The 57,671-nt window shown below is 40.8% G+C and carries 57 protein-coding genes (1 of these 57 running past the window's edge); 38 read left to right on the top strand and 19 right to left on the bottom strand.

Translation table 11 applies throughout. The features are described from left to right. Positions 1-2,545, bottom strand: the 5' portion of a protein-coding gene (locus KO530_RS08030) for an efflux RND transporter permease subunit (RefSeq protein ID WP_216047892.1). 617 nt of this gene lie to the left of the window's left edge; the window shows 2,545 of its 3,162 coding nt (coding positions 1-2,545); its start codon is at positions 2,543-2,545; its stop codon lies off the left edge, out of view. Between the two features lie 3 nt (positions 2,546-2,548). Next, the gene (locus KO530_RS08025; protein WP_216047891.1) at positions 2,549-3,739 is read right to left on the bottom strand and encodes an efflux RND transporter periplasmic adaptor subunit; all 1,191 of its coding nucleotides are present in this window, start codon (positions 3,737-3,739) and stop codon (positions 2,549-2,551) included. Between the two features lie 380 nt (positions 3,740-4,119). On the opposite strand from KO530_RS08025, the gene KO530_RS08020 reads away from it, so the two are divergent. Further along, positions 4,120-5,157, top strand: coding sequence for a YHYH protein (locus KO530_RS08020; protein ID WP_216047890.1), 1,038 nt, complete (start codon positions 4,120-4,122; stop codon positions 5,155-5,157). An 85-nt stretch (positions 5,158-5,242) separates the two neighbouring features. On the opposite strand, the gene KO530_RS08015 is transcribed toward KO530_RS08020, so the two are convergent. Further along, positions 5,243-5,656: an ACT domain-containing protein gene (locus KO530_RS08015; RefSeq protein ID WP_216047889.1), complete on the bottom strand. Its 414-nt coding sequence runs from the start codon at positions 5,654-5,656 to the stop codon at positions 5,243-5,245. Positions 5,657-5,696: 40 nt separating this feature from the next. After that, entirely contained in the window at positions 5,697-6,011 is a 315-nt protein-coding gene (locus KO530_RS08010) for a DMT family transporter (protein WP_216047888.1), read from the bottom strand. 589 nt (positions 6,012-6,600) lie between these two features. Between KO530_RS08010 and KO530_RS08005 the strand changes: the two genes are divergently transcribed. The 3 genes from KO530_RS08005 (at position 6,601) to KO530_RS07995 (ending at position 11,221) form a co-directional block, all read left to right on the top strand. After that, a complete protein-coding gene (locus KO530_RS08005) occupies positions 6,601-9,063 on the top strand; it encodes a M1 family metallopeptidase (RefSeq protein ID WP_216047887.1) in 2,463 nt (820 codons plus the stop codon). A gap of 2 nt (positions 9,064-9,065) precedes the next feature. Next, positions 9,066-9,563 carry a DUF6702 family protein gene (locus KO530_RS08000; RefSeq protein WP_216047886.1) on the top strand — a complete coding sequence of 166 codons (498 nt, stop codon included), beginning with the start codon at positions 9,066-9,068 and terminating at the stop codon, positions 9,561-9,563. A 278-nt stretch (positions 9,564-9,841) separates the two neighbouring features. Next, positions 9,842-11,221: an NAD-dependent succinate-semialdehyde dehydrogenase gene (locus KO530_RS07995; protein ID WP_216047885.1), complete on the top strand. Its 1,380-nt coding sequence runs from the start codon at positions 9,842-9,844 to the stop codon at positions 11,219-11,221. Positions 11,222-11,571: 350 nt separating this feature from the next. Here the strand turns inward: KO530_RS07995 and KO530_RS07990 are convergent, their stop codons facing one another. Together KO530_RS07990 and KO530_RS07985 are read right to left on the bottom strand one after the other, a co-directional pair. After that, positions 11,572-12,117 carry a peroxiredoxin-like family protein gene (locus KO530_RS07990; protein ID WP_216047884.1) on the bottom strand — a complete coding sequence of 182 codons (546 nt, stop codon included), beginning with the start codon at positions 12,115-12,117 and terminating at the stop codon, positions 11,572-11,574. Between the two features lie 274 nt (positions 12,118-12,391). Then, entirely contained in the window at positions 12,392-13,123 is a 732-nt protein-coding gene (locus KO530_RS07985) for a tetratricopeptide repeat protein (RefSeq protein ID WP_216047883.1), read from the bottom strand. A 385-nt stretch (positions 13,124-13,508) separates the two neighbouring features. On the opposite strand from KO530_RS07985, the gene KO530_RS22225 reads away from it, so the two are divergent. Then, positions 13,509-14,063 (top strand): DUF2971 domain-containing protein, encoded by a 555-nt coding sequence (locus KO530_RS22225; protein ID WP_216047882.1) that lies wholly within the window; start codon positions 13,509-13,511, stop codon positions 14,061-14,063. A gap of 25 nt (positions 14,064-14,088) precedes the next feature. Next, a complete protein-coding gene (locus KO530_RS07975) occupies positions 14,089-14,370 on the top strand; it encodes a hypothetical protein (RefSeq protein WP_216047881.1) in 282 nt (93 codons plus the stop codon). A 304-nt stretch (positions 14,371-14,674) separates the two neighbouring features. Here the strand turns inward: KO530_RS07975 and KO530_RS07970 are convergent, their stop codons facing one another. The 3 genes from KO530_RS07970 to KO530_RS07960 all read right to left on the bottom strand — a co-directional run bounded on the left by KO530_RS07970 (position 14,675) and on the right by KO530_RS07960 (position 18,088). Continuing rightward, positions 14,675-14,815, bottom strand: coding sequence for a hypothetical protein (locus KO530_RS07970; protein WP_216047880.1), 141 nt, complete (start codon positions 14,813-14,815; stop codon positions 14,675-14,677). Between the two features lie 485 nt (positions 14,816-15,300). Next, complete coding sequence (cueR, locus tag KO530_RS07965) at positions 15,301-15,711, bottom strand: Cu(I)-responsive transcriptional regulator (RefSeq protein WP_216047879.1); 411 nt, start codon at positions 15,709-15,711, stop codon at positions 15,301-15,303. Position 15,712: 1 nt separating this feature from the next. Then, positions 15,713-18,088, bottom strand: a complete 2,376-nt coding sequence (locus KO530_RS07960; protein WP_216047878.1) for a heavy metal translocating P-type ATPase — start codon at positions 18,086-18,088, stop codon at positions 15,713-15,715. 480 nt (positions 18,089-18,568) lie between these two features. Here KO530_RS07960 and KO530_RS07955 point away from each other — a divergent pair, with 480 nt between their 5' ends. From KO530_RS07955 to KO530_RS07940, 4 genes are all read left to right on the top strand, one after another. After that, positions 18,569-19,504, top strand: a complete 936-nt coding sequence (locus KO530_RS07955; RefSeq protein ID WP_216047877.1) for a DUF6538 domain-containing protein — start codon at positions 18,569-18,571, stop codon at positions 19,502-19,504. Between the two features lie 52 nt (positions 19,505-19,556). After that, on the top strand, positions 19,557-19,859 hold the full coding sequence (locus KO530_RS07950) for a transposase (RefSeq protein WP_216047876.1): 303 nt from the start codon (positions 19,557-19,559) through the stop codon (positions 19,857-19,859). Beyond that, positions 19,799-20,698 carry an IS3 family transposase gene (locus KO530_RS07945; RefSeq protein WP_216047918.1) on the top strand — a complete coding sequence of 300 codons (900 nt, stop codon included), beginning with the start codon at positions 19,799-19,801 and terminating at the stop codon, positions 20,696-20,698. Before KO530_RS07950 ends, KO530_RS07945 begins: the two co-directional genes overlap by 61 nt. A 115-nt stretch (positions 20,699-20,813) precedes the next feature. Then, complete coding sequence (locus KO530_RS07940; RefSeq protein WP_252728979.1) at positions 20,814-21,089, top strand: hypothetical protein; 276 nt, start codon at positions 20,814-20,816, stop codon at positions 21,087-21,089. Between the two features lie 74 nt (positions 21,090-21,163). Here the strand turns inward: KO530_RS07940 and KO530_RS07935 are convergent, their stop codons facing one another. After that, positions 21,164-21,979 (bottom strand): hypothetical protein, encoded by an 816-nt coding sequence (locus KO530_RS07935; protein ID WP_216047875.1) that lies wholly within the window; start codon positions 21,977-21,979, stop codon positions 21,164-21,166. Between the two features lie 460 nt (positions 21,980-22,439). Here KO530_RS07935 and KO530_RS07930 point away from each other — a divergent pair, with 460 nt between their 5' ends. The 7 genes from KO530_RS07930 to KO530_RS07900 all read left to right on the top strand — a co-directional run bounded on the left by KO530_RS07930 (position 22,440) and on the right by KO530_RS07900 (position 27,595). Continuing rightward, complete coding sequence (locus KO530_RS07930) at positions 22,440-23,033, top strand: recombinase family protein (RefSeq protein WP_216047874.1); 594 nt, start codon at positions 22,440-22,442, stop codon at positions 23,031-23,033. A 177-nt stretch (positions 23,034-23,210) separates the two neighbouring features. Continuing rightward, on the top strand, positions 23,211-23,405 hold the full coding sequence (locus tag KO530_RS07925; RefSeq protein ID WP_216047873.1) for a hypothetical protein: 195 nt from the start codon (positions 23,211-23,213) through the stop codon (positions 23,403-23,405). A gap of 958 nt (positions 23,406-24,363) precedes the next feature. Further along, positions 24,364-24,552: a hypothetical protein gene (locus tag KO530_RS07920; protein ID WP_216047872.1), complete on the top strand. Its 189-nt coding sequence runs from the start codon at positions 24,364-24,366 to the stop codon at positions 24,550-24,552. Between the two features lie 534 nt (positions 24,553-25,086). Further along, positions 25,087-25,353: a hypothetical protein gene (locus tag KO530_RS07915; protein ID WP_216047871.1), complete on the top strand. Its 267-nt coding sequence runs from the start codon at positions 25,087-25,089 to the stop codon at positions 25,351-25,353. A 70-nt stretch (positions 25,354-25,423) separates the two neighbouring features. Then, positions 25,424-26,161: a DUF3922 domain-containing protein gene (locus KO530_RS07910; protein WP_216047870.1), complete on the top strand. Its 738-nt coding sequence runs from the start codon at positions 25,424-25,426 to the stop codon at positions 26,159-26,161. 167 nt (positions 26,162-26,328) lie between these two features. Beyond that, positions 26,329-26,715, top strand: a complete 387-nt coding sequence (locus tag KO530_RS07905) for a KilA-N domain-containing protein (RefSeq protein ID WP_216047869.1) — start codon at positions 26,329-26,331, stop codon at positions 26,713-26,715. A gap of 52 nt (positions 26,716-26,767) precedes the next feature. After that, positions 26,768-27,595: a hypothetical protein gene (locus KO530_RS07900; RefSeq protein WP_216047868.1), complete on the top strand. Its 828-nt coding sequence runs from the start codon at positions 26,768-26,770 to the stop codon at positions 27,593-27,595. Between the two features lie 160 nt (positions 27,596-27,755). Here KO530_RS07900 and groL read toward each other — a convergent pair whose 3' ends face one another. The 3 genes from groL to KO530_RS07885 form a co-directional block, all read right to left on the bottom strand. Then, entirely contained in the window at positions 27,756-29,405 is a 1,650-nt protein-coding gene (gene groL, locus KO530_RS07895) for a chaperonin GroEL (protein WP_216047867.1), read from the bottom strand. Between the two features lie 39 nt (positions 29,406-29,444). After that, complete coding sequence (locus tag KO530_RS07890; protein ID WP_216047866.1) at positions 29,445-29,735, bottom strand: co-chaperone GroES; 291 nt, start codon at positions 29,733-29,735, stop codon at positions 29,445-29,447. 202 nt (positions 29,736-29,937) lie between these two features. Continuing rightward, positions 29,938-30,213, bottom strand: a complete 276-nt coding sequence (locus tag KO530_RS07885; protein WP_216047865.1) for a peptidylprolyl isomerase — start codon at positions 30,211-30,213, stop codon at positions 29,938-29,940. 85 nt (positions 30,214-30,298) lie between these two features. Between KO530_RS07885 and KO530_RS07880 the strand changes: the two genes are divergently transcribed. After that, positions 30,299-30,868, top strand: coding sequence for a DUF502 domain-containing protein (locus tag KO530_RS07880; RefSeq protein ID WP_216047864.1), 570 nt, complete (start codon positions 30,299-30,301; stop codon positions 30,866-30,868). Positions 30,869-30,886: 18 nt separating this feature from the next. On the opposite strand, the gene KO530_RS07875 is transcribed toward KO530_RS07880, so the two are convergent. Next, positions 30,887-31,417, bottom strand: coding sequence for an FxsA family protein (locus tag KO530_RS07875; protein ID WP_216047863.1), 531 nt, complete (start codon positions 31,415-31,417; stop codon positions 30,887-30,889). Positions 31,418-31,591: 174 nt separating this feature from the next. On the opposite strand from KO530_RS07875, the gene cutA reads away from it, so the two are divergent. Both cutA and KO530_RS07865 read left to right on the top strand, forming a co-directional pair. After that, positions 31,592-31,912, top strand: coding sequence for a divalent-cation tolerance protein CutA (gene cutA / locus KO530_RS07870; protein ID WP_216047862.1), 321 nt, complete (start codon positions 31,592-31,594; stop codon positions 31,910-31,912). After that, a complete protein-coding gene (locus tag KO530_RS07865; RefSeq protein WP_216047861.1) occupies positions 31,909-33,732 on the top strand; it encodes a protein-disulfide reductase DsbD in 1,824 nt (607 codons plus the stop codon). Before cutA ends, KO530_RS07865 begins: the two co-directional genes overlap by 4 nt. A 201-nt stretch (positions 33,733-33,933) precedes the next feature. Here KO530_RS07865 and KO530_RS07860 read toward each other — a convergent pair whose 3' ends face one another. The 3 genes from KO530_RS07860 to KO530_RS07850 all read right to left on the bottom strand — a co-directional run bounded on the left by KO530_RS07860 (position 33,934) and on the right by KO530_RS07850 (position 39,934). Then, the gene (locus KO530_RS07860) at positions 33,934-38,490 is read right to left on the bottom strand and encodes an EAL domain-containing protein (protein ID WP_216047860.1); all 4,557 of its coding nucleotides are present in this window, start codon (positions 38,488-38,490) and stop codon (positions 33,934-33,936) included. Positions 38,491-38,709: 219 nt separating this feature from the next. Continuing rightward, complete coding sequence (gene upp / locus KO530_RS07855) at positions 38,710-39,339, bottom strand: uracil phosphoribosyltransferase (protein WP_216047859.1); 630 nt, start codon at positions 39,337-39,339, stop codon at positions 38,710-38,712. Positions 39,340-39,349: 10 nt separating this feature from the next. Next, positions 39,350-39,934 (bottom strand): ACP phosphodiesterase, encoded by a 585-nt coding sequence (locus KO530_RS07850; protein WP_216047858.1) that lies wholly within the window; start codon positions 39,932-39,934, stop codon positions 39,350-39,352. A gap of 211 nt (positions 39,935-40,145) precedes the next feature. On the opposite strand from KO530_RS07850, the gene aroQ reads away from it, so the two are divergent. The 16 genes from aroQ (at position 40,146) to KO530_RS07770 (ending at position 53,362) form a co-directional block, all read left to right on the top strand. Next, entirely contained in the window at positions 40,146-40,595 is a 450-nt protein-coding gene (gene aroQ / locus KO530_RS07845; protein ID WP_216047857.1) for a type II 3-dehydroquinate dehydratase, read from the top strand. 11 nt (positions 40,596-40,606) lie between these two features. Further along, positions 40,607-41,053 carry an acetyl-CoA carboxylase biotin carboxyl carrier protein gene (gene accB / locus KO530_RS07840; RefSeq protein WP_216047856.1) on the top strand — a complete coding sequence of 149 codons (447 nt, stop codon included), beginning with the start codon at positions 40,607-40,609 and terminating at the stop codon, positions 41,051-41,053. A gap of 14 nt (positions 41,054-41,067) precedes the next feature. Beyond that, positions 41,068-42,411 carry an acetyl-CoA carboxylase biotin carboxylase subunit gene (gene accC, locus KO530_RS07835; RefSeq protein ID WP_216047855.1) on the top strand — a complete coding sequence of 448 codons (1,344 nt, stop codon included), beginning with the start codon at positions 41,068-41,070 and terminating at the stop codon, positions 42,409-42,411. 192 nt (positions 42,412-42,603) lie between these two features. Further along, complete coding sequence (locus KO530_RS07830; protein WP_354667868.1) at positions 42,604-43,470, top strand: MipA/OmpV family protein; 867 nt, start codon at positions 42,604-42,606, stop codon at positions 43,468-43,470. A gap of 176 nt (positions 43,471-43,646) precedes the next feature. Further along, on the top strand, positions 43,647-44,297 hold the full coding sequence (locus KO530_RS07825) for an OmpW/AlkL family protein (protein WP_216047854.1): 651 nt from the start codon (positions 43,647-43,649) through the stop codon (positions 44,295-44,297). Positions 44,298-44,501: 204 nt separating this feature from the next. Next, on the top strand, positions 44,502-45,173 hold the full coding sequence (locus KO530_RS07820) for a response regulator (RefSeq protein ID WP_216047853.1): 672 nt from the start codon (positions 44,502-44,504) through the stop codon (positions 45,171-45,173). Further along, complete coding sequence (locus tag KO530_RS07815) at positions 45,174-46,472, top strand: sensor histidine kinase (RefSeq protein ID WP_216047852.1); 1,299 nt, start codon at positions 45,174-45,176, stop codon at positions 46,470-46,472. Positions 46,473-46,516: 44 nt separating this feature from the next. Further along, positions 46,517-46,846, top strand: coding sequence for a cupredoxin domain-containing protein (locus KO530_RS07810; RefSeq protein ID WP_252729018.1), 330 nt, complete (start codon positions 46,517-46,519; stop codon positions 46,844-46,846). Next, entirely contained in the window at positions 46,836-47,594 is a 759-nt protein-coding gene (locus KO530_RS07805) for a hypothetical protein (RefSeq protein WP_216047850.1), read from the top strand. Before KO530_RS07810 ends, KO530_RS07805 begins: the two co-directional genes overlap by 11 nt. Next, positions 47,591-48,304 carry a hypothetical protein gene (locus KO530_RS07800; RefSeq protein WP_216047849.1) on the top strand — a complete coding sequence of 238 codons (714 nt, stop codon included), beginning with the start codon at positions 47,591-47,593 and terminating at the stop codon, positions 48,302-48,304. The genes KO530_RS07805 and KO530_RS07800 overlap by 4 nt, the downstream gene beginning before the upstream one ends. Positions 48,305-48,422: 118 nt before the next feature. Further along, entirely contained in the window at positions 48,423-48,878 is a 456-nt protein-coding gene (locus KO530_RS07795; RefSeq protein WP_216047848.1) for a TlpA disulfide reductase family protein, read from the top strand. A 13-nt stretch (positions 48,879-48,891) separates the two neighbouring features. Further along, a complete protein-coding gene (locus KO530_RS07790; protein ID WP_216047847.1) occupies positions 48,892-49,116 on the top strand; it encodes a DUF4266 domain-containing protein in 225 nt (74 codons plus the stop codon). Then, positions 49,107-50,399, top strand: a complete 1,293-nt coding sequence (locus KO530_RS07785; protein WP_216047846.1) for a DUF3570 domain-containing protein — start codon at positions 49,107-49,109, stop codon at positions 50,397-50,399. Before KO530_RS07790 ends, KO530_RS07785 begins: the two co-directional genes overlap by 10 nt. A gap of 90 nt (positions 50,400-50,489) precedes the next feature. Continuing rightward, positions 50,490-51,323: an FAD:protein FMN transferase gene (locus KO530_RS07780; RefSeq protein ID WP_216047916.1), complete on the top strand. Its 834-nt coding sequence runs from the start codon at positions 50,490-50,492 to the stop codon at positions 51,321-51,323. A 148-nt stretch (positions 51,324-51,471) separates the two neighbouring features. After that, the gene (locus tag KO530_RS07775) at positions 51,472-52,293 is read left to right on the top strand and encodes an aminoglycoside 6-adenylyltransferase (protein ID WP_216047845.1); all 822 of its coding nucleotides are present in this window, start codon (positions 51,472-51,474) and stop codon (positions 52,291-52,293) included. A gap of 166 nt (positions 52,294-52,459) precedes the next feature. Further along, on the top strand, positions 52,460-53,362 hold the full coding sequence (locus KO530_RS07770) for a DUF6492 family protein (protein WP_216047844.1): 903 nt from the start codon (positions 52,460-52,462) through the stop codon (positions 53,360-53,362). A gap of 104 nt (positions 53,363-53,466) precedes the next feature. Here KO530_RS07770 and KO530_RS07765 read toward each other — a convergent pair whose 3' ends face one another. Beyond that, the gene (locus KO530_RS07765; RefSeq protein WP_008846166.1) at positions 53,467-53,676 is read right to left on the bottom strand and encodes a cold-shock protein; all 210 of its coding nucleotides are present in this window, start codon (positions 53,674-53,676) and stop codon (positions 53,467-53,469) included. Positions 53,677-54,130: 454 nt separating this feature from the next. Here KO530_RS07765 and KO530_RS07760 point away from each other — a divergent pair, with 454 nt between their 5' ends. Beyond that, a complete protein-coding gene (locus KO530_RS07760) occupies positions 54,131-55,636 on the top strand; it encodes a S10 family peptidase (protein WP_216047843.1) in 1,506 nt (501 codons plus the stop codon). On the opposite strand, the gene KO530_RS07755 is transcribed toward KO530_RS07760, so the two are convergent. After that, positions 55,623-56,366, bottom strand: coding sequence for a substrate-binding periplasmic protein (locus KO530_RS07755; protein ID WP_216047842.1), 744 nt, complete (start codon positions 56,364-56,366; stop codon positions 55,623-55,625). The two genes, KO530_RS07760 and KO530_RS07755, sit on opposite strands and share 14 nt — an antisense overlap. A 143-nt stretch (positions 56,367-56,509) precedes the next feature. On the opposite strand from KO530_RS07755, the gene prmA reads away from it, so the two are divergent. Then, positions 56,510-57,388: a 50S ribosomal protein L11 methyltransferase gene (gene prmA, locus KO530_RS07750; protein WP_216047841.1), complete on the top strand. Its 879-nt coding sequence runs from the start codon at positions 56,510-56,512 to the stop codon at positions 57,386-57,388. Positions 57,389-57,671 lie beyond the last annotated feature (283 nt).

Genomic DNA, 57,671 nt, shown 5'->3' with positions numbered 1-57,671 from the left:
TTAAGCGCTCCATTTCAGCCATAGCTTGACCCGAACTGACGCCACTGGCTGCCGCACCTTGAAGCTGATAAGACGCAATTCCATTAAAACGCGACAAACTTTGTGGTGCGCTTGACCAAGAAATAGTACTGAAAGCGGAGAAAGGCGTCATACTCGTTTCACCATCAGCGTTGGTGCCACGAACATGCCATTCACCCAGGTCTTCAGGTTTCGAACGGAACTGCGCATCACTTTCTAAATAGACCTTTTTCACCCGACCATTATCAATAAAGTCATTTACATAAGTTCCGGCCCAAGCTGAGGTTAAGGTGCTAGATACATCTGATAATGACAATCCAAGTGCGGTGGCTTTGCCATTATCAATATCAATTTTCAGTTGAGGAGTATCACTTAACGCCCCTTCTCTGACCCCAACAAGCAAACTGCTTTGTCGTGCTTTTTCGAGCAACTCATTTTTCAATTGGGTAAGCTCATCACGAGTTGTGCCCGCTGCGGCTTGCAATTCAAAGGTGAAACCATTGCTTTGCCCTAGCCCTTGAATCACCGGCTGCGACATAGAATATACGCTGGCATCACGAATACTAGACAGGTTTTTATTCATTCGATTAATTAGCGCATCTGCACTTTGCTCTTCGTTAGGTCGCTCATCCCAAGGCGTCAATGCAACAAATCCCATACCCGCATTTTGGCCACTACCGGCGAAATTAAAACCGGAAATAGAAAAGGAACGAATAACAATGTCAGACTCTTTTTCCTGCAGGTATTGCTCGACTTGCTCTGCCACGGCCCGTGTACGCTTGATGGATGCACCTGGGGGCAAATTAATTTGAAACATAGTGCTGCCCTGATCTTCTTGAGGTAAGAAACCAGTAGGTAGACGAACAATTAGCAAACCTAAAACAACAACTATGCCACCGTACACCAAAACCCAGCGAACTTTACGCGCAATAATGCTTTCGACATGGCCAGTATAAGACTTCGTCATGCGCTCAAAACCGCGATTAAAACGAGCAAAAAAGCCCTTACCTTCACTGCTATGGTTGCTTTGTTTAAGCATACTGGCACATAACGTAGGACTCAGGGTTAACGCGACAATAACCGATAGCGTCATAGAAGAGACAATAGCAATAGAGAACTGTTTATAGATTACACCTGTGGAGCCACCAAAAAACGCCATAGGTAAAAATACAGCAGATAACACAACCGCGATTCCCACCAGTGCCGTACTAATTTCCGACATAGACTCTATGGTCGCATCACGTGGCGATAGGTTCTTTTCGCGCATCAAACGTTCGACGTTTTCTACCACAACAATGGCATCATCTACCAACAAACCAATGGACAAGACAATACCGAACATAGTCAGTGTGTTGATTGAGAACCCAAACGCCGCCAGCACGCCAAATGTCCCCAATAAAACTACCGGCACAGCAATAGCAGGGATCAATGTGGCCCGCCAATTTTGCAAAAACAACCACATAACCAGCACAACTAAAATAACCGCTTCAATCAGGGTTTGTACCACTTCACTTATGGATATTTTAATAAACGCTGTGCTGTCACGGGGGAAGGTCACTTCGTAACCGTCAGGTAAGTTGACCGACAGTTCAGCCACTTTATCTTTAACCCGCGTGGCCGTATCAAGGGCGTTTGCTCCAGGTGACAACATTATTGCAATACCTGAGGCTGGATGGCCGTTCAAACGTGGAATAGCGCTATAACTTTCACTGCCAATTTCCACTCGAGCGACATCATTTAAGCGTACATTCGCCCCCGTTGAATTGTATTTAACAATAATATTGCGAAATTCTTCCGGCGTAGACATCATCGATTGGGCAGTCACAGTAGCATTCAATTCTTGATTAGCCAGCGTAGGTACGGCACCTATTTTACCAGCAGGAACCTGAACATTTTGTGCGCTTAATGCACTGCTAATGTCTGACGGCATAAGCTCATAAGCCGCTAATTTATTCGGGTCTAACCAAATACGCATGGCATATTGCGAACCGAATACTCTGACGTCACCAACACCTTCAATTCGTGCTAGAGAGTCTTGTAGGTTGGAAGATATATAGTCTGCTACATCAAAGGCTGTCGCCTGATCGGTTTTATCATACAGTGCAACTACCAATAAAAAATCTGAATTGGATTTAGTAACTGTGACACCTTGTGCTTGCACCGACTCAGGAAATCGAGTACTAACTTGCTCAACTTTATTTTGTACCTGTACTTGCGCGTAATCAGGATCAGTCCCTTCTTCAAAGGTGATTTTAACCGAAGCTGCACCATCAGACGTGCTAGAAGACGAAAAATACAGAAGCCCATCTAACCCTGTTAACTGTTGTTCTAGTATTTGCGTAACACTGTTTTCAACTGTGGCCGCATCTGCCCCTGTATAGCTAGTACTTACACTGATTACAGGCGGTGCCACACTTGGGTACTGCGCTACAGGCAACGATAAAATAGAGGCAATACCCGTAAGCATAATGATGATTGAGATAACCCAAGCAAATACTGGGCGATCAATAAAAAAGCGAGCAAACATCAACTACACTCCCACTTGTACAGAGGAGCTATTTTGGTCTTGTTTAACCACGGTAATCATGGTGCCTTGCTCGGTCATTTCAACCAATACAGGTTTAACTTCACTACCCGGACGGACTTTACCAGCCCCTTCAACTAAGAGCTTATCGTTCTCTGACAATCCGCTTGAGATCAACCATTTGTTTTCAACGGCATTAACGGTTTCAACAGTGCGTTTTTCGACTAAGTTATTCTCACCAATAACATAGGCATAAGCTTCGCCTGTGGCTGAGTGATAAATACCTTGTTGTGGAACGAGTATTGCGTGTTGATTAACCGCTTCATTTACTTGAGTTCTTACGAACATTCCAGGTAATAACAAACCATTTGGATTCGGAAATTCAGCGCGAAGGGTGACAGTACCTGTTGACGCATCTACTGACACTTCCTGCATTTTCAACTGGCCTTTGTGGTCATACTCAGAGCCGTCTTCCAAGGTAAGTGAAACTTCAGTTGTGCCTTCGGAAATCCCCTTGGAACCCAACATTTGACGCAATTTAAGCAATTCTTTACTGCTTTTTGTCATATCCACATAGATAGGGTCAAGTTTGCGGATAGTCGCTAAGGCGGTAGTTTGCTGCGCAGTAACTAATGCCCCTTGAGTCACATTGGAAATGCCAATATGCCCAGAAATAGGAGCGGTAACCTTAGTAAATTCAAGATTGATAGACGCAGAAGCTAATGCGGCTTCATACTTTTCAATATTGGCTTTCGCTTCTAAATAAGTCGCATGAACATCGTCAGCATCTTGTTGTGAAACACCTTCAAACTTCAACAAGTTCGCATAACGCTCATCCTTCAACTTAGCCGTTTCTAGCGAAGCCTTAGCACTGTTCAAATTTGCTTTTGCTTCATTGTAAGCTGCCTGATACGTAGCCGGATCAATTTGATAGAGCAATTCACCTTTTTCTACGGTATTGCCCTCATTGAATAAACGCTGTTGCACAATGCCACCTACCTGTGGGCGTACTTCTGCAATTGAGGAAGCAACAACACGACCTTGCATTTTAGTATCAATTTTATGCTCACCCGTTGTTACTGCAACATAAGATACGACTGGCACAGAGGCGGTTTTCGGGGGTGCGCTTTCTTGCTGGCAACCACTTAGCAAAGTTACTACCGTAAGCAGTCCCACGATGCTGATTGAAGATTTCATAATTAAGCATTCCTAATTAAATACACAAAATAAGATGAGGCGAAAGCCACTTTATGATTGTGCAATGCACTATCGATAAATTGTATTGGCCTATAATTGAAGCAAAGCTTAACAAGCTGATGGTTAAGGTAGGGTTAACGTATCTATGCTGTTTTAAAAAATGTTCATAAATCTTTACGATTATTGTTTATATTGGTTGTCAGTGGGATTAAGTAGGAGTAACTAGTTATTTCTAACAGCGCACATTCTCTATAATTAGTGTTACTGTTTTTAGACTTTAAACCGCCTCACTTCATAATATCTGCACATTTATTCTGTAGACTAATGAGTATACTTAATGAAAAGTTAGCTTAGTAAAATCAGAATTCAGAGGTTAAAGCATGGGATTATCATATCAATGGCCATTAATGATGGTGGCTGTGTCTGCTGCGATTGCATTAACAGGATGCAACGACGCTTCGGTCAAGAATGTTACGCAATCAGCCAGTGCCAAGGGCATAGACCTTTCCATGTTTGCCGAAGGAGCGTTTCTCGAAACGCCGACAATCGTTGACTGTGAAACAGCTGAAGGCACAAAAACCACCTGCTATAAATTAGTTACCTCTGGGGCGCCAGCAGGACGTGAACCTGGTCCTTTTTGCCCGAGAAAAATCACCGATGGGGCAGATAAAGGCGGAACTTGGTTTAGTAAAGAGGGAACTGGCGATTTGGTAGATATCACCGGTGAGTTTATTTTAAAGCTAGGTGAATATTACGGTGACGAAAAGTGGATGGTGTATGAAGCCAACACTGGAAATGTGCGCTACACCGCGACCAAAGCAGCCTGTTTAGGGGCGGCACGGCCTGACGTTGAAGAACAATATATGCAAAACTGCATTGAATGCGAATTAGAATACCTTGATGACGATTTTTCACTGACTTATCTAATTCCTACCCAACCTATTCCTGCAGCTGAAACCGGACGAGTTCATACGGTAGGCATTGCCTTAGACGGCACTGAACTATCTGGTCCAGCACCAATTAATGCCATTCTAGGAGCCTATACCATCGCAGCTTTTGACGATTGTGGTGGACATATTAACGTCCATCAAGGCTATCACTACCATTCGACCACCGGCTGCACTGATACCCTCGAAGACACCGATGATGGTCATGCTCCTTTAATTGGTTACGCGTCTGATGGATACGGTATTTACGCAATGAAAGATGCCCAAGGTAAAGAAACAGAAGGACTTGATCAGTGTCGGGGAATTACCGACCAAACACGAGGTTATCATTACCACGCTGCCAGTCCCAGTGAGAATATGTTCATAGGCTGCTTGCACGGCGAATCCGTTCGCCCCGCTGGCGGCCCTCCTGGCGGACCTAATGGCGCAGGTGGTCCGCCAAATGATCATCCGCCTCCCCGTGGAGAATAGTGGAAAAGATGAGTCTGAGGTCAAAGCTGAAGCTGAATATGAACACAGCTCCAACTAAACAGGCTCATTACAATTAACAGCCTTGTCAGTTGACTAAACCGTTCTTTGCCAAATCCTTTAAATCTTTAACAGCTTGAGCGGCGTCCTTGGTACTGACAAAAATATGATCGTGATAATAACCAGCAACCACGTTTGCACTGATATTTGATTGGGTAAGTTTTTTAGAGATAGCGGCGGTTAAACCAACGGCATCAAGGCTTGAGTGCACATTTAGGGTAATACACTTAAATACCCCTGAATAAGCAATTTTTTGCTTATCGGCGAGGTGTTTTTCAATAATCACCGACATACCTTCTTTTTCTAAAAACGTGCTTATCGGTTTCAACTGTTGCAGCATTTGGTAATCATAAGTTTCAAAAGTCGCAAACACATACTCTTGTGGCAACAAAACGGGTTCCATTGAAGCAATAAGTTTGGCTAAATCTTTTTCACCAGACATAAATATCTCACTCTTTTTATAATCGTAAATCTTCTTGAAATTAACTACTCAACTTCAAACCAATAACTCCCAACGCAATGATAATTAAACAAATAAGTTGTTTAATAGAAAGGCTTTGATCGAAGAAGTAATGATTAATAATTGAAATACTAGACGCACCAACAGCCAACCAAACAAGATATGCATGGCTAATGGGAATGTCTTTTGTTGCAATTGAAAACAACAGTAAACTCAGTGCCATAGATAACACAGCAAGTATAACGTAGGGAATATGAGTAAATGATTCAGATTTTTGAATACCGACTAACCAACCAGCTTCCAAAAACCCTGCAATAATGAGAATAAACCAAGACATAATAACGCTCTTATTAAGTTGAGGTCGTCCCCAAAAAATAAAATAGAGCGGTGAGGTCGTCCCCACATCCAGTTTTGAAGTTTGATCCTAGCAACTACAAATTTAGAAAGCAATTCCTGACTTTTTAAAAATTAAAACACATACAGACCAATCTCTGGGTAAATTTTTATTTCTTTAATTTTTTTGATGGTTTTTTGCGCTGCTTTACGCTTCTTAGATTGTGGTAAAGACAACATCTCAGCCATTTTGATTGCTCATCGGTGAAACCAAACTTAGCTAGTCACCTTCGCTATTTTTACCATATAGCCATTATCTTCGTGTTTTAATTAAACAAATTTAGCAAACTATGTAAGCATATTGATACAAATTTCGCTAAATCAAAAAAACAATCACTAAGTTATAACATTCAGTTTTTCAGCTCATTGTTGTAAGATTTAAATGATGTTTCAAGTAACTTTGTAGCTTTTACAGCCCCTCATTTGTTACTCAACGAAGCATTCTTTAAATAATAATAACTGCATGTCGTTGAAGGTGTCGATTAAAACTCTGCTCACATTGCAAATTTTCTATACAACAATCAGGTAACACAATGTTTAAACCACTCTCTATGGTAGCTTTGCTATCATGTTTTGCCATTGGCTTTGCAAACGCAGCAATTAATCAAACAAAAGGCGATTTTGAAGATAAATTTCGTCAGCTAGATGAATCTCTTCCTACTCCCAATGTGTATCGCAACGCCGCAGGTGAACCCGGTCATGAATATTGGCAGCAGCAAGTAGATTACCAAATCAAGGCAAAATTAGATGAACAAAAGCGTCGAATTGAAGCCAGTGAACAAATCACTTACCACAACAATTCACCGGATACGTTAAAGTATTTGTGGATGCAATTAGAGCAGAATAAATTTCGCAACGACTCAATGTCGGCCATGACCACCACCTTTGGTGGTATTGGTAACCGTGGTCCAGCAACGGCATCTGCATCATCTGATAAACCCGCACAGCTTAGCTTAGGTGCACTGCGTCGCCAGCAATTTACCGATGACCACGAATTAGGCTTTGATATTCAGTCAGTGACCGACAGCAACGGTAACAAGCTCAAATTCACAATAGTGGGTACCAACATGCGTATCGACTTACCTCGTCACCTGAAGCCGGGTAAAAAAACCGTATTCAATATTGATTACGCGTTTAATATTGTCGAAGAAGATGCCGTAACAGCACGTTCAGGTTATGAACATTTCCCTGATGATGAACGAGAAGGCGGAAATGATATTTTCTTATTAGCCCAATGGTTCCCGCGTTTACATGCTTATACTGATTACGAAGCATGGACTAACCGAGAGTTCATTGGTCGAGGTGAATTTACCTTGGAGTTTGGTAACTACGAGGTGGAACTTACTGTACCTGCGGATCATATTGTCAGCGCCACTGGCGAGTTACAAAACCCCAAAAATGTACTCACTTCTACCCAACGCAAACGATTAAAGCAAGCTGAAGATGCAGAGCGTATCGTTTTCGTGGTGACGGCTGAAGAAGCGCTAGAAAACGAGAAAGAAGGCACAGACGCAACAAAAACATGGAAATTCAGTGCTAACAATGTACGTGATTTCGCATGGGCTTCGTCACGCAAATTCATGTGGGATGCCCGTGGCCACCAGCAAGGTGGAGATGATCAACCGTTAGTCATGGCGATGTCGTTTTACCCTAAAGAAGGCGGCAAATTATGGGAAAAGTATTCCACCGAATCAATCATCCAAACCTTAGAAGTATATTCTCGTTTTTCCTTTGATTATCCCTACCCCGTTGCACAATCAGTGAATGGCCCTGTAGGTGGAATGGAATATCCGATGATCACCTTTAACGGTCCTCGTACTGAATTGCAAAAAGATGGTAGCCGCACTTATTCGCAAGCTGAAAAGCGTTTCTTAATAGGCGTAGTTATCCATGAAATTGGTCATATTTATTTTCCAATGGTAGTCAATTCAGACGAACGTCAGTGGACTTGGATGGACGAAGGATTAAATAGCTTTTTAGACGGTGTAGCCGGTCGTGAATGGGATCCTAGTATTCCTTGGGGTGTTGAACCAAGAGATGTTGTGGATTACATGAAGTCATCAAATCAAGTACCCATTATGACTCAATCAGACAGCGTTTTACGATTAGGTCCTAATGCTTATACAAAGCCTGCCGCAGCCCTCAATATTCTGCGCGAAACTATCCTAGGCCGTGAATTATTCGACTTTGCATTTAAAGAGTATGCGCAACGTTGGAAGTATAAGCGCCCTACACCATCAGACTTTTTCCGCACTATGGAAGAAGCCTCTGGGGTTGATCTAGATTGGTTCTGGCGTGGTTGGTTTTACAGTACAGACCATGTTGATATCTCCATAGATAAAATCTATAAACTACGTTTAGACACCCATGATCCAGATATCGATTTTGCTCGTCAGCGCCAAGAAGAGTTGGATAAACCTGAATCGTTAACGGACATCCGTAACAAAGCGGAAGGACGCAAACTTTGGATTGAGCGTTTCCCTGATATTACCGATTTTTATGACGAGAATGATCGTTTCACGGTAACCAACAAAGAACGCAATGCTTATCAGAAGTTCTTAAGCAAACTCAAACCATGGGAAAAAACAGCCTTAGAACGCGCTGTGAAAGAAGACAAAAACTACTATGTATTGGACTTTTCCAATAAAGGTGGTCTAGTCATGCCAATTATACTGGAGCTAACCTTTGCTGACGGCAGTGTTGAAAACCAGTATATTCCAGCAGAAATCTGGCGTCGTACCCCTAAAGCGGTTAGCAAACTGATTATCACTGACAAAGACAAAGAGCTAGTTAGTGTGACTGTTGACCCCCACTGGGAAACAGCTGACGTGGATATAAGCAACAACCATTATCCACCTAAAATTATTCCGTCGCGGATTGAAGCTTACAAAACCAAAAAGCGTAGCGGCAAGGTTTATCGGGACATTATGCAAGATATAAAAACCGAACTAAAAACCTATGATGAAGACGATATTGAAGAAGACGACAATAATTGAGCATGAATAATTTCATCAAACTAGCTTTAGGGGCGCTGTTGTTAACAGCGTTTTCCCTAAGTGCACATCAACAAAAGACCGCGATAAGCACAGTGTTGTTTAATCCGCGCACTGAGAATATTGAAATCATGCACCGCTTTAGGGTTCATGATGCCGAGCATGCGGTAAAAGAAATATTTGGTAAAGACGCGGATATACTCGATTCAGAAAAGACTCAAAATGAGTTTAGCGACTATGTAAGCAAACGCTTTTACTTGTTTGATAGTCAGCAAAAAGCCTTGCCTCTAAAAGTGGTTGGTCATGAAATAGAGGGGAAGTTTTTCTGGGTTTATCAGGAAACCACACAGCCTGCTAAGTTAGAGAATCTGAGTATACGTCATGATGCCTTACGCGATTTATGGCCACAACAAGTCAACACGATTAATGTTGAAGGTAAAGGCGAACTGCAAACTCTGACCTTTGCAGACTCAGTGGAATTATTAAAAGTCAGCTTCCATTAAACTTTTCAATCAGCAGTAATAGACGTTTTTTAGAGTTCACAAAACACTAAGCTGAAATTGCTCTATTAACAAGCCCGTAAATATCAATTTTACGGGCTTTTTATTTACTTCTTCAAGACCAATCACCTTGCATGTTGACTGTGAATATTTTGCAAAGGTATTGAATCAAGTTCACAAAATTAAATTCGAAAAATCAAATTTCATCTTAAATTCATTAGGTTACAAGTTGGTAAAGGTTTTGCACCTACAGCTTCGTTGAATTAAAAAGAGGAAATATCATGTCGAACACAGTAAAAACAATTAATCCCTTTACTGAGCAGGTACTAGACGAGTTCCAACTTTTGAGCTTAGAAGAAGCAAATGCAGCCGTAGATAAAAGTCATGAGGCATTTTTATCTTGGCGAAACACACCTAAAGATCAACGTGCGGAACTGGTATTAAGCTTGGCCAGCACAATTCGCGAAAATAAAAGTGAATTGCTCAGATTAATGACCGCAGAAATGGGCAAAGTGCGCGCCCAGGGTGAACAAGAAATTGAACTTTGTGCAGGCATTTGTGAATACACTGCCACCGAAGCGATAAAAGCTCTGGAAGACGAAGAGCGGGAAATTGAAGGTGGCAAGGCGATAATCAGCTACCAACCTATAGGTGTTATTTTAGGTATTCAGCCATGGAATTTTCCTCTATATCAGGTCATTAGATACAGCATCAGCAACATTATGGCCGGCAACACCACAGTGATGAAACATGCTTCCAATGTATTTGGCATGGCTGTTGAAATTCAAAAGATGTACAAAAAGGCAGGCTTTCCAAAAAACGTTTATCAATCTCTCATCATCAAAGGGTCTATGGCAACCCAGCTTATTGAACACAGCAAAGTACGTGGTGTTACTTTTACAGGCAGTGACGGTGTAGGTAAAAAAGTAGCTGAAACAGCAGGTAAACATTCAAAGAAAACCGTCTTGGAATTAGGTAGTAACGATGCATATGTGATACTTGATGATGCCAATATTGAAACCGCGGTGCAAGCCTGTGTTCAGGGGCGAATGATCAACAATGGGGAAACCTGTGTAGCCGCCAAACGTTTCGTTGTTACTGAAGCGAAATATGACGAATTCAAACAAGCCTTCGTTGACCAACTTAAAAATATGAAAATGGGTGATCCTAACGATAAAGAAACAGATTTAGGCCCTATGGCACGAGAAGATTTGCGAGACGAATTACATGAGCAAGTTAAAACGTCCATTGATAAAGGGGCAAAAGTTTTGATAGGTTGCGAAATCCCAGATATGACGGGTTATTTTTACCCACCGTCAGTTCTTGAAAATGTGCAATCAGGTATGCCCGCTTATGACGATGAGTTATTTGGTCCAGTTGCCGCTCTGATTAAAGTTAAAGACAACGAAGAAGCAATGAAGGTCGCTAACGATTCAAGGTACGGTTTAGGTGGTGGTATCTTTTCAGCAGATGAAGATAAGGCGGTGAAAATGGCCATTGAAGAATTTGATACCGGCATGGTCAATATTAATGGCTATGGATTAGCTCAGCCCAACCTGCCTTTTGGTGGCGTGAAATCCAGTGGCTATGGCAGAGAACATGGTGGGTTTGGCATAGCAGAATTCGTGAATATTAAATCGGTCGTAATCAATCAACAATAGAACCTAGTCACCTAAACTGCGGATTGAATGTAAAATCCATTGAAATCCAAAAGAGTCGGTATTTTATCGGCTCTTTTTTTATGCAACTAGATTGTTAAGACAAAGAAAGGCAATCGTAGGATATTAAAGGTGAGACGCCCTTCGTCTTGCAAAGAAGGTAAAACAAAGGTGACTGATGATTAGCGGTTTTATCGATTAAAACCAAGCGAAAACTCGCAGGTAGGAATCAAAATTAGGCTGATGAGGGACGCTAAGCTGAAGTTAAGTGTGGTCGACATTGGCAATTGCCTTTTCCAAATTGGATAGCAATAGAAGCCAATGCCGACCTAATCTGAACGATTATTTAAACATTAATTTTGGTGAGTACCGCGCACTGGATAATTTTTGTTGAGTGCGAACTCAAGTCCACTAACGAACTGTTCCAGATCTGGACGAATGAAAGGTGCATTTGCAATCTCAATCATCACGGTTTCACCTTTTGGATTGACTACAAACAAGCCAGGCTCTGGAAAAGCATGGTCGGTTTCAGAGTCACTCATAGGATCTGAAATGTATAACCCCAGTGCATGCATTTGAGTTAAGGTTAAACCAGTAACAACCGGAAAGTTAACATCTAATCCTTTATCTTTCATCTTGTCTAATTGCTCTGGTGTATCAGCAGAAACGGCAACTACGTCGATGTTCAAAGATTTTAGTTTTTCTGTATAATCGGTAAGTGAATTTAGATATTTGAGGCAAATCGGACAATGATACCCGCGGTAAACAACAACCAAAGACCACTTGTCTTTATCCTCACCAAGGTGTGCTGCATCCGAAAGACTTGCTAAATTGCCGTTAGTATCTGTGATTTGTATTGTTGGAAATTTTTCGCCTGCTAAAAGTTTAGTATTCTTCATTCTATACCTCCATAAAAACGGTTAGCTCAACAGTGTCCTGTATTATTATTCTGTTTAACCAACCTAACCTAAATAATGATTTGTTTACGGTTTGTATGTAGCAAACTTCTTACCAGCTAAACTAAGTGGCTGTTTTAACACTAAAAACATAGATTAATCCATACATGAGCGGAATATTGCAGCTGGAAACTGTGAAAGAATTGCATTAGTAATTGAATCATCTTCAATTTGCTTTGTTTGCTCCCTGATTATCCTTTATACCCTGAATACTCGGTTAGGTGTCGGACGCTGTAGATTCTACCTTGTGCAAATATTCAACGTACTCTTGTACGCTATCGTTTGGCATTTGAGTTTGCATTAAGCTTATCAACAAGCGAATATTTTGGCTCAAGTCAGGATAGTCTTGCTCTGGATGACGTTGCGTCACATCTATAGCGCGTTTCAGTGAGTTGATAGCATCCATTGGTAGATTATTGCTTCGCTCAAAGTCTGAAAATTGGGTATACAGAAAATACAGCGAGCTGTTTTTTGCGGTTACATCATATGGCGTCTTAGCATCAAAATTGTGCCATTTAGTTAGCACTAACCGGTAGATATGTTGCGCTTCGTCTTGGGCATCAGCGGCAAGATAGCGCAGGGCTAATTTATGATATTCATATAAGGTATTTGGACTGAGTTCACCGTACTTATCAGCCATGCCATCAATAGCCTCTTGCGCCAATAATATCGCCTCTTGGTGCATCGACAGATTTGACAAGGTTTCGGCTTTAAATGATTTAGTATTAATAATGTCAATGTGATTAGCACCGACAATCGCGGGCAATGTCTGTAAAGAATGATTGAGAATCTCGAGTGTTTCAGCAAAGTACCCTTCTGAGCTAAGTATCTTTGCGTTTAAGAATTGTGCTCGGTGAGTATCTTGATGCTCAAGCCCTAACATTTCGGTAGTTAGGGAAAGTAGCTCTTCTGTGTAGGGTTTACTCAAATTAAACCTATCTGTGGCCATACCTTTTTCATAAGTTGTCTTTCCTTATCTGGCGAAAAGCATCTCTGCCTAGCGCCCAACATTCACAACACTGACCTAAAATCATTTAGACTTAAAAATTTTGCTGATCCAAACTGTGACTGCGTTTGGCATAGGAAGATAGAGAGTAATACACCGTCCTAGCCCAAGCAATCAGTCTTACTTTTATTGACCTTAGACCTTAGCTAGTAAAAATCAATTATCTTGGCCGGTCGCATTGCCTCGTCGGTTGTTGATCAAAAATCCACAACAAAGTGTTTTGAAGAATTAGAGGGTTGCGATCAAGGTAATGAGTTTTTAACACTTATATTTACTTTTCAATTAACAGTAAGTAGTTTGGTCTCATCAAAAGCTAGGAGCATTCAGGGTGAAAGGAAGTCTTTATAAATTTATGGCTGGCGAGTCATACCACTTAGACGCTCTGGCCTACAATCAAGTATACTTCTCAAAGTTCCGGGAACTTAATGATCCTTATGAAGGGCTATTACATTTTAATGAGGAAGATGTAACAGATGAACTCAGAATGGCTCTTCTTGCCAACGGACTAGCTGAGCAGTTCTCTTTGAGCCTTTCTCAAGGAAGGAAAAAAGCGGAGCGTTTAGTAAAAAAACAGGGGGAAGGTGCAATGAGAAGCCTAGTAACTCGGTGGACGAGAGCATTTTTTGATGGCTACCTAAAATACCACTTAGAAGAAAGGTATGTTCTTTCATTGTCTTTACAAGCAGAAGTAAATGAGTTTCCCTCACCTCTCAATAACATGATGATGTGGTCACATTATGCTAACGGAATGAGAGGTTTATGCGTTGAGTACGATTATGACTTACTTCTTAGGAGTATCGAAAGACTGAATAACGAAATACAAGTAAGTACAAGTAAGTACAAGGAAAGTAGCTTACTCAAGCGAGAAACTTCCAGTTGTTAATGCAACCACAGTTATGAATTCACACATGGACGACAATGGAGAAGCAGGAACTGAAATGATTGAAGCATTCTGCACTAAGAACATAAGCTGGGCATACGAAAATGAATTGAGATTTATTGGCTCTCAACACGGGTTAGTGTCATTCGATGAAGCTGCAATAAAGAGAGTATTTGTAGCAGCTAACTGCCCTCAACTTAAAAGCGATGTCATAAGCAAACTTTCAAAGAAAATGATAAAAATACCACTTTTTGAAGTATGTGTTCGAGAGAAAACCTACGGCTTTGGTTTTTCAATAGTTGACTACTAAGGTCTATTAGAATCATAAAAAACATGGGGCACCCAATCATATAAAAGGGTTATTGCTCTTCAAGTAAAAAGTGAGAATGAAAACCACAAAAATCTGTGCGCCCAATTCGACCATCTTCTGCCCTATGTCCCACTTGTATAAGTATATGGCCCAGATGTGTATGTGAATGGCTCAGGATTACATCCAGATGTCCCAGTGCTATAACATTGACTTCGCGACTCTCTGACTTTGCTTGCTCATTACCCATGAACTAATTGTCGTAGCGATTATTTTATATAAATCTTCTTCTACTATAGGAGAAAGCCTATAGGTTGGCATTATCGCCCTTACTTTCAGATTGTTTATTTACTGAAAGAGAAGCTTGTTCAAATATATCCATGACATTATGATTTGACGATTCGCCCGCAGCTAGCTGTTCAAAACCTTTCGCTACTTCTTGTTTCATTTAATATTCACAGCGTTATTTCAGTTTTCAACGCAATTCTAGTTCAGAAGTATATTTTTCCTAATAATTAGTTAGCTTTAGCCACCATGGCAGACATACGTTAGATACTAAAAGCCTTCTCAATGGACGGCTTTTAGCCAATAGCTGAGATTACTCTTTGCAATACCATGATGATATTTAGTGTAATACTAACCGACATTTATTGCTCGTTTGTGGGGCTGGTTTAAGCTGTGAGTTCAACTGATCAATGCAAAGTTCTTTAATCCTTATTTGATGCGCAATGCGCAAGTTAGCAGTTGTGAAATTCAATATTCAGTCACAGGCAAAAACAGCGTTTTTTTGTTTAAGGATCGAGATAAATATATACCTGAAGAGGTCGTTATCTAAGTACAAGTTTAATGGGTAAAATTACAGTATCGGTTTGTAACATCCAATTCAATTGACCAACTTTTCTCACTATAGATATTGACTGCAATTCACCTTCGTTATTCGGATGAAAGTTGAGCTAAGCCTTCTAAAATAGGGCAGTCAGAGTTATCATTACCATCACATTTATCCGCTAGTTTCTGTAGCACTTCTTTCATTTTCTCAAGCTCACGTATCTTTTCATTAATCTCGTGTAAATGATTCAGTGCAAGTTGTTTCACGTTACGACTTTCTCTGTCAGTATCGAGCCAGAACTTGAGTAGTGACTGAATTTCAGCCATGGAGAAGTCTAACTTTCTCGCACGACGGATAAACCCCAATTGTTGAATGTGTGCTTGATTATATAGTCGGTAGCCGGCATCTGTGCGACTCGTTTTTTTCAATACGCCAATTTCTTCATAATATCGAATCATTTTGGCTGACACCCCCGTTAAACTAGCGGCTTTGCCAATTGTGACAAGTTTATCCATGTTATTTCTCCTTCAGAGTCCAACGTTGCAATAACAATGCATTACTGACGACAAATAAGCTACTAAATGCCATTGCAGCACCGGCGATAATGGGGTCAAGATAACCAAAGGCTGCTAGTGGAATTCCCACAGCATTAAAGATAAAGGCCCAAAAAAGATTTTGCTGTATTTTACGATAAGTCATCCTTGCAATGATTAATGCCGTGGGTACTAGGCTTGGTTTACTCCGCATTAACGTGAAAGAAGCTGCGCTAACGGCAACATCAGTACCAGACGCCATTGCCATACCCAAATCTGCTTGGGCTAGCGCTGGGGCATCATTAATGCCATCACCAACCATGGCAACCTGATAACCTTGCGCTTGATATTCCATAATATATTTTGCTTTATCTGCTGGCAGCACCTCAGCTTTAAAATCGTCTAACTGTAATTCTGTCGCCACCGATGTTGCACTCGCTTGATTGTCACCGGTAAGCATAGCCACCTTTATACCTTGTTGTTGCAATAGCTTCACAGCTTGCAGCGCATCAGACTTCAATTTATCACTAAAACAAAACAGGCCAAGTAATGTTATTTGATCTTGTTGCTGACTAGCCAACCAAGAAACAGAAGCACCCAGTATTTCTATTTGATCAGTTGGTAGTTTTACACCTAATTCTTGCATCCAATGACTACTGCCCATCAATACTAACTTGTCAGCAATATTGCCTTTGACACCATAACCTGCGACAACCTGAAATTCATCGACAGGTATTGGTTGTGTCCCTTTGGTTAATGCCTTTTCAACCACTGCCTTGCCCAATGGGTGCTCACTATTTATTTGTAAGGAATAGGCCAACTGCAATACAGCTTCTTCACTGCCACTGATGACTGTCATCTTATTTACAACAGGTTTGCCTTGAGTCAAGGTGCCTGTTTTATCAAATACGACTAAATTGATTTCTTTTGCTTGCTCTAACGCCACTGCATCTTTAACCAATACGCCTAATCTGGCAGCAGTTCCAGTGCCTGCCATGATAGCTGCCGGAGTTGCCAAACCAAGTGCGCATGGACAAGCGATAACTAAAACGGCTACCGCATTGAGAATGCCATTGGTCCAGTCATCAAACGCTAAACCTGTCACCAATAAAGTGGTAAGTGCGACCAATAACACCACAGGAATGAAGATACTGCTGACTTTATCCACTATTGCTTGGACGGGAGCTTTTGCTCCTTGGGCTTGCTCGACTAGTTCAATGATTTTAGATAAGGTAGATTCGGTACCAACATTAGTGGCACGGATCTCCAAAATACCGTCCAAGTTAAGTGAGCCCCCCGTGACAATATCACCTTCTTTTTTACTTAACGGAATCGATTCGCCACTAATTAACGCTTCATCCAGATGACTCTGCCCCTGTAAAACCTCACCGTCAACAGGCACACTTTCGCCCGGTATTACTTTTACTTTTTCACCAGATTGCACTGATGAAGCGGCCACTTTTTGCCATTTACCTAAACGTTGCACTGTCGCCTCAACAGGTTTCAAATTTTCCAATGCTCTAAGTGCATCAGTTGTTCGGCGCTTTGCCTTGTGTTCTAAATATTTACCCAGCAGAACCAAGGTGATTACTGCGCTACTACTTTCAAAATACAAATGGGGCATGCCATGAGCGCTATCAAAGCTCCACCACAAATATAAAGATAATCCGAAGGCTGCACTGGTACCGATGGAAACAAGAAGATCCATGTTGCCCATGCCAGCTTTTAATGCCCCCCAGCCTGCACGATAAAAACGAGCGCCAAAATAGAACTGAACTGGCGTAGCTAACAACCATTGCCAAACAGGCGGTAACATCCACTGTTGCGCAAATAACATGCCGAACATCGGCAACACCAATGGCAAGGTAAGTAAGCCTGCTCCCAATACGGGCCACCAAGCTTTAGTATAAAAAGGCTGATGTTTATTGGTTTTTTGTATCACGCTGTCATTGTTTAACGGGATAAAAAGGTAACCGGCTTGTGTCACGGCTTGGGCTAATTGTTCATCGGTTACAAAGGATAAAGTCCTTACTTGTACTTGCTCGGTGGCTAAATTTACCGATGCACTGACCATACCGGTTACTTTTAGCAATGCCTGTTCGACCCGCTTCACACAAGAGGAGCAGCTCATCTTTCCAATACCAAATTGCTTTACCTTTACTGGCACTTGATAACCGGCCTCAATAACAGCGGTAATTAATTCACTATGACTGGCGGTACCTTGAACCGTTGCCGTATCTGTAGCTAGGTTGACGGTAGCATTAGTCACGCCCACCACTTTAAGTAACGCGTTTTCAACACGACCTACACATGAAGCACAGGTCATACCGTCAATTTTGAATTGTGTAGTTGTATTCATAAGCTTCTCATCTTAATTGAATTGTAGAACTAAGCTGAGGTTAAAGCTTACCACGGTAGTAAGGACAACTGTTTTAGTATGAAAAGTGTTATAAATGACAATTTAACTGCAATCACTGCATTTTAAAGAGGAGTACAACCATCTTCATGGAGGCTTTATGAACACTAAAAACAGCTCATAAATCCATTGATGTTAGCGTCCGGTTTCGTATCGAAGAAGTCAGTAGGTTTGTTTGGAAGATAGTTTTCGCTTTGTCCGAATTAATACATAACAACAATGGTATTAGATATTGATTAACAAATAATAAAAAAGCCCAAATATTGCTATTCGGGCTTTCAAAAAACTCAGTAGATTAAGCGGTAATAGAAAAATCTATTACATCATGCCAAGAAAACTCTCACGCAGCCATTATTCCTATTGACATTCAATGAGTTATGATTACATTACTGTCTACATTTATGGCTACAAACTCACTTAAAGATGAACAAAAAGACAGACTTAAAGCACCTTAAACTCAGAGGCAATATCTGGTGGTATCAACGTAGAGTTCCTAAACATCTGGCTCACCAATACCCAAATCAAACAATGATAAATACGAGTTTAGATACAGGTGATATCAGGGAGGCCAAGAAGAAACGAGACGTTCTTAACGGTCAACTTGAAGACAAATCTCTACGTTCAACCACTTACACGGAAGGGCAACGCTTCAGAGAGCTAGTGAAGGAGATGCAGAGAGACCGTAAGTTCCACCCTTCAGATTGGGACAATGGCATCTATCCAGAAGCGCTAGAAGCTAGAGGTGCTAATTTAGAACTACAAGCATACATGACTGTAAATGGTAAACGAGATTACAGCCTTCAATACAGACTCAGACTTTCTGAAGCTGTCCAGATGTGGAAAGAAGATTGGGGGAGCAATAAGACTGAAGAAACCTTGAAGAAGGTCGAGAAGTCAGCCTCAGAGTTCAGCAAGTATTGCTTCAAGACATTCGACTACTTAGACCAAGCAGACATCGCGCTTGAGGACATCACTAGGAAGGTCGTTTACTCTTTCATTAAGCACATGGGTAAGTCGTACAAGAAGGCAACCATACAGGCAACTATAAGTAGGTTGAAGATGGTCTGGGAGTACGCTGAGACTATGGAAGAAGTCGAAGGTAATAATCCGTTTGTTGGTCACAAGTACTCAGATGCTGAAGAAGACCAAACAGATAAACGTATCCCATTTACTAATGAAGAGATTAGTCTTATTCGTAGTCACACTTGGGAGAAGCCTGTATATAGTTTGCTGGTGGAGCTTGGTATATTTACTGGTTGTCGTATCAGTGAACTATGCAACATCAAGAAGAAACACGTGATTCAAGAAGGTGGTGTTACAGCTCTATACATAGAGAAGGGTAAGACTGTAATGGTCTAATTTTTCAAGACACTTTGTTGGAGGTATCATAACCAAAACCAACGAGGTAAAAATGAAAAAGTTTACAACTGAATTTAAATTGGAATGTGTAGAGCTGATCACCATTCAAGGGTATCCAGTTAAGCAAGCTGCTGAATCTATGAATGTTGGTTATTCAACATTACAGAAATGGTTACGACAATATAAAGAAGAGCAACGTGGTATCACTCCAAAAGCCTCAGCAATTACAGCTGAGCAAAAACGAATTCAAGAGTTAGAGAAACAAGTTAAACAGCTAGAAAGTGATAACAACTTATTAAAAAAGGCGTCAGCCTTCTTCGCTATCGAAATGAACAAAGGCAGCAAGTCGCGCTAAAGTTGAAGAAGGCTGGGTTTAGTGTTCAACATATTTGTCGTTGTTTTAAATTGGCGCGTAGCTCGTTTTACTTTAACGCAAAACCTAAACCGTTAAAACCAGATGAAATTCGTTTAGAAGCCGCGGTAAAGCATCTTCACAACGAAATGGATGCGACTTATGGTAGTCGCAGAATGATGATAGAGCTTAATCATCAAGGTTACCGAGTGGGTCGTTATAAAATACGACGATTAATGCGAAAGTGTAAACTGATAGCTAAACGCCCTCGATTACATAAGTATCCGTGGGCAGGAAAAGCATCAATCATTGTGCCAAATCATTTAAATCGACAATTTAACCCTGAGCAACTGAACACCCATTGGTCAGGAGACATAACGTACATACGAACAGGTCAAGGTTGGTTGTACCTTGCGGTCATCGTTGATCTATGTTCCAGAAAAATAATTAGTTGGGCGTTCTCAGATAAACCAAATACAGAATTAACAATGCGAGCAATACGCCTAGCCGTGAATAAACGGGAGCCGTTAACTGGGATTATATTTCATTCAGACCAAGGTGCTCAATATACCAGTGAGTCGTTTCAGCAATGTTTGCGTGAATTAGGCATTCAACCTAGTATGAGTCGAGCAGGAAATTGCCTAGATAACGCAGTGACAGAGCGTGTCTTTAGAAGTCTAAAGTCTGAACGAGTAAATTACAGAAGATATAAAACGAGACAAGAAGCCAAGGTAGATATTATCGATTACATCGAACCGTTTTATAACCAAAAACGACGACATCATAAACTGGGTAACATCTCACCAGTCGAATATGAGATGAAATTAATGAAAAGTGCCTAACAAAGAGTCCAAGAAAAGTTGACCATTACAGACTAAGGCTGCTACTCGTCATGTTCCCTTACCTGATTGGTTAGCTGATAAAGTATTGGAGCATATCAAAGACAAGGACGATGACATGCTTGTGATTGGTATTACAGGTAAAGCAGCTAGTAGAACCTTCTCGAACTTCAAGACTCGCCATGTAAGCACTAACAAGTCCAAAGGGTTTCACTCATTCAGAGGCATGTACATCACAGCCATGCAACGTGTTGGTGTCGATGAAAACATTACGGCTCAAATAGTTGGTCACGAGAGAGGCAAAACGATGTCTTATGCATACTACTCGCTAGGCCATGAGTTGAGACAGTTGAAAGAGGCTGTAGATAAGGCAGAACAATACTTGAATCAATAGGTTGTCCTGAAGATACACGAAGAGGATAGTCTTAGAGTGGTCGTTGAGAGTTTGGGTTAGTCAATTAAAACTAGCTACCTTTTGGGTTTTTGTAGCTTGCCTTCAAGCCTGCTTGGTAAAACTATACCATTAGAAGTGTACTTATGTAATAGTTCTTTTACTCGTTTGGTCTCACTGTCATTGCAGTCTGGGCCTAATGTAACTTCAATAGAATCCAAGTCATCACCTAATTCCAAATCAAAATATTGTAAAGGCATATCAGCACCATAAACAAAATTTCTAAGTCCCCCTCTAAGAAAATGGTCAATCTGTCCTGTATCCTTCCATGAATTGAACTCGTTCGGAGAAGAAGGAACTATAACAAGCACATAGCGAAACTCTTTTTGGTAATCCCAAACAATATCTTTAATTCTTGATAATTCCTTTCCTAAATAAAAATTGTAGTCGCCATTTTCATCTTTAGTAAAAGGTTTAATTTGGCTCACAGGATTAGGAAAGTACTCAACCGCATTACCAAACACTTCTTGTTGGAAAGGAGGGCAAAGAAACATCCATTTTTCGTTATAAATCTGTTCAAATGGTAATGGGCAATATACCTCACTTTCCACGAAGAAATTTAAAGACTCTTGCGTTGTTAGTTTATACTTTTTAAAAGGAAACTTTGGGAGGCCTATCTTCACTCCATTCAAACCGGAATACCCCCACATGGCGTGACTCTCATATTCGTTAGCACTCCAGCTACTAACAAAGATGAACTTGGACCAATGCTCCTTTGATATAAGTTCACTTTCTTGCCTGTCATCTACATTGTCAAGACGGTTAAATCTTAACGTGCGATTCGTTAATATTAACTCTAAAGTATCAATAGTTGTATAGTGGTGTACTAGCATGACTTTTCTCTTCCATGAATAACATCTTAGGAGAGTTTAGCCTTTTTATTTTTGGATTAAAAGCAGACAAGTTTTACCACAAAAATCTAAGAGGCCAATTCGATAATGATGAAGACCTCTTTCCCCCCCTTAGCCCCTCCTTAAGACAACTCTACGCCACTAAGACAATCTTCAACCATCCTTGTCCCATCTGTATAAGTAAATAGCTCAGATGTGAACGTGAATGGCTCAGGATTACATGTAGATGTCCCAAGAGTTCATGTAGATAACCTGAAGACAAACCTGAAGACCATCCTTGAGAACCTTAAAGACAGCGTACCGCTTCAAGTACACTACATCAACACGATTCCATCAGTACACTTTCCTTACCATTTCGTATCGTTATAGGTTGACATTGAGTTATCGGTACGGTACTAATAGTAAGTCTTAGAGTTATATCGGTACAGTTGAGGAGTTAAACATGGATAATAAATTAGTAAGTAGTAAGTCTCATGGTCAAGGTAAACAACTAGGTTACGTTAGAGTCAGCACGGTTGAGCAGAATACCGCAAGACAACTTGAAGGTATCGAGTTGGACAAGGTGTTCACTGATAAATGCTCAGGGAAGGATAAAGACAGACCTCAACTCCATTATATGCTTGACTATATGAGAGAGGGAGACACTATTCATGTGCATGATATTAGTCGTATGGCGAGGAACTTGAAAGACCTTAAAGACCTCATTGAGACCATCAACGGCAAAGACTGTACGATTATCTTCCACAAGGAGAACTTGAAATTCACTGGAGACCATTCAGACCACATGCAGACTCTTATGCTTCATATGCTTGGTGCTGTCTACGAGTTCGAGAGGTCAATGATTCTAGAGAGACAGAGAGAAGGCATAGCGATAGCGAAGAAGGCTGGTAAGTTTAAGGGGAGACAGAAATCAGTGGATAGGGAGAAGGTGCTAAAGTGTCTTAAAGATGGTCTTAGTATCCGTAAGACTGCTAAGGAACTTGGTATTGCTACTTCAACTGTTCAGGTCATTAAGAAGGAAGTAGAGAAGGCTTAGGGATACTTAAAGGTGTCGCTGAGGACTAATGGATTAGTCGCTGAGTTGTCTCAATATCAGTAGTGAAATATTCTCACTTGTGATACTAAGTTATTGATATTAAATAAGTTATTGACAAAAATAATGACTTTGTGATTAACTGTTATTGCTCAATAAACAGACTAAAGGAGAATCAATATGAATCCAGTAGAGCAACTTAATGACAGCATTGAGAATGTATTGGCTTATTTCGAGCATGACCCTGAAGCATTATCAAAGTGCTTGGCCTCTGAGATTGAACATCTTGTTGACCTCAAGTATCACATGGTTGAGCTTGAGAAAGCTGTGAGGTTAGCTGAAGATAATGCTGTAGTCCTCTCGTATCCTCATTAGTCATTCACCTAAAGGCCATTGTGTTGTCTTCAGTACTATCACGGTGGCCTAACCAACTTCTTCCCCAATCATTTTAGCTTCTCAGCGCGTCTATAAGATCGAGTAAATCCTTAGGAATATCATCGTATTACTGGTGGGTGAAAGTCCTCTCAGAGAGCCATACAGATCGTTATAGAGCTAAATAAGGCTAGGGTTTTCCTTGTTTGAATTGGCTTTGGACTAAGGTTTTATTCGTTGGCGATTTGGTCAGAAAATAATCCAAAAACAACCCAAAAACACGACTCTAAAAACATCGAAATAAAACCAATAAAATCATACACTTAAGCACTCCCTGACCTAAGGAGGAAAAGAAAACAAAAAGAAAAAGAAAAAGATAAACACTATATCTATAAGACTAACTCTAAGACTGTCTTTAAGACTAACTCTAAGACTGTCTACTATCACGTATCTAGTATTAGTCATGGATTGAATTAGTAGTTGATAGACTTAAAGTCATCCTTAAGGGCTGCTCAAGATGGTCACTTAGATTACTTGTATTACTCAGTTAACTACGAGTCTTCCATTTACATATAACCAACCAAGTTAACCCATCAAAGACCATGACTAACAGGTCTCTTAGTCTTTCCTTAAGCTTTCTAGTGTTCTGTCTTAAGCGGGAGCAGGATATCTAGAAGGCTTAATGAAGGTCTAAAAGGTTAGTTAACTGATTTGGGACTATTACATTAGTCTATTGTTCATAATCTCCAGATACTTACACAGGTTAGAGGCTTAGCGTTCCTCCAGACTATGACTCTTTCCTGTGTTCTGTATTTATCTGGTATTTGTATCAGTTAGCGACAGACTTTAAGACTTCTTTATGCCTCTTGTGCTTACCCTTTAGTTTTCCTTTAACACCGTTAAGACGGTCTTCAGGACAACCTTCATCACGACTAAATCATTAACAAATAGGAGAAATAACATGCCTCGTAAAGAGCTAAGAACCAAACCGTATAAAGCAATTACAAACACTGAGTTACGTATCACGCTTACACCTATGAACCTCTTACTACTGAACCAACTACAAATGGAACAGCAAGAGAAGAGAGGCCGTAAGATTAGCGCTAGTACTTTGATTAATGAGTGTATCCACCAGCAACTAAGTTATTAGTTATCAGCAACTAAGTTATTAGTTATCAGCAACTAAATTATTAGGAGAAACTAAATGACCTCACCTAGTTGTAAAGTGTGGGGATGTTACAGACCAAAGAACAACGAGAAGTACTCAGATTACTGTAAGAGACACAGGGAGATTGTTCAGCACAATGGACATCCAACCTTCAAGCCTCCCTCACTCAATAAGAAGTACGCTGGGTATCATAAACCGCTAGAGGACGCTTACAAGGCATCGAGAGAGTGGTTCGATAAAGCCAGAATACCTCACTACAAGTTAGCCTTTGAGAACCTCTTAGACCGAGCTTGTGCATTGGAAGAACTATCACCGTACAGGAGACTAGGAGACTTAGAGATAAGTACTCAGTTACTTCATCTGCTCAAACTATCAGTTAAGCGTAGTGGCGCAGAGGAAACCTTAAGACAGTGGGTATCAATCTATATCGCTGCTAATCATTGTCGTTACTTATTCCCTGACAAAACCACCTATGCCGTATTCATTGTGCGTAAGAGTTTTATCAGGAGAACAAGCTTGCCTCGACACATCACCAAGACTGGTAACACGAGAGACTACAGACTCAACGCTAAACGCTGTGCTGAGATGTTAGCAATCATGGAGCCAATCTTAGAGAAGGCCGTGTACAACCTTGATAGCTGGCAAGAATGTTTTGAGGCGAGAGTAAGACGCTCAGAACATGCTTACAGAGTTGTTAAGGCCAACCTTGATAAGAACCCTAAACACTACCTTGAGGCCGCCCACAAGAAAGCCTTGAGCTGTATCTACGATAAATATTTATAGAGACTAATCCATAACCATTAGTCCATAACGACTAATACATTAGTCCATAACATTAATGGAGAGTTTAATTATGACAAACCAGATAGACCTACAAGACCAAGTAAACAAACTACAAGACACAGTGAACGCATTGAATGCTATATGCCAGCACTACTTAATCGAGCGCCTAGGCGCTTACGAGGGAGCTAAGAAGTACGGAGAATATCTAGACTTCTACAAGCAAGATGCAATCGCTGAGAGAGCCAAACAGGAAGCCTTACAGGAACTCAGAGACAACCTTAATACTGTCATGAGTGACTACAGAGAAAGAGCTAACTCAATGCATTGGGAGCTTGTATTGATGGATGAAGATAAACGTAAAGACTGCCTTAAGAAACTCTGGAATGAGTGTAAGACTGACTTCGAGTTACCCAAGGGAACTAAGCAACCTAGTATCACCATTCCACAACCAACCTTTGAAGACTTGGTTAAGCGTAAGGCTGAGGTGCAAGGCCAACTAGACCACATCAATACCACCTACTTAAACGATTGTATTAACCATTCAGAGAAGAGGATTAAGGAGATTGTGAAGTACACAGAGGCTAAGTATGACAAGGCCATAGGTGAAGCCAAGAGAAAGGACAAGATAACTGAGGCTGACAGAGAGTCTCAAGTAACTAGCTTAATCACTGAAAAGGAGACGGTTATCAAGAGAGGTGTGAGTCAGGAGAAGAGACGTATAGATTCCGCTAAGGCTTCCTTGAAGTGTCACGAGAGACTTACCCACCAACTAAGCCAAGTCAACGAGCTAATCAAAAAGTCACTGTAAGACATCCGTGAGACGATCTGTATGCGCCCCTGAGAAGACTTCAAGACCTGACCTAACTGATTGTATTAGTTAGCTTAAAGTCGATCTTGTAGGGTCTTACAGATCGTCCTAGTTCTATAGACAATTAACTTGTTGGCTCGGGAAAAATTAAAAGGAGAATTAAACTTATGAAACAAGAAGTAACTTTAACCTTCAACAATACCACAGCAACAATCACTTCTGATGATGAAGGAATGTTAGACCTTAATGACATCTGGAGAGCGTTTGACTTAAAAGCTAGTCAATCTCCTAGTCAGTGGCGTGGCAAGACGAAAGAGCATTTGGCTAGTACTGCAAATTTGCAGTTCATAAGAGGACGCAACGCAAAGACCTTAGCAACACTTGAAGCTCTCTATGCCTACGCTATGTGGGTAGACGTTGAGTTCTATATGGTTGTCGTTGAGGCATTCGCTGCGTTAACTCGTGGTGAACCTGAAGAAGCCCTTGAGACCAACTCTAAGCCTGACTCTAAGTCCCTAACAATATTAACAAATACATTAGTCCATAACGACTAAACCATTAGTCCATAACGACAAATACATTAGTCGATAACGGAGGTAACAACATATGACAATCAACTTTGAAGAACTGTGTCCAGTAACACAACAACAAGTCCAAGCCTTAATGAAACAAGGCGACCTAGAAGACCACCAGCAAGACCTCAATGATTCATTAGGTTTAACTAATGGTGACTTCTGTGAGACCACACAGCAACAACTAAGAGCACTATTAGACCATGAACAACACCTTGAAGAAGCTAGTGAAGACTTCGCTATAACAGACTTAAGGACAGTTCAGGGTCTACCAGTACAACTAGAGGACATCCAACCTGACACACTGATTACAGTCAATGGTATTACAGGTAAGGTAGATGACATGATTGAGGCTGGAATAGTCAGTAAATCAGTATACGCTGGTAACTTCGAAGACTATCTCAATGATGCTGAAGCTTGCATGGAGACTGAAGAAGAACCTGAAGACACTGAAGCTTATCGTATAGATAACCCTGAGCTGACTGAGACAGTCTCACAGATTGAAGAGGTCTTAGGCACAGCAACAACCAACGATACAATCTCAGACATATTAGCTGGCAATGAACTAAGTCCAGAAGTACTAGAAGAACTCAGTGAATCCTATGGTGTATCACCTGATAGAGCACAAAGGGAGATTGAGTCTTTGGCTGAGAACTTAATGGGGAGTTTTGAAGACTACCTTGAAGAACAACACCAAGGTATCGACATAAACCACTTATCTGAATGGGTGTCATACGCTGCTAATAAAGATACAAAGGTAATGCAGTTGTACCAGCAAGCGTTAACAGGTGGTCTTAATGGTGACTTGGCTTACTCAGGGGAACTGATAGAAGCTTATAAGAGGTTTTATAGTTTGTACTAAGATAAACAAAAAAGGCGCTGAGGATTAACCCAACGCCTTCTTTAAGACTTCTTTGAGACCTTAATCAATGACCACATCACTGTCTACACTTGTGTCTACTTTACTGTATACAGTTACCGTAAACCATTGATTTATAAGGGCTAATAGAGGCATTTTGCTATTACATCATGCCGCCCATTCCACCCATACCGCCGCCCATGCCGCCCATATCAGGCATAGCAGGAGCGTCATCAGCTGGAGCATCTGCGATCATCGCTTCAGTGGTGATCATAAGACTCGCAATTGACGCTGCAAATTGAAGTGCAGAACGAGTTACTTTAGTTGGGTCAAGAATACCCATCTCTAGCATGTCGCCGTATGTGTCGTTACCTGCATTGTAACCGAAGTTACCAGTACCGTTTTTAACTGCGTTAGTTACTACAGATGCTTCTGCGCCAGCATTAGATGCGATTTGACGTAGAGGAGCTTCCATAGCACGTAGTGCTAGTTTAATACCGTGAGTTTGGTCTTCGTTGTCACCTTTTAGGTCAGCGAATTTAGCTGCTGCACGAACTAGCGCAACACCACCACCAGCTACAACGCCTTCTTCTACCGCTGCGCGAGTAGCGTGAAGTGCATCTTCAACACGTGCTTTTTTCTCTTTCATTTCAACTTCAGTTGCAGCACCAACTTTAATGACTGCTACACCGCCAGCTAATTTAGCTAGACGCTCTTGAAGTTTTTCTTTGTCATAGTCAGAAGAAGATTCTTCGATTTGACCACGGATTTGAGCACAACGACCTTTAATCGCTTCTTCGTCACCAGCGCCATCAACTACTACAGTGTTGTCTTTATTGATAACAACACGTTTTGCAGTACCTAAATCTTCTAGTTGAACTTTTTCTAGCTCAAGACCAATCTCTTCAGAGATAACAGTACCGCCAGTTAGTGTAGCGATGTCTTGTAGCATTGCTTTACGACGGTCACCAAAGCCAGGCGCTTTAACAGCTGCAACTTTAACGATACCGCGCATGTTGTTAACAACCAATGTAGCTAGAGCTTCGCCTTCAACATCTTCAGCAATAATTAATAGCGGCTTAGATGCTTTAGCAACACTTTCTAGAGTTGGTAGCAATTCACGGATGTTAGTGACTTTTTTGTCAACCAAAAGGATGTATGGGCTGTCTAATTCAACAGTGCCATTTTCTTGGTTGTTCATGAAGTAAGGAGATAGGTAACCACGATCAAACTGCATACCTTCAACCACTTCTAGTTCGTTCTGAAGTGCTTGGCCTTCTTCTACAGTGATAACACCTTCTTTACCTACTTTGTCCATTGCTTCAGCGATAAGGTTACCCACTTCTGAATCAGAGTTTGCAGAGATAGTACCAACCTGAGCAATTGCTTTGCTGTCAGCACATTTAGTAGAAAGATTTTTAAGTTCTTCAACCGCAGACAAAACAGCTTTGTCGATACCGCGCTTAAGATCCATTGGGTTCATACCCGCAGCAACTGATTTCAAACCTTCAGTTACAATCGCTTGCGCTAGTACAGTTGCAGTCGTTGTTCCGTCACCGGCTTCGTCATTTGCTTTAGACGCAACTTCTTTAACCATCTGTGCGCCCATGTTTTCAAACTTATCTTCAAGCTCGATTTCTTTAGCAACAGATACACCATCTTTAGTGATGGTAGGAGAGCCAAAAGATTTGTCTAGAACAACGTTACGACCTTTAGGTCCTAAAGTAACTTTTACCGCGTTAGCAAGAATGTTAACGCCTGCAAGCATTTTGTTGCGAGCGTCATCAGAAAAACGTACTTCTTTAGCTGCCATGTTTAATTTCCTCTTAATTCTGTCTAATTGATTATGCTGTTATTCAACAACCGCTAGGATGTCGCCTTCGCTCATGATAAGCACTTCTTCGCCATCTAGTTTTTCGGTTTTAACACCATAGCCATCACTAAAAATCACTACGTCGCCAACTTTAACGTCAAGCGCTTTCACTTCACCATTATCTAAAACTCGACCATTACCAACAGCAACGATTTCGCCACGAGTTGATTTTTCGGCCGCAGAGCCAGTTAGTACGATGCCACCAGCAGATTTACTTTCTTGCTCTTGGCGCTTAACGATAACGCGATCGTGTAAAGGACGGATTGCCATTTTCAAATCTCCTGAAAATTCCAATTTTAAAGTTAAAATTCCCGAACGTCGGGGGGTGAGTTGCGGCTTTCACCTCAACTCGAATGAGTATCTGCGAGCAAAGATGGGGATAGCCTTACTGACTTCAAGGGTTTATGTTAAAAAAAATCTATTTTTGTGGTGTTTTTTGCGATTTTTTTGCAAATTGAAGGATTTGAGGCGTTTACGAGCGATAAAGTGTTTTTATTAAATGAAAACCGAATTGGGTTTTTACCGGGCCATGAATTGTCAAAACTGGTTTTTTAAATACCACATTATCGAACGCTTTAACCATTTGCCCCGGTTTCACCTCACCTAAATCGCCGCCTTTTTTAGCGGAAGGACATTGTGAGTATTTTTTCGCCAGTTGTTGGAAATTGGCACCTTTCGCAAGTTGGTGTTTTAGTTCTTCCGCTTGCTGTTTATCTTTGACCAATATATGGCATACACCTGCTTTCATTTGTTTTAATCCTTATGTTCTCGCCAGTTGGATGAAGCTCTGTCATTATACCCCGTATTTCGTTACTACTATGAGTTGTTAATTAATGAAAAAGCTGTTGTCTTTATCCTTTCAGGGCTTGGCCGCCATTTTACCGTTATCATTAACCCTGTATTTTATATACTGGTTTATGTCGGGCGCTGAAGCACTGTTATTTCCCTACGTCCCACAAGAATACTATTTTCCCGGAATGGGAATTTTAACAACCTGCGCAGTTATTTTACTCACTGGACTTGTGGTTAATCTGTTTTTTGTGCAATGGATGGTATCAACTGCAAACCGACAGGTTGAAAAAATACCGCTAGTCAAATCGGTATATGGAGCCATAAGAGATACCCTAACAGTATTTCAAATTAGCGATAAAGAAAATTCCAAAGCTGTCGTTTCAGTAGAAATTAAACCAGACATGCATTTAATCGGCTTCGTGACTGCCGACCAAGTTGCAGTAGAGATTTTCCAAGACGACGATAAAATCGGAGTGTATATTCCGCTTAGTTACCAAATAGGTGGCTATACCCTGTACGTAAAACGCCAGCAAATAACTAAGTTAGATATTGGTGTTGAAGAGGCCATGCGAATTGCGTTAACCGGTGGCGTCAAAGCGAAACAAAAATAAAACGCCAATTTTAAGCTGTTAACGGTCTGATGGAGAATCGATTTTCGGTCGGTTCTCAGCCTCATCTTTGTCAACATATTCCCCTTCAATAATATCACCATCTGCTTGATTACCACGATTTGAGTAGCTGGTTTGCGTGTAACTGGTGTGAGAATAACTGTGTTGCCCCTGACCTGGTTGGCCAGCTACAACGTTAACGGAAATTTGCTTAAGTAAACTTTTGGCAATAAATGGACGAGTAATAGGTAGTGCCAATAAAAAACCTAAAGCATCTGTTATAAAACCTGGGGTAACTAATAGAATTCCGGCTACCACTAACAATAAACCTTCGGCCATCTCCTGCCCAGGCATAGCGCCTGACTGCATCTTTGATTGAGCCTGCATTAGGGTCGCAATCCCCTGCTGTCGTACAAAATAAGCACCAATAAAGGCAGTAACCACAACAATAGCGACTGTATTCCAACCACCAATTTGCTCGCCGACATTAATTAACAACGCAATTTCGGCTATGGGTAAGATAGCGAACAAAATAAACAATTTAGCAAACACAATACGCTCCTTGATTAAACATTTGATCTGGGGTCGTTTTGTCAATTCACAAGAACCTTTTACAAGCAAGCAAGTATTGAATTCTATACAGTGCTAAAAGATCAAAACACTTTTTTTTGAAATACATGACTTATTATTAATGTCTCCTATGGACAGAGTATAAAAGGTGTAATAATGAGTTCGCAATTTTGTATAGTTTTAACCACTTGCCCAACGAAGAAACAAGCTGAAAAAATTGCTAGTGAGTTGGTAAACCTTAAGCTCGCTGCTTGCGTGCAGATATCTCAGCCGATAACATCGTTTTATCATTGGGAAGATGAAGTCGTTACTGACGCAGAAATGCACTTAATAATAAAAACAATGTCGAATAAATTAGATGATGCACTTAAGTTGACTTTAAGCTTGCATCCCTATGATATTCCTCAGTGGATTATTCTTGATAATGCCTCCGCCAGTGAAGCATATTTAAATTGGATTGAAAGTAGCCTTAAATGAACTTTAGACGTCTTATATTGTTAACCGTATTTGTATTATTACCTTGGATGAGCTTAGCTCAAAGCAACCAAGCTTTTGATGATTTATTCGCAGACGAACCGACATTTTTGCCTGTAGAGCAAGCATTTCAGTTTGATTTTGACCAGAAAAACGACCAGCTTTTTTTGCGTTTTAATATTGCACCGGGATATTACTTATACAAAAACCAATTTAAGACAGTGGTAAAAAACGCTGAAATTAGTCAGCCAATTTACCCTGAAGCACTTATCAAAGAAGACGAGTTCTTCGAAGAGCCTCAGCCTGTTTTTTACGACCAAGTAGAGATCAACTATAGCGTACTCAGGTCGGAAAAAGATGCGGTAGTAAAACTTCAGTATCAAGGCTGTGCTGATGCGGGTTTATGTTATCCACCAACGGTTCAAGTGGTTTATTTGGACGAGGTGCTTGAAGCAGCAAGTACAACACTAAACACCCAAATGAATCAAAGTAGTGGGGCCAAACCAAACAATGATTCAGTGCCAGTTTCTCAACAATTTGAGTTAGCAGACTTACTCAAAGGTGAACAATTACTTATCCTCAAATTAGCTGCTTTTTTATTGTTGGGGATTGGCTTAGCCTTTACGCCTTGTGTTTTCCCTATGTACCCAATCCTATCCAGTATTGTGATTGGTCAGGGTAAATCAATCAGTACCTCAAAAGCATTTAGTTTATCTTTTATGTTTGTGCAGGGCATGGCAATCACCTATTCAATATTGGGATTAGTCATTGCATCCGCAGGTGCTCAATTTACCGCGTATTTACAGAACCCTTATATTTTAGGGGGGTTAATCGTTATTTTTGTGTCTCTTGCATTCGTGATGTTTGGTGCGTACGAATTGCAATTGCCGTCTAAATGGCAAGAAAAACTTAATGGATTGAGCAATAAACAAAAGAGCGGCAGCTTTATTGGTGCTTTTGTGATGGGCGTGATTTCGGGATTAGTTGCCTCTCCTTGCACCACGGCACCGTTAACTGGCATTTTATTATATATAGCCGAACAGGGTGATCAGTTGCTAGGCTTCTTTGCATTGTATGCATTGAGTTTAGGAATGGGCATACCACTGATCTTGTTTGGGGTAACTGGCGGTAAATTACTTCCTAAAGCAGGCAATTGGATGAACGTAGTGAAAGTTGCATTTGGCTTTATGATGCTCGTTGTTGCTCTGACCTTTTTAGAGCGCTTAGTCAGTAATATTTGGATCGAATATGTGTGGTCTGTGTTAGGGCTTTCTGCTTTTACGTACTTTTATGTGATGAACCTCAATACTGCTACGACCCTTTGGAAGGGGATCCGCAGCCTAGTTATTTTTGCGGGGTTAATTGGCTCAGTATTATATGCTTATCACCAGTTCAACCAAAGCCACTCGACCGCAATAACAGCGGCAACATCTTCAACAAATATTGACGGCAGTAATCACCCTAAATTTATACTGGTGAAAAACTTACAGGACTTTGAAGAAAAGTTAACTGCAGCCAACGCACAAGGAAAATCAGTGATGGTCGACCTTTATGCCGATTGGTGTGTGGCTTGTAAAGAGTTCGAAAAGTACACCTTCCCAGCTCCTGAAGTAGTGGATGCCCTATCCGATTCAGTTTGGATGCAAATCGATCTCACGGATAACACTGCCACTAATATTGAATTTCAACAAGCCTTTGACGTATTGGGATTACCCACTATTCTATTTTTTGATTTACAAGGCAATGAATTGTCCTCTGCAAGGGTAACCGGATTTATGAAAGCCGGCCCCTTCGCAAAGCATGTAAATCAGGTATTAAACTAACGGTTGCTGAGAAGCAAAGGGTCAGTTTAGCGCTGCATCGTTAAATGCTGAGATGAGCTGAATTTTGACTATTAGTCCGCCGCTATAGCGTTTTCCTATGCTTGTTAAAATGAAGGCAAATAAGGATCTTCATGTTTTGGGTAGGCGACTAGCAGAGGCTATTTATCTAAGCTGCGAAATATTAAAGGGATTTAATTTTGTTTACTGCAACCAGCTTTTCGCAAGCAATGCAGCGGTTTCATCTTCAGGCACTGGTTTAGAATAAAAATAACCTTGTAGGTGATTACAACCATGTAATTTAAAGAAATCAATTTGTTCTTGTTGTTCAATACCTTCAGCTACACAATACATATCAAGGCTCTCAGCCATGCGCAGCGTAGTTAAGACTAAGGCTTCGTTACTCTTGTTCTTACCAATATCATCAACAAAGCTTTTATCCACTTTGAGTACTTGAATAGGAAACTCTTTTAAATATTTGAGCGATGAATAGCCGGTACCAAAATCATCGAGCGCAATAATAAATCCATGTTCGCGCATAGACTCCATATAATGCAATGCGCGCTCATAGTCTCTCATCAATGCACTTTCGGTAATTTCAAATCGTAACGTCGAAACCGGTAACCCATACTGCTCTAATAACAATACAATATGGTCAATGGAGATTTGTCGTTCAAAATGTCGCGCTGAAAGGTTAACGGATAAATACACCTCTCGCCCTTTACTCTGCCATTCGCTCAACACCGGCATAGCGCGCTCTAACGCATCCCATGTCATATTCTCAATCAGTCCTAACTCTTCAGCCACAGGAATGAATTGATCCGGCGGAACCATGCCATTAGTGTCAGGCCAGCGCATTAATAACTCAAATCCACCTACCACACCGGTATTGATATTAACGATTGGTTGGTAATAATTGATAAAGGCCTTACTTTGATGGGCCTTTTTCAAGCGATTTTCCATTAATAATCGGTCTTGCGCTTTTTCATTCATATGTTGCGTGAAATACTGAAAATCACTGCGCCCTTGCTCTTTTGCGTGGTACATCGCTAAGTCTGCGTTTCTCAACAGTTCTTCAGGCGTGTCTGCATCGCCAGGGTAAATCGCGATACCCACGCTAGAGGACACACTAACAGTTTGATTACCCAATTGTATTGGCGCTTCAAGAATCTCAATAAGCTGCTGAGCCAAAATACTCAGGCGATCAGGGTGTTTAACTTCTTCAACCATGACAACAAATTCATCACCACCTAACCTAGCCACGGTGTCATCTTGTCGCAATAAATTAGTTAAACGCTGAGCAACAACCTTGAGTAGTTCATCACCGGCTTTATGCCCTAAACTATCGTTAACCTGTTTAAAGCGGTCTAAATCGATAAAAAATATACCCATTTTAGATTTGTGTCTGGCTGCGTGATCAATACCATGCTTAATTCTATCTAACAGTAACGTTCGATTGGGAAGGTTAGTCAGGCCATCAAAATTAGCTAGGCGGCGAAGTTCATTTTCAGCCTCTTTTTGCTCGCTAATATCCGACATGATCATCAAATAATAATCAATTTCACCCTGCGCACGCATACTGGCAATGGAAGTCATATTAATCAGCACGTTAGACACTTTGTCGTTGTCGATTACTAGTTGCTCCTCCCCTTTCCAATGCCCTGTCACTCCAAGCTCGGATAGTTTTTTCCAGAATCGAGGAGGATATTCAGCGTTCAGCTTAAATAAGCGGTTTAATTGTGTTTTTAGGTCGCCATTTTCATCAATACCAAAGGCTTCACAAAACGCAGTGTTAACGGCTACCGGCACCATCTCGGTATTAAAAATAACAACCCAATCCCGAGTATGTTTAAATGCCTCACCAAATAATCTAACCTTTTCTCGATCCGCGACTGTTTCTGTCACATTGCTATAGGTTCCCGCGACAACACTTCTTAATCCGCTATGGTCAACAACTTCATTACCCACATCACGATACCAAAACCATTCACCGTTTCTGGCCCGCAATCGATAAGTGACATCTAAACCGTGACTATTTTTATCAATAAATGCCTGCCAGTTAGATTCAAATAATGCTCGGTCATCTTCGTGAATCAAATCAAGATGTGCATCAAAACTCATTAAATTATCATCAGATTTGTAATCTAACTCATCAGAGATTCTCGGCGCATAAAACTGGTTGGTATCTGAGCGCCACTCCCAAACATTACTGTTACTCGCACTTAACGCCAAAGTTAGTCGGTTTTTGCTCTGCAGAGCTTGTCCGTGAGCTGCCATTACCTGTTTATTTTGAAGATCCCGTCGATACCACCAGAACAACACCAAAGACACGAAAATAAAAATGTAAATGGCGTACGCTGCGGGAGACAACCAAGGCGAATATTTTACGAAAATATGCACAGAAGCAGGTGAGCTCTCAACACCAGTGGTAGGATCAAAAGCAATCGCAGAAAAAATGTATTCGCCTGGATCTAATTTAGGGAAGGTAACTTGAGAGTCTGTCGTTGCCGGATAAATATAACTGTCGGTGCCATCAAGTCTATATTGGTATTGAGTGGTGTTTTGATGTTCAAACGACAGCGTAGAAAACTCAATGGTTAAGCCTGCATCTTTATGATCAAGAAGCACCACCCGTTTATCCAAATTCACCAAAGGCATTTTTAATGAGTTAGAGCTTAGCTTGATAGACGTAATGCTGACTTGGGGTGGGTTTCCATCATGTGCTTCAAACGCTAAAGGATCAAAAATGGTTAACCCTTTCTGAGAGCCGTATACCAAGCGTCCATCCTGCAACACTATATGCGACAAGCCATTAAATTCTTTTCCGTCTAGTCCTTGGGAAATTCCGTACTGCTGGAGATAGGGGCCTGAGGGATCAAACTTAAGCAAACCAGCATGGGAACTCATCCAAATCGAACCGCTCTTATCTTGGTGGATGCCATAAATCATATTACTGGGCAATAGATCTTTTTTGTCGAAGCCATACTTAGGTGTATAGATCGTCGAATCTAACCCCACCAGACCAGCTCCTGGGTAAGCGATCCAAAGCGTCCCATTATTATCTTCAACGATACTTTCTGGATATACAGGTTGCCCCATACTTGCTCGTTCTAATTTGTGCACACTTTGCAGCGAGTCACTTTGCGTATTATAAGCCCACAACTGTTCTCTTTGAGCTATCCATAATATGTCTTTGAACAGTTTGCTAACACTCAAGAAGCCGTAAGACGCGCTAGCATCAATTTGCTCATTCAAAGTATCGACTTCTGTTACCACACCAGTGACCGCATCATATTTATAGAATTTTTCTAAATTGCTTAACCAATAAAAACCATTATTATCTTTGGCAAAGCTATCCATTCTGCTATTTAAAAGCTTAGCAACGTCTGAGTTAACACTCTTCGGTGGAGAAAAGGTATTGGTAATAGTATCGAAAGACCATAGCCCACCGTCAGTATTCAACAATAATGTTGTATCACCAAAAGTTTCTATGTCTCTGATTCTGGCCCTTTTGAGCCCTACAATATCTTCTGTAAACCAATGTCCGCGCAATTCATGTTCTTTGAGATCATAATAATTCAGGCCATTACTGGTACCAATCCATAAACCGTCATCATTAAACTGCGCAAAAGACTTCACACTGTTACTGCTTAACTGAATGGTTTCATCTTTGTTTTGACTCACGTTTTCGAATTTAACACTTTGCGTCGACCAGTACAGCGCACCATCGAAGGAAGATCCAATCCACAGGTTCCCTTTGTTATCCATATCGACGGCAGTAACGTTATCGGATGATAAGTAGTAGCGACTATCGGAAGGACTAAAATAATGCTGCAGTTGAGCAGATGGCGGATCATAACTGAACAAGCCTTGCTCTGAACCTATGTATAAACTACCGTAACTTGTTTCATAAATTTCTAAAATAGGAATGCTCAAAGCATGATCGATGAGACCAAATTGATTATTCTCATCGAACATTAAGCAAAATAGGCCTATTTCACTGCCGATCCATATTTTGTTATCACTGGCTAAAAACAATTTAGTGATAGGTTCATCACTCGTCTTGTCCTTTAATTTTATCTGACGTTCGTTACCTGTATTGAGCTCAATCTCGAACAAACCATCGCTGCGCCCCAACAAAAGTCTATCCTCTAAAAACAGCGTGGCATTGATTTGGTATTTAGCGACTTGTTTATATTCGGGCAATTTATATAACAGCGATGCTCTTCCCAAATCAGGGCTAACGATATAAACACTGCGCTCTGTGGACACGATAATTTGGTTATTTGCCAATTGGTTGATACTAGTGACCCTATCAGACCAAGTACTTTCACCCTCAGAAAAGTCCTCGATGAGGGTAGTCTCCCCGGTTTTTGTGTCGATTTTAAATAAGCCGGACCGTCGAGTACCAACCCAAATATTTTGATTGTTATCTTCGAAGATTGTGTCGATAGAAATATCGGCAAGTTGCATTTGATTACCATCAAAATGCTTAACTCGATAACCATCAAATCGATTCAGCCCGGCTTGGGTTGCTACCCATAAAAAACCACTTGAATCAATTAGTAAGTCATTGACGGTGTCTTGAGACAACCCTTGGGAAGTTGATAACTGAGTAAATTTGGGTTCGTTGATTAACGGTGCGGCTGAAACCTGAGATACGCTAAAAAATGCAAAACTTGCACACAACACGAGTCTAAGAAACTGACAGAAGTGAGTTAATCCGCAAACAACAACACGATTTTTAAGCTTTTTAAACAAACTTAAAAGTACCCCACAGTTCAATCTGTTATAGATTTAGAATGTAAAATTAATGAACAAAATCTGAGTTTACACAGGTTAGCCCAAGAACAATAGAAAAAACCGGCTATCAAAGGCCAAACTAAACTAAAGTTCTATATGCGATTAATACTCAACATCAGTTAATAATCAACGATTCTAATTAAACCATCTACATTGTTTTAAAAATCAGTTATACAATCAACGAGTGCCAAATATCTTATCACCGGCGTCTCCTAATCCTGGCAATATGTAACCTCGGTGATCTAATTTTTTATCTATCGCTGCCACATATATGTCAACATCAGGATGTTTTTTAACCACCTCTTTGATTCCTTCAGGCGCGGCCACCAAAAAAAGCCCGAGTATCTTTTTACACTTTTTCTTTTTTAACAGATCTATGGTGGCGATTAATGTTCCACCCGTGGCTAACATGGGATCAACAATTAACGCGGTACGCAAATCGACATCTTTCACCACTTTATCAAAATAGGCTACCGGCTCTAGTGTTTCTTCATCACGATATAACCCAACAACACTTATTTTAGCATTCGGAATCAACTGCAACACACCATCCAACATTCCTAACCCAGCCCGGAGGATTGGTACCACAGTGATTTTCTTACCTTTAATTTTGGACACTTCGATTGATTCTCCTGTCCAACCAGGAATATTGACTTTTTCGGTTTTCAAATCCCGTGTCGCTTCATAAGTTAAAAGGTTGCCAACTTCACTGGCTAGCTCGCGAAAATCTTTGCTACTAATCCCTTTAGCTCGCATCAAACCAATTTTGTGCAAAATCAACGGGTGTTTAATTTCATGTACTGCCATAAGTGATCCTTTAATCTAATTGAACTGTTTGCACATAATGTATGAGTTCGGGATAGAACTCCAAAAAATCTTGTTCTATCTCATCATGATACAAATTCATAAATTGATAACCGTCTTGTGCGAATTTAATGCGCATATTTAGACGTTTTTCAATCTGTTGATAAGCGCCAAAACAATTTTCCCGGTCATCATAATTTTGTAACCATCGATGTTTTAATAAACCTGCACGAACAGACGCAAAGTGTTGACTGTGCTTAAGCGGTTCTGCTTTCAATTGCTGATAAAATTCAGTCAGCACCTGTTGTTTCGGTTGAGCGGTAAAATTTTGCCAATGTACAGATAATAAATGATCGAAATAAATATCAATAATAACACCAGAAATACGCCGTAAATCGGCTGGAAACTTTTTTCTCATCGCACTAACAACTGGGTGATGATCTGTGTAAGAGTCAATTTTTCTATGTAAACGCACACCATGCTGCACTGCGCCAGGAAGATGTTGTAAATTACTTCCTTTTACAAAGTCCCCTAAAAAATTACCCATTAAGCTCGTTTGGGATACATGAGCTAGATGAATATGGGCTAAATAATTCAATAAATATTACCTTTTGCGCTAAAACCTAAAAAAGATGCAGGAAACTTCGCTGATAAGACCAGTATTTTGCTGCTAATTAACCACTATTCTCTATAATTACTACAAACAACTTTTAATTGATTGTTTTTCAGGCGATTCTTATTTGACTTTAACCAGATTTACGTTAAGAGTATCGCAACAATGAAATTTAAAAGAAGATAGCGACAAATTCGTGAAATTTTTATTATTAAACGGTCCAAACCTTAATATGCTGGGAAAGCGTGAACCCACGATATACGGGTCGAAGACTCTACAAGATATTGTAGATGAATTGAAAATTCTAGCAAATCAGGAAGGTGTTGAATTGCAGCATCTGCAGTCCAATGCGGAACATGAACTGATAGATAGAATTCATGATGCTATGGGGGAAGTAGATTTTATTATTATTAACCCCGGTGCATTTACCCATACTAGCGTGGCTATTAGAGACGCTTTATTAAGTGTTAGCATTCCGTTTATTGAAGTGCACCTTTCAAATGTGCACGCACGAGAAGAATTTAGAAAACATTCCTATTTATCCGATATTGCCAAAGGGGTAATTTGTGGATTAGGAGATTACGGTTATAAAGCAGCTTTAATTGCTGCCAAACAACATTGCCAAATTAATTTAATGAGTAACTAAAGAGAGCTTAAATGGATATTCGTAAAATAAAGAAATTGATAGAACTAGTTGAAGAGTCTGGTATTTCGGAACTTGAAATTACCGAAGGTGAAGAGTCAGTACGCATTCATAGGGCTAGCGCTTCTTCACAAGCTCCCGTGCAATACGCACCAGCTCCAGCACCTGTAGGCGCGGCTGCTCCAGCCCCAGTTGCCGCAGCACCAGCCGCAACTCCAGAAGTGTCTGGTCATGTGCTTAAATCTCCTATGGTTGGAACTTTCTATCGTTCAGCTTCACCAAGTTCACCTGCTTTTGTAGAAGTGGGTCAAAAAGTGAATGTTGGAGATACTTTGTGTATCGTTGAAGCAATGAAAATGATGAACCAAATCGAGGCAGATAAAGCAGGTGTCATAAAACAAATTTTGGTAGAAAACCAAGAGCCTGTTGAATTTGATCAACCCATGTTCGTAATCGAATAAGCGAGCCAATTATCATGCTTGATAAAGTCTTAATTGCGAACCGGGGTGAAATAGCACTTCGAATTTTGCGTGCATGTAAAGAGATGGGAATTAAAACCGTCGCTGTACATTCCACCGCAGATAAGGATCTGAAACACGTTTTGCTTGCAGATGAATCAATCTGTATTGGCAAAGCTTCAGCCACAGAAAGCTATTTAAATATCCCCCGAATCATTGCCGCTGCTGAAGTATCTAATTCAGTTGCTATCCATCCAGGATACGGTTTTTTAGCTGAAAATGCAGAATTTGCAGAAGCAGTTGAAAAAAGTGGTTTTATTTTTATTGGTCCTAAACCTGAAACTATCACATTGATGGGCGACAAAGTGTCGGCAATCAAATCTATGAAAGCAGCGGGTGTTCCATGTGTGCCAGGTTCTGATGGTCCTCTTAATGACGATCCAGAGCGCAACAAAGCCATTGCTAAACGAATCGGTTACCCAATTATCGTTAAAGCAGCTGGCGGTGGTGGCGGACGAGGCATGCGCGTTGTGCGTGAAGAGTCAGAACTAATCAATGCGATTTCCATGACTCAAAGCGAAGCCGGTGCGGCCTTTGGTAATGCTACTGTGTACATGGAAAAATTCTTAGAAAACCCACGTCACGTTGAAATTCAAGTGCTGTCTGATGGTCAAGGTAATGCAGTTCATTTAGGTGAACGTGATTGCTCAATGCAACGACGTCATCAAAAAGTAGTGGAAGAAGCACCTGCACCGGGCATTAATTCAGAAACCCGTGAGCGAATTGGTGAGCGTTGCCGTAGAGCCTGTATCGAAATTGGCTATCGTGGCGCGGGAACCTTTGAGTTTCTTTATGAAAACGGCGACTTCTATTTCATCGAAATGAATACACGTATTCAGGTTGAACATCCTGTCACAGAAATGATCACTGGTGTGGATTTGATTAAAGAGCAACTTCGTATTGCTGCTGGTCAACCTTTATCCATTGAACAAAAAGATGTTCAGATTCGCGGTCATGCCATTGAATGTCGAATCAATGCAGAAGATCCAGCGACCTTTATGCCTAGCCCTGGAAAAATTAATATGTTCCATTCGCCAGGTGGTTTCGGTATTCGTTGGGAATCTCATATATATGCCGGGTACAGTGTACCTCCTCACTATGACTCTATGATCGGTAAGTTAATCGCTTATGGAGAAAATCGTGACGTGGCAATTGCGAGAATGCGACATGCCCTTGATGAATTAGTTGTAGAAGGAATTAAAACCAACATTTCCCTACAGCAAAGCATTATGGCAGATGAAAACTTCTTTAACGGTGGTACAAACATCCACTATTTAGAGAAAAAGCTTAAACTCGCATAATCTATGACGTAAAGGGCCTATCTAGTCTAAATTAGGTAGGCCCTGATTATTCCTCTCCCTGCTATTCAATAATTTTTCGTGTCCGTATTGCTATCTCTGTACTGCTTCAACGACTTTTAAAATATTAAACTTGAGCTCATTCCATTTACTGTAGTAAGTTTTCGATACTATATGTATTCGAACGGTATTTTTGTGAATCTAACACCAAGCCTCTTATTGCCTTTTCTGGCGCTTATTTGCCTTCCTTGCCTAGCTCAAATCGATACCACTATGGACGATGAACACACCAAAAAACCACTTTGGGAGGCAGGTATCGTCGGTGCTGGATTTAGCACCCCAGAATATCCAGGCGCAGCTAAGAATCACAACAATGGGTTTGTAGTCCCTTTTTTTATTTATCGCGGCGATATTTTCAGAATAGGCGAAAATAGCGTTATACGTGCGGTTGCGGTGGAAAAGGATTGGATAGAAATAGATTTGTCTATTGATGCTGCTTTTAGCGCAGACTCCAGTGACGACTCAGTGCGCGCCGGTATGCCCGATCTGGATTTTGTCTTCGAGGTAGGCCCACAAATTCGTCTTAAGCTTTTCGAAAGCGGTAAAAAAGCCACTGGTCTTCAGCAAATCCAATTAAAAGTACAAAGTCGCGCGGTATTCTCAACTGATTTTTCATCATTATCCCACCGAGGATATGTGTTGAACCCAGAATTGACCTACCAATACATTGGCACATTGCAATCCGAAGATCGCTTTAGAATTAGTGTATCGCCTAGTTGGGGCACAGAAAAACTGCACGACTATTTTTACCAAGTTGATAGCCAATTCGCCACCCAACAGCGGCCTGCATACGATGCAAAACAAGGCTATTTGGGTCTGGAACTCTCTACCGGCTACATGTTCAATGTGACCCCTACTGTTCGCATGTTTATGAGTACGACCTATCATTTCCATAATGCAGCCGCCAACCTCGACAGCCCCTTATTAGTGGATAAAAATAATTATGCTTTTGGAGCAGGTGTAATTTGGCAGATTAAAAAAAGCAGCGAATATCAAAACTAAAAGGCGCAAAATACATTCCCATTGTGCAATTCAGCTATTCTTGAGTCATGTATTATAAAACTTTGATTTACATCAATGTTTCGAGCGTTTTTGGTTGAGCCAGATCAATATCAGAAAAATTCAATGCCGTAAGCTTTCCCCATCAAACTTAAACACATATTTCGATGGAGAAACACATGAAAAAACTAGCAGTCTATCTTGCTGTAGCTATCGCTCTTGGCGCTACTAATGCACAAGCCTACACAACCGGTGATATGATTTTACGTGCCGGTGTAACCACTGTTGCACCAGATGAATCAAGCAGTAATGTTTTTATCGGTAGCACGGATGTTGGTGTTGGCGTGAATGTAGATAACAACACTCAGTTAGGATTAAATTTTGCGTATTTCTTGTCACCCAATTGGGCGATTGAAGTACTAGCAGCAACGCCTTTTGAACATGATATTGGTTTAGACACAGTGGGCGCATTAGGCTCAACAAAACACTTACCGCCAACTATCTCAGCTAATTACCACTTCTTAGATGCCGATAGTGCATTTCAGCCTTATGTTGGTTTAGGTGTTAACTACACTATTTTCTTCAGTGAAGATTTCACCGCAGCCAATCAAGAAGCGGGCTTTAGTGACTTAGAGTTAGATGACTCTGTTGGTTTGTCTGCACAAATCGGCTTTGATTACATGTTGGACGACAATTGGTTTGTTAACGCTTCAGCGCGCTATATAGATATCAGCACTGAAGCAACATTTACTAATAATGGGACTGCTGGAACAGTGGATGTGGATATTGACCCATTTGTTTATTCACTGACTGTTGGTTATAAATTTTAAACCAACCCCAAACGACGATCAAAACGGGCACTGAAGTGCCCGTTTTTTTTTGGCTAAAAATTCTGTCGTCTATTTATCTGCGTTAATACTATTTTAAGGTAAACTTTCTATAATGATAGGGAAGATCAATATGCAATTTGTAACTGACTTAACCTATTGTCAATTTCCCAACCGATTGCTGTAAATGAAAAAGAATCAATTATTATGCGTATTTTATTAGTAGAAGACGACCACGCGTTATCGGAAGCCTTAAGCAAATCATTGCGAACCCAAGGCTATGCCGTTAATTGTGTGTTCAACGGCAAAGACGCGATAGCCGCGCTAAACTCAGACGATTGCAATTTAATGATTCTTGACCTTGGATTGCCGGATATGGATGGGTTAACCTTACTTGATAAAATCCGCAAACAAAAAAACCCGATTCCAACACTGATATTAACCGCCCGTGACTCTACCTCGGATAAAATCCAAGGCTTAGATAAGGGCGCAGATGACTATCTGCCAAAACCTTTTGAAATGTCAGAATTATTGGCCCGTTTACGTGTGATGGAAAGGCGGTTAGGCACCTCTCAACAGTCCTTAGTAACCTGCGGACCAGTCAGCCTAGATATTACTCATCACTTATTGATAATTGATAATCAACCAATAGAAACCTCCCGTCGTGAATTTACCCTGCTGAAATCCTTAATGGAAAATCTTGGGCGTATTCAATCCAAACAACAACTGGAATCTAAGCTATATGAATGGGGCGATGAAGTGGCAAGTAATACAATCGAAGTTCACATTCACAATCTGCGCAAAAAATTACCTGAAGATTTTATTAAGACCGTTCGTGGTGTAGGCTACAGTATAAATCAGCGAGCCTACCCTGCTTAAATGGATTCAATTCGTAAATATCTGACTTTACTTCTTATCAGTGCCATCGCGCTGATTAGTTTCATTGCCGCACTGCAAGGGTATCGTTCAGGAATGCAAATGTCGTCGGTTTTATTCGACGCTGAATTGAAAACACTCGCTCAGAGTATTACTAACCTACCTAATCAAATTAACGATACGATTCCCGCGTCAAATGAAGATCTAGCGATTCAAAGTTGGTCAGCTAACAACTTAGTTTTGCGCACAAGTAATGTGCCATTAACCCCAATAGCGCCGTTTGAAATCGGTTATTCCGACCAGAACTTCAATGCCCAACGATGGCGGGTTTACGCTAGCTTCAATCAACAAACCTTTACTTGGGTTTTTGTTGCTCAGCCTTTAAAAACTCGGTTTGAGCTTACCGAAGAAATGATGATTTCAGCGATGACACCATTTTTTGTTGCTATCCCAGTTTTAGCGTTAGCGATTTTCTTGCTCGTTACCTATGGTTTAGCACCGCTGCGGGAACTAACCAGTCAGTTGTCTACTCGACGAGAAAACGACTTTTCGGCTATTGAGCTGTCTCGAACGCCAGAAGAGTTATTGCCAACGGTGAACACTCTTAATAGTTTGTTAACCAGGTTGAATTCCGCATTTGAGCGGGAAAAGCAATTTGCCAGTCATGCCGCACACGAGTTAAGAACGCCACTGAGCGTACTGAAAATAAATTTGCACAATTTACAGCAGAGTCAATGCTCAGACTACGAAGATATTAAACATTTACAACAAGATACTGATCGAATGATTCATGTTGTAAATCAAATTTTGCTATTAAGTCGTACCAACCCTGAAATAATTTCAGCCAACTTTGACACTTTTGATCCTTATAAAATAGCGCAGAAAGTCATTTCCGATATTTATGTAAATATCGATAAAAAAAACCAAAATATTGAACTCAATGGTGAGTCTTGTGAATTTCGGGGAAATGAATTTGCGCTTTACACCTTGCTGCAAAACCTGATTAGTAATGCCAATAAATACACACCAGAGAATAGTGATATACGGATAAACTTAAGTCTGGATGATAAATGTTTACACATTAACGTTGACGATTCAGGGGCCGGTATTCCCGAACATGAGCAAGCTAAATCTACCTTACGTTTTTATCGTGGTCAGAATCATCAAAAAAGTAAAATCGAAGGAAGTGGATTAGGCTTATCCATAGTCGAACAAATAGTCGCTATGCACAATGGCAAGCTTACACTAGGTAAATCCGACTTAGGTGGTTTGAGTGTGCTTGTTGAGCTTTATTCTGCATGAAAAACTTGCTCACCAGAAGGATTCAAAACGTCTTGCAGAAATTGATGATAGGGTTTGTTGCGCTATCATTTAACGCCTTTGCCATCGACGAAATTACTATCACGATTCGAAATCATCTATTTTACCCGCCAGAAATTGATATTCCGCAGCACAAAAAAGTAAAAATCACCTTTATCAATCAGGATGATACTCCTGAAGAAATTGATAGTTTCGACCTCAACAGAGAAAAAGTAGTGTTTGCAAATAGTCGCTCAAGTATTTACGTCGGTCCTTTAGATGCCGGTAGGTATCGTTACTTTGGAGAATATCACCCCAATACAGCAATTGGCTTTGTTAACGTCGTGTCCACTGAGGAGAATCAAGATGTTAAGTAATACAGTGGTGCTTTTCTTAAAAGATGCGTTACCGATCTTTTGGGCGATAGCCATTTTAATCGTCTTGATACCGAACTGGCGGCACTGGCTACCTCTTGGTATTGCTTGCGGCATTATTGTTTGCTTGAGCGTATTCAAAAATATCGGTTACATCTCTGAATTAGCAGATGGCTTGGGATTTGAATTTTTAAAAATCATTTTGCTTATTCTGTGTTACATCTTTGCGCTGTGCTTTTTTGTTAATCGTCCCCTTAGACTCAGTTTGACCGCCCGTGTTTTAGCCACATCTTTTGTTACTTGTATCATCATTCTAAATGCCAGCAACCTATTGCTGTTTTATGTCAGTTTCTGGCAAGTCAACGAACAGAGTAATTCGTTATTTTTAGGGTTAATTTTAGGTATTGGAATCTGTACAAGCATTGCCACGTTACTTGTACTGCTATTAAAACCATTACAAAAAGTCAAAGTGGCCCGCTATCTGTTTTTAATATTTGCTGTCGGTCAGTTCTCTCACATCGCCAATTTATTGCAACAGACAGACTTGGTCACCTCACAAAAAATTTGGAGCACTGAGCAATTCATTTCAGATGAAAATGAGATCGGCCAATTTCTTACCACATTGATAGGTTACGAGTCATCGCCAACAGGATTATATATTTTGATTTATTTAGCAGCTTTGATAGTGCCGATTTTGATGGGCTGTTTCCTGAACACAACAAGAAGCGTATTTATGGAGCAAAAAATATGAAGCTTTTCAGCTTTTTATGTGTACTCATAAACTTGATATTTTGCCCGCTGGTCTTCGCCGATGAAGGCTCTGTCGACAAGGTATACCACCCCTATGTTCTACCAAATGAGCGAGAAGTAGAATGGCGATTTGCCTCGCGCCAGAATGATGACGGTAACTTGCTAACCCAACGTTTTGCCTTTGGAACTGCAGTTTCAGAATACATGACTCTAGAATTCTATTTAGTCGCAGCCAGAGACGAAAACGACGACTTTGGCTTAGCATCTTATGAAGTAGAAGCTCGCTGGATGCTGACAGAACAAGGACAGTATTGGGCTGACTGGGGCGCGCTGTTTGAAATTGAAAAAGCCCATGACAGAGACCTATGGGAAGCAACGTCTGGTATTTTGATCGAAAAAGAATTTGGTTCTACTAGTTTAACCACTAACTTTTTACTCAGTTATGTATGGGGTAACGATAGAGGTATCGATACCGAAAGCGAAGTCATTCCCCAATTCAGGCTTAAATACAGATATCGTTGGCACCCATGGCTTCAACCCTCAGTAGAAATCTATACAGGAGAAAACTTTGTCGGTATCGGCCCTGCATTTATGGGTATCCAACGCTACCAAGGGCAAAAACAATTAAAATGGGAATTAGGTTTTATCTCCGGTTTCAATGGCGATAGCAAAGACCATACTTTACGCTTTGTGCTCGAGTACGAATTTTAAAGTTCGGACGCAAACCCCTATTCCCCATCCAAAAACTTAATCTGTATTCTCAAAGCTTAAGGTTCGCTTAAGGTTGATAACTTACTCTATCTCCATTGTGGTTTAGATTAAGTAATTTATGCGTCTTTTGCTGTTAACCCTGTTTATATTAATACACTTCCAATCGAGTGCTTTACCGGCACCCGACTTTCAATTGCAAGATATCAAGTTAAGTGACTACAAGGGCAAAGTAGTCTATTTGGATTTCTGGGCATCATGGTGCAAACCTTGCCGAAAATCCTTTCCTTGGATGAATGAAATGACCCGCAAATACGAGTCTGAAGGCTTGGTCGTGTTAGCAGTAAATTTAGATAAAGACGGCAAACTTGCGCAAAAATTCTTAACTAAATATCCGGCTCAATTCAAAATTGCCTTCGACCCCCAAGGCAGTTTAGCCAGCCAATATCAAATTCCAGGTATGCCAACTAGTTACTTAATTAACAGGCAAGGTGAACTTGTGGTCGCTCACAAGGGATTTCATGTAGATAAATCCGCATCTTATGAACAAGAAATTGTCACGCTACTTAACCAATAGGAGAGCGTAAAAAATGAAACGAAAATATACGATTTTTATTGCCGTGATCGCAGTGTTGCAACTAGCTGGTTGTGCAAATTTAGGTGTCCAACCTTGGGAGCGCGATCTATTAGCTAAAGATGAAATGGCACTGGATTCCGAAGGTGTAGATATTGGTCTAGATGATCATATTTATTTTAGTAAGGAAGCGACCAGTGGTGGACGTTCATTTGCAGGCGGAGGTTGTGGATGCAACTAAAACAAAGCATAAACGTCAGTGCCCTGCTTGCTGCGGCGTCTTGCGCTTTATTAGGCACAAGCGTCCAAGCTGAAGACAATGCCGAGGAATGGAAGTTCGATACTGCCATTTTGTACTACGGTGAAACGGACAGAGTGCAACTTGTAGAAGGTGTATTCAACGCCAATAAAGACTTCGGCAATGAACACTATTTTAATGGTAAGTTGGTAATCGATACACTAACCGGAGCTTCGGCATCAGGCGCGGTGGCGCAATCTGGCGTACAAACATTTACCCGTCCTTCTGGTAACGATTCTTATACTGTAGAAGGGGGTGAAACACCTCTAGATGATACATTTAGAGATACTCGGGTACAGGCAAGTGGACAATGGACACAACCTTTAGGTGAAAACTATCGGGTTAGTGGCGGGTTACAAGTTTCCAAAGAATATGATTATTTATCCATTGTTGGAAACGGTTCGCTGGATATGGATCTAAATCAAAGAAACACGACACTGTCAGCAGGAATGTCCTATGCTTTTGACAGCATAGATCCGGTAGGTGGCCGTCCTGTGGATTTTGCCAGCATGGTCGTAGATAACGGACAATTCGATAGCGCCGAAGCCTATCAACAAGCATTTGATGCAACTCGAATACAAGGTAGTGAAGAAAAAGACACCATAGATTTGCTGTTTGGTGTCACTCAAGTGATTAATCGCCGTATGTTGATGCAGTTTAACTACAGCTTGTCGATGTCTGATGGTTATCACAATGACCCCTACAAAGTGCTCAGCATAGTTGACCAGCAAGGAGTAACCCAAGACATAGTGCATGAGTCTCGTCCGACAGAGCGAACCAAGCACAGTGTGTACTGGCAAACCAAATATGCCCTTGATCAAGGTGTGTTAGATTTTTCTTATCGTTTCGCAACTGACGATTGGGAAATAGACTCTCATACGATTGACACTCGTTTTCGATATAACCTATCGGAAACCAGCTATATCCAGCCGCATATTCGTTATTATCAACAAAATGAGGCGGAGTTTTACAACCCATTTTTGTCGCAAGCAACGCCTCTTCCTGAGCATGCCAGTGCAGATTATCGCTTAGGTAAGATGACAGCTATTACGCTGGGACTAAAGTACGGTATGCAATTAGAAAATGGTAACGAACTAGCGTTTCGTTTGGAGTATTATCAACAGACCCCAGAAAATGCTGGATTTGAGCAACCAGGTTCTTTAGCCGATGAAGATCTGTATCCCGCTTTAAAAGCAGTGATAGCACAGGTAAGCTACAGTTTTTAGCGGCTTGTTTGAGAACAAGATATGCGAAACACTGAAATGCCTTTCACTATAGAGCAACGAGGCGACCATATTTGTGGTCGCTTTTCTGCTATGGCCAGTCCTTGTGAGATATTGCTGGACAGTGAGGATACAAACCTCGCTAAAACACTCACTAAAATTGCTTACACAGAAAGCAAACGAATCGAAAATAAATATAGCCGTTATCAAAATAACAATGTGATGCATAGGCTAAATCAGAGTAACAATCAGGCCGTAAAAATTGATTCGGAAACAGCCAAACTGCTTGCCTTTGCCAATACCTGTTACCAAATTAGTGAGGGGTTATTTGATATCACTTCAGGAGTGCTAAGAAAGGCCTGGCAATTTGATGGTTCAGATAAAATCCCTGAGCATGCACAAGTAACTGAATTGTTACCTTATTTAGGTTGGCAACATGTTACTTATACCTCCGATTCAATCACCTTACCAGTAGGTTTTGAATTAGATTTTGGCGGTATAGGAAAAGAATATGCGGTTGATTGCGTTGCTAAAGCATGCCAGCAAGTAGCGCCAAATGTATCTGTTTTAGTTAACTTCGGCGGTGATATACAAGTTACCCAAGCGCGCAAATCACAGCCATATTGGCAGGTGGGTATCGAAGACCCAAGTAATGCTTCTGGGGGCATTGCCATGGTTAATATTGCCAGTGGTGGACTGGCAACAAGTGGCGATGCAAACCGCTACCTGCTTAAAAATGGAGTTCGATATAGTCACGTTCTAAATCCGAAAACCGGTTACCCGATCCAACAAGCACCGCGCTCTGTAACCGTCGCTGCTCAACATTGCATTCAAAGTGGTTTGCTAGCAACTTTGGCACTCTTGCAAGGCCAAAACGCAGAAACCTTTCTCCAGCAACAAAACTGCAAACATTGGTGTTTTTGGTAGCCCCCTTTTTATCCTTCAATCTATTTACTCCTTTGAAAATTAATGCGATTCTGAAATGCTGCTTTGCGAAGTAGAAAGGAGAAGCCGAAGGGATTGTAAAATTAGGCTTGGATTCAGTGAATTCAAGCCAGCAAAGGAGCATGGTTTCATGTCAAATATTCCAACTACTTTACTTGAGCACCAACGAAGTTTTTTAACTAAACTGACCTCTCAAATATCGAAAGATGAACGATTTGTGGGTCTCGCCCTATCGGGATCTGCTGCAGAAAATAAAGTCGATAGATTCAGTGATCTGGATTTAGTCATTGCCGTTTTGCCATCCCACCTTGAGCAGGTAATGCAGCAACGTCAGGCAATAGCTGCAAACATGGGAAGGCTAGTCGCTTGTGCAACGGGAGAGCATGTAGGCGAACCTAGACTGTTAATTTGTCTGTTCGATAGCGAAGAGCCATTGCATGTTGATTTGAAGTTTGTGTCTATAGAAGACGCCCATCAGCGGGTAGATACGCCTGTCGTATTATGGGAGGTAGATAATTGTTTAAGCCAAATATATCAAGGCGGCGAAGGACATTATCCCATCCAACCGCCTCAATGGTTCGAAGATCGGTTTTGGATTTGGATGCACTATGGTGTAACAAAAGTAGCTCGCGGCGAACTATACGAAGCCCTAGACTTCGTGTCGTTTATACGACAAACCGTGATTGGACCTTTAGGTATGTTTAATCATGGATTTGAACCCAATGGTCTACGTAAAATTGAGTTCAAACTACCAAAGTTATCTCAGGAGTTAGTCAAAACAGTTGCACAAAATGATAGAAAGTCATTATTTATTGCCTTGGAAAGATTAGCCGAAATTTATGTTTCGCTAAGGCAAGTGCACATCGAGCAACTTGAATTAAAAGAAGCAGCTCAGCAAATGGCGATGGCCTACTTGCACAAAGAAGCATCAACCAAACAAGTTGAGCTATAAACTAGATAATCACATAAAGGCTATAAGGTAAATTTAAGGCAATTCAATGGATTGCCTTTTTATTCAAAACTCAAGTAAAGTAGCGTAGATGAATAGTCACTGCCACTGTTGAGCAATGTTTGTCGTTGTTTAATCAATACATCAGAGAATTTAATAGGATAATAGAATGACAATTGGTGCAATTTTACCATTGAGTGTTAGGGGAAGTTACGATGTGGATGACTTGGGTAGAACTGAAATCCTTTTCAAAACTCTAGACGCATTCTGTGAACCCGGTTTATTCTCAAAGTTTTTGATTGTTACCCCGCCAGACGAAGTACAAATAGTCACTGAAAAAGTAAGACGCTGGGCACAATTTAATCCCGTGGTGATGTCTGAAGAGGATCTCGTACCAGAATTGGGTAAACATCAACATATGCGCGGCTGGCGAAAACAACAAATTGTCAAAATAGCTGCATACACACAATTCACTGACGAATTTTACATTACCTTCGACGCTGATGTTATTTGTTTGAAACCCCTGTCTATAGAAAAGTTGATTGTTCAAGGCAAAGCACTACTGCAATACGAACCCCGCAGTTTTCACCCTAAATGGTGGAAGTCGTCTGCCCGCCTATTAAAAATGTCTCCAGAGGTAGGTGATACTTCAAAAGGTATGCACGTAACCCCGGCAATATTATCGACTAAGTTAGCCAAGCAACTGACCGAAGAATTAACCACACTTTGGAAAAAAGATTGGGTAAAGGCATTATGTTCATTACACAACCCTAAACATCCTGGGAATTGGCGGATATCACGATTTTTGATGCTGAAATGGACAGAGTATTCGCTGTATTATCTGTGTTCGATGAAAAATAAAAACCTAGATAAGTTTCATATCACCGCAGGAAGTCAGACCCACCCACAGTTATTACTAATCCATGATTCTCATCCATATGAAGATTGGGATACGGCGAAAAGCTTTTCATCAGATTGCCCAGGGCTTTTCTGTGTAGTTGGCAGTAAATCTCGATTAGAACCAGAAGAAGTCTGGCAACGGATTAGTCCATTTGTGCCAGTTAAATCGTAATAACAGTCAAGAATGGCATAAAAAGGCAATAAAAAAGGCAATCATGTGATTGCCTTTTTTGAGTTTTCTATCAATTCGTTAGACTAGTCTAACGATAAATTGAATTAGATAACTTGAATGTTCTCAGCTTGAGGACCTTTTTGGCCTTGGCCGATAGTGAATTCAACTTTTTGACCTTCTTTAAGAGTCTTGAAGCCGTCACCAACGATTGAACGGAAATGAGCGAAAACATCAGGGCCGCCTTGCTGCTCGATGAAACCAAAACCTTTATCTTCGTTGAACCACTTAACAGTTCCTACTACTTTATCAGACATATTATATCTTCCTGTAAAAATTAAATTGGGTGCCAAAATTGGCAGGTTTAGCATAAAAAGAGACCGAACTTAAAAACAACAGGACGAAGAACAACGATATAACAACGAACATGTAGATATTTAACGAGGTTTTCTTAGCTAGGCGAAGCATACCCTACTTTGAGATTCTGTCAAATTAAATATGTAAATTAATCCAATAAAATCTGGCATTTAATTTGTTATTGTACAGTTTTAGTACAGAATCATTAGCATTCTCGAATTCGATTTTCACACTGAAATCGTACAATTAACGTTCTATTTGAAATCGCTAATTTTGAGTTATTGGCATCGATTTACCATTAGCATAGCGATTCTTAAGGTAAGCGAGTATTAACCATATCCAAATCTGATTTGGTTGGGTAAAATGTTTATCAAATAACATTTTTCAATAAAAAAAGATGGCAAGTAGAACGATATGAAAAAAATAATACTGATCCTCACCACAACGTTGTTTTTAACCTTGAATGCGGATGCGAAAGAAGAATCCGACAAAGAAATCAAGCAAATTCCTGAAGCACAGATGAGCGTAACCGAGCATAAAGGTAAATTTAATGGCACCAGCATTAAATATAAGGTTAGCGCTGGTGATAGTCATCTTTTAGATGCCAAGGGCAAACCTAAAGCCAATATTTTTCATATCGCTTACACGCGCACAGACGTGAAAAATTCCGAATCTAGACCGCTATTATTTGTATTCAATGGTGGACCAGGCTCGTCATCTGTATGGATGCACATGGGCTTGTTTGGCCCAAAACGTGTGGTATTACCTAGTGATGCAGAACAAGTAGGCGCTGCACCATTTAATCTCAAAGACAATCCTCTAAGTCTGTTAGATATTGCAGACATGGTATTTATCGATCCCGTCGGCACTGGATTCTCAACGCCTCTTGGTGAGTATGAAGGTAAAGCGTTTTGGGGCGTTAAACAAGATGCTGAAATACTCGCTGAGTTTGTGCGCGTGTACATTACTGAAAACAATCGATGGAATTCACCTAAATATTTGGCCGGGGAAAGTTACGGTACCACTCGTGCTGGGGCTATGGTTAAGGAACTCCAAGAAGGTTGGGGGTCGATTGATTTAAACGGAATCTTACTGATATCTTCGATAATCGATTTTCAAACTGGTGACTTCACCGAAGGCAACGATCTACCTTACGTCACGTTTTTACCAACCTACGCTGCTACGGCTTGGTATCACAATAAAGTCCCGAATAAATCTAACTGGAATAGTTTGCAGGAATTCGTTGCTGAGACACGAGATTTTGCGCTAAATGAATACGCAACAGTGTTACTCAAAGGTGCTCTGGCTAAACCCGCAGAAATTGATAATGTTGTAAACAAACTGCATGCCTATACGGGGCTCAAAAAGCAGTACATTACACAATCTAAACTGCGCATTAATGAATTTTTGTTTATGAAAGAATTGATGCGAGATGAAGGTAAGGTTGTAGGTCGATTGGACAGCCGTTATCTAGGCGAAGACGCGAACATTGTCGTCGACCAGTTTGAGGCTGACCCAGCATCTTATGCCATTGATGGAGCCTACACAGCGGCGATACAACATTATTTTGCCAACGATATTAACGTTAAGCGTTCTGAGCCTTATCACGTATTGAGCGGCGAAGTATTTGTTAATTGGAATTGGCTATATGGTAATTCAGCGCGCAGTCAGGGATTTATTAACGTCACGCCGTTTATATCCAAAGGTATGCGTCAGAATAAGGACTTTAGAGTATTCGTTGCCAATGGCTATTATGATTTGGCTACACCATTTTTTGCCACTGAACACTCGATGAACCATCACGGAATAGATCTTAACCGTGTCACTATGAAATATTATGAGGCTGGTCACATGATGTATATACATGAACCATCGCTGAAAACCTTAGTGAATGATATTCGAGCTTTTATTCTTCCTTAGAAGAACCAATCGACGGATACCCAGTTGAAACGGCAGCGTTGTAGAATTGATATTTTTGAATTAGATGCGCATATCTTTCAGAAGAAAAATACACTACCAACGCTTTATCGAATTGTTCTTGAATTTTTGGCTCGATAAAACCAACACGATAGAGACTAGGTGAAAAAAGCTGATGAATGACCACAGGTTGTTCATCAACTTTACCTAATAATGTCCTATTTAAATGATTGAAGATATTTACATCCAGTACAATCGCTTGGGCTTTTTTGCTAAATAATAATTTCAGTTGGCGCGCCTGATCCGGTACTTCTCTGTAGTTAGGATTAGCCGAGGCCATTTTCAAAAAGCCATTACCTAAAAGCCTAAATGCCGACTGAAATCCAACGATTGATAAATTAGACATGTCTTGCACATCAGTTAATTCGATTTGGGAAGCGGCCAATGTAACAACGACGTTCTGATATTGAATATAGGCTTTGGAAAGTGTCATTTGCTTGGCTTGACGTTTACTACTCAAAGTTGCTACGGCATCAATATTGGGCATATTAAGGGTGTCGTATGAACGACCGTAAGGAATTTGAATAAATTGAGCGTCATAGCCTATGCTTTTAATAACATCTCGTATCAACTCTATTTCAAACCCAGTTCTAGCATTATTCATCACATAAGGAGGCTTATCCCACCCTACTGCTACGAATAAGTTTTGCTGGGCTGCGACAAAGTTCGACACTATTAAATTCGTCAGACAAAACAGCGCTATAAAAATTCTATGGTTAACCATTAAAAGCATTAGATTCCGATTTAGTTGAAAATTAACAAGCCGATCTTTGTCTACCTTGATACTATTGTAAAATGACTTTATAGGAAACCCCGATGCCTTGGATTCAACTAATAATAGACACCCACGCTGAAAATGCGGAACAGATTGGCGACATGTTATCGGCCAATGGTGCGCAAGCTGTAACCTTTACTGACGCCAAAGATACACCAATGTACGAACCTAAACCTGGAGAGGTCATGTTATGGCCAGACACTCAAGTGATAGGCTTATATGACGCAGAGTTCGATATGCAGCGTGTTGTATCGCAACTTGAGAAGTCTAAGATTTTAGGAAAAGGATTTTCCCACAAATTAGATCAACTTGAAGACAAAGACTGGGAGCGGGAATGGATGGATAATTTCCACCCAATCCAATTTGGCAAGCGGCTTTGGATATGCCCAAGTTGGCGAGACATCCCCGACCCAACAGCCGTAAACGTGATGCTTGACCCTGGACTTGCGTTTGGAACCGGTACTCACCCTACTACCTCTTTGTGTCTACAATGGTTAGACGCCCTCACTTTGGAAGGTAAAACCGTGGTCGATTTTGGCTGCGGTTCGGGCATTCTGGGTATTGCCGCATTGAAATTAGGTGCAGAATCTGTAGTTGGTATAGATATCGACCCTCAAGCTCTTTTAGCCAGCAAAGATAACGCTGGGCGCAATGATGTGGCAGATAAAATAAGCGTATTCTTACCTAAGGATCAACCAGATTTGCAGGCAGATATCGTACTTGCCAATATCTTAGCGGGTCCGTTGAGAGAATTGCGCGAAGTGATTACTAACTATTGCAAATCAGGTGGCCTGTTAGTTTTATCCGGTATATTGGCCAACCAAGCTGAAGAAATAGACCAACTTTATTCGGCAGACTTTGATATGGAACCTATCGCCATCGAAGGTGACTGGGCCAGAGTATCAGGTAAGAAAAAATAATTTATTTAGATCAATTGAGGTTCAAGTTGGTTTTTAGCTAAATTTGAGCCTCAGCAATCCCTTTTAATCCCCCCTCGGGTTTCAAAAACGACTTTTTCAAAAATTTTTTAAAAATAAAATCAGACCGATTAGTCCATCCGAAGGATTTGTAACAAAACTTCACAAATTGATATGAAATAACATAAGGTTTTGTTTAACAAATAATATTTCTCCAAATCAATAGTTTAAAAAATAACTCAAAGACTGGTCAGGCCATGGAAAGCTATGTCTGTCAAGGCCTTGA

This window comes from Aliiglaciecola lipolytica (genome assembly GCF_018860635.1).
In the GTDB taxonomy this organism is placed as follows: Bacteria; Pseudomonadota; Gammaproteobacteria; order Enterobacterales; family Alteromonadaceae; genus Aliiglaciecola; species Aliiglaciecola lipolytica_A.
Note: the sequence above shows the minus strand (reverse complement) of the source record. Positions and strands in the feature narration are given on the sequence as shown.

What these genes read in the sequence shown, in the direction of transcription:
- groL (WP_216047867.1), bottom strand. Translation starts at nt 29,405, where the DNA reads ATGGCAGCTAAAGAAGTACGTTTTTCTGATGACGCTCGCAACAAAATG.
- KO530_RS08005 (WP_216047887.1), top strand. Translation starts at nt 6,601, where the DNA reads ATGTTTAAACCACTCTCTATGGTAGCTTTGCTATCATGTTTTGCCATT.
- KO530_RS08010 (WP_216047888.1), bottom strand. Translation starts at nt 6,011, where the DNA reads ATGTCTTGGTTTATTCTCATTATTGCAGGGTTTTTGGAAGCTGGTTGG.
- KO530_RS07975 (WP_216047881.1), top strand. Translation starts at nt 14,089, where the DNA reads ATGGACGACAATGGAGAAGCAGGAACTGAAATGATTGAAGCATTCTGC.
- KO530_RS07790 (WP_216047847.1), top strand. Translation starts at nt 48,892, where the DNA reads ATGAAACGAAAATATACGATTTTTATTGCCGTGATCGCAGTGTTGCAA.
- KO530_RS07880 (WP_216047864.1), top strand. Translation starts at nt 30,299, where the DNA reads ATGAAAAAGCTGTTGTCTTTATCCTTTCAGGGCTTGGCCGCCATTTTA.
- KO530_RS08015 (WP_216047889.1), bottom strand. Translation starts at nt 5,656, where the DNA reads ATGTCTGGTGAAAAAGATTTAGCCAAACTTATTGCTTCAATGGAACCC.
- KO530_RS07970 (WP_216047880.1), bottom strand. Translation starts at nt 14,815, where the DNA reads ATGAAACAAGAAGTAGCGAAAGGTTTTGAACAGCTAGCTGCGGGCGAA.
- KO530_RS07930 (WP_216047874.1), top strand. Translation starts at nt 22,440, where the DNA reads ATGGATAATAAATTAGTAAGTAGTAAGTCTCATGGTCAAGGTAAACAA.
- KO530_RS07905 (WP_216047869.1), top strand. Translation starts at nt 26,329, where the DNA reads ATGAAACAAGAAGTAACTTTAACCTTCAACAATACCACAGCAACAATC.
- KO530_RS08020 (WP_216047890.1), top strand. Translation starts at nt 4,120, where the DNA reads ATGGGATTATCATATCAATGGCCATTAATGATGGTGGCTGTGTCTGCT.
- KO530_RS07900 (WP_216047868.1), top strand. Translation starts at nt 26,768, where the DNA reads ATGACAATCAACTTTGAAGAACTGTGTCCAGTAACACAACAACAAGTC.
- KO530_RS07795 (WP_216047848.1), top strand. Translation starts at nt 48,423, where the DNA reads ATGCGTCTTTTGCTGTTAACCCTGTTTATATTAATACACTTCCAATCG.
- KO530_RS07765 (WP_008846166.1), bottom strand. Translation starts at nt 53,676, where the DNA reads ATGTCTGATAAAGTAGTAGGAACTGTTAAGTGGTTCAACGAAGATAAA.
- accB (WP_216047856.1), top strand. Translation starts at nt 40,607, where the DNA reads ATGGATATTCGTAAAATAAAGAAATTGATAGAACTAGTTGAAGAGTCT.
- KO530_RS07885 (WP_216047865.1), bottom strand. Translation starts at nt 30,213, where the DNA reads ATGAAAGCAGGTGTATGCCATATATTGGTCAAAGATAAACAGCAAGCG.
- KO530_RS07955 (WP_216047877.1), top strand. Translation starts at nt 18,569, where the DNA reads ATGAACAAAAAGACAGACTTAAAGCACCTTAAACTCAGAGGCAATATC.
- KO530_RS07815 (WP_216047852.1), top strand. Translation starts at nt 45,174, where the DNA reads ATGGATTCAATTCGTAAATATCTGACTTTACTTCTTATCAGTGCCATC.
- KO530_RS08025 (WP_216047891.1), bottom strand. Translation starts at nt 3,739, where the DNA reads ATGAAATCTTCAATCAGCATCGTGGGACTGCTTACGGTAGTAACTTTG.
- KO530_RS07985 (WP_216047883.1), bottom strand. Translation starts at nt 13,123, where the DNA reads ATGGCCACAGATAGGTTTAATTTGAGTAAACCCTACACAGAAGAGCTA.
- KO530_RS07990 (WP_216047884.1), bottom strand. Translation starts at nt 12,117, where the DNA reads ATGAAGAATACTAAACTTTTAGCAGGCGAAAAATTTCCAACAATACAA.
- KO530_RS07935 (WP_216047875.1), bottom strand. Translation starts at nt 21,979, where the DNA reads ATGCTAGTACACCACTATACAACTATTGATACTTTAGAGTTAATATTA.
- cutA (WP_216047862.1), top strand. Translation starts at nt 31,592, where the DNA reads ATGAGTTCGCAATTTTGTATAGTTTTAACCACTTGCCCAACGAAGAAA.
- KO530_RS07780 (WP_216047916.1), top strand. Translation starts at nt 50,490, where the DNA reads ATGGCCAGTCCTTGTGAGATATTGCTGGACAGTGAGGATACAAACCTC.
- KO530_RS07865 (WP_216047861.1), top strand. Translation starts at nt 31,909, where the DNA reads ATGAACTTTAGACGTCTTATATTGTTAACCGTATTTGTATTATTACCT.
- KO530_RS07960 (WP_216047878.1), bottom strand. Translation starts at nt 18,088, where the DNA reads ATGAATACAACTACACAATTCAAAATTGACGGTATGACCTGTGCTTCA.
- KO530_RS07800 (WP_216047849.1), top strand. Translation starts at nt 47,591, where the DNA reads ATGAAGCTTTTCAGCTTTTTATGTGTACTCATAAACTTGATATTTTGC.
- KO530_RS07805 (WP_216047850.1), top strand. Translation starts at nt 46,836, where the DNA reads ATGTTAAGTAATACAGTGGTGCTTTTCTTAAAAGATGCGTTACCGATC.
- prmA (WP_216047841.1), top strand. Translation starts at nt 56,510, where the DNA reads ATGCCTTGGATTCAACTAATAATAGACACCCACGCTGAAAATGCGGAA.
- upp (WP_216047859.1), bottom strand. Translation starts at nt 39,339, where the DNA reads ATGGCAGTACATGAAATTAAACACCCGTTGATTTTGCACAAAATTGGT.
- KO530_RS08000 (WP_216047886.1), top strand. Translation starts at nt 9,066, where the DNA reads ATGAATAATTTCATCAAACTAGCTTTAGGGGCGCTGTTGTTAACAGCG.
- KO530_RS07995 (WP_216047885.1), top strand. Translation starts at nt 9,842, where the DNA reads ATGTCGAACACAGTAAAAACAATTAATCCCTTTACTGAGCAGGTACTA.
- KO530_RS07760 (WP_216047843.1), top strand. Translation starts at nt 54,131, where the DNA reads ATGAAAAAAATAATACTGATCCTCACCACAACGTTGTTTTTAACCTTG.
- cueR (WP_216047879.1), bottom strand. Translation starts at nt 15,711, where the DNA reads ATGGATAAACTTGTCACAATTGGCAAAGCCGCTAGTTTAACGGGGGTG.
- KO530_RS07925 (WP_216047873.1), top strand. Translation starts at nt 23,211, where the DNA reads ATGAATCCAGTAGAGCAACTTAATGACAGCATTGAGAATGTATTGGCT.
- KO530_RS07775 (WP_216047845.1), top strand. Translation starts at nt 51,472, where the DNA reads ATGTCAAATATTCCAACTACTTTACTTGAGCACCAACGAAGTTTTTTA.
- KO530_RS07890 (WP_216047866.1), bottom strand. Translation starts at nt 29,735, where the DNA reads ATGGCAATCCGTCCTTTACACGATCGCGTTATCGTTAAGCGCCAAGAG.
- accC (WP_216047855.1), top strand. Translation starts at nt 41,068, where the DNA reads ATGCTTGATAAAGTCTTAATTGCGAACCGGGGTGAAATAGCACTTCGA.
- KO530_RS07785 (WP_216047846.1), top strand. Translation starts at nt 49,107, where the DNA reads ATGCAACTAAAACAAAGCATAAACGTCAGTGCCCTGCTTGCTGCGGCG.
- KO530_RS07950 (WP_216047876.1), top strand. Translation starts at nt 19,557, where the DNA reads ATGAAAAAGTTTACAACTGAATTTAAATTGGAATGTGTAGAGCTGATC.
- KO530_RS07940 (WP_252728979.1), top strand. Translation starts at nt 20,814, where the DNA reads ATGCTTGTGATTGGTATTACAGGTAAAGCAGCTAGTAGAACCTTCTCG.
- KO530_RS07825 (WP_216047854.1), top strand. Translation starts at nt 43,647, where the DNA reads ATGAAAAAACTAGCAGTCTATCTTGCTGTAGCTATCGCTCTTGGCGCT.
- KO530_RS07910 (WP_216047870.1), top strand. Translation starts at nt 25,424, where the DNA reads ATGACAAACCAGATAGACCTACAAGACCAAGTAAACAAACTACAAGAC.
- KO530_RS07920 (WP_216047872.1), top strand. Translation starts at nt 24,364, where the DNA reads ATGCCTCGTAAAGAGCTAAGAACCAAACCGTATAAAGCAATTACAAAC.
- KO530_RS07810 (WP_252729018.1), top strand. Translation starts at nt 46,517, where the DNA reads ATGATAGGGTTTGTTGCGCTATCATTTAACGCCTTTGCCATCGACGAA.
- KO530_RS07820 (WP_216047853.1), top strand. Translation starts at nt 44,502, where the DNA reads ATGCGTATTTTATTAGTAGAAGACGACCACGCGTTATCGGAAGCCTTA.
- KO530_RS07770 (WP_216047844.1), top strand. Translation starts at nt 52,460, where the DNA reads ATGACAATTGGTGCAATTTTACCATTGAGTGTTAGGGGAAGTTACGAT.